The 55,169-nt window shown below is 68.9% G+C and carries 55 protein-coding genes and 1 tRNA gene (1 of these 56 running past the window's edge); 28 read left to right on the plus strand and 28 right to left on the minus strand.

The window, feature by feature from the left end; genetic code table 11:
• The first annotated feature begins 306 nt into the window (after window positions 1-306).
• A complete protein-coding gene (locus QTI51_RS36020; protein ID WP_286518039.1) occupies window positions 307-3,546 on the plus strand; it encodes a bifunctional cytochrome P450/NADPH--P450 reductase in 3,240 nt (1,079 codons plus the stop codon).
• Window positions 3,547-3,687: 141 nt separating this feature from the next.
• Here QTI51_RS36020 and QTI51_RS36025 read toward each other — a convergent pair whose 3' ends face one another.
• From QTI51_RS36025 to QTI51_RS36045, 5 genes are all read right to left on the minus strand, one after another.
• Complete coding sequence (locus QTI51_RS36025) at window positions 3,688-4,467, minus strand: esterase/lipase family protein (RefSeq protein WP_116913468.1); 780 nt, start codon at window positions 4,465-4,467, stop codon at window positions 3,688-3,690.
• A gap of 123 nt (window positions 4,468-4,590) precedes the next feature.
• Complete coding sequence (locus QTI51_RS36030) at window positions 4,591-5,226, minus strand: TetR/AcrR family transcriptional regulator (RefSeq protein ID WP_116913571.1); 636 nt, start codon at window positions 5,224-5,226, stop codon at window positions 4,591-4,593.
• A gap of 16 nt (window positions 5,227-5,242) precedes the next feature.
• Entirely contained in the window at window positions 5,243-5,776 is a 534-nt protein-coding gene (locus QTI51_RS36035) for a phasin family protein (protein ID WP_116913469.1), read from the minus strand.
• 52 nt (window positions 5,777-5,828) lie between these two features.
• Entirely contained in the window at window positions 5,829-6,383 is a 555-nt protein-coding gene (locus tag QTI51_RS36040) for a hypothetical protein (protein ID WP_116913470.1), read from the minus strand.
• 157 nt (window positions 6,384-6,540) lie between these two features.
• Window positions 6,541-8,295, minus strand: a complete 1,755-nt coding sequence (locus tag QTI51_RS36045; protein WP_116913471.1) for a WS/DGAT/MGAT family O-acyltransferase — start codon at window positions 8,293-8,295, stop codon at window positions 6,541-6,543.
• A gap of 219 nt (window positions 8,296-8,514) precedes the next feature.
• Here QTI51_RS36045 and QTI51_RS36050 point away from each other — a divergent pair, with 219 nt between their 5' ends.
• Both QTI51_RS36050 and rocF read left to right on the plus strand, forming a co-directional pair.
• Entirely contained in the window at window positions 8,515-10,599 is a 2,085-nt protein-coding gene (locus tag QTI51_RS36050) for a prolyl oligopeptidase family serine peptidase (RefSeq protein WP_116913472.1), read from the plus strand.
• Window position 10,600: 1 nt separating this feature from the next.
• Complete coding sequence (rocF, locus tag QTI51_RS36055; protein WP_116913473.1) at window positions 10,601-11,521, plus strand: arginase; 921 nt, start codon at window positions 10,601-10,603, stop codon at window positions 11,519-11,521.
• A 7-nt stretch (window positions 11,522-11,528) separates the two neighbouring features.
• On the opposite strand, the gene QTI51_RS36060 is transcribed toward rocF, so the two are convergent.
• The 5 genes from QTI51_RS36060 to QTI51_RS36080 all read right to left on the minus strand — a co-directional run bounded on the left by QTI51_RS36060 (window position 11,529) and on the right by QTI51_RS36080 (window position 15,950).
• Window positions 11,529-12,569 carry an FUSC family protein gene (locus tag QTI51_RS36060; protein WP_286518041.1) on the minus strand — a complete coding sequence of 347 codons (1,041 nt, stop codon included), beginning with the start codon at window positions 12,567-12,569 and terminating at the stop codon, window positions 11,529-11,531.
• Window positions 12,570-12,601: 32 nt separating this feature from the next.
• Entirely contained in the window at window positions 12,602-13,090 is a 489-nt protein-coding gene (locus QTI51_RS36065) for a MarR family winged helix-turn-helix transcriptional regulator (protein WP_116913475.1), read from the minus strand.
• A gap of 51 nt (window positions 13,091-13,141) precedes the next feature.
• Window positions 13,142-13,849 (minus strand): DUF2242 domain-containing protein, encoded by a 708-nt coding sequence (locus QTI51_RS36070; RefSeq protein WP_286518043.1) that lies wholly within the window; start codon window positions 13,847-13,849, stop codon window positions 13,142-13,144.
• A 90-nt stretch (window positions 13,850-13,939) separates the two neighbouring features.
• Window positions 13,940-14,602: a nucleoside/nucleotide kinase family protein gene (locus QTI51_RS36075; RefSeq protein WP_116913477.1), complete on the minus strand. Its 663-nt coding sequence runs from the start codon at window positions 14,600-14,602 to the stop codon at window positions 13,940-13,942.
• Between the two features lie 73 nt (window positions 14,603-14,675).
• On the minus strand, window positions 14,676-15,950 hold the full coding sequence (locus QTI51_RS36080) for a Glu/Leu/Phe/Val family dehydrogenase (protein WP_116913478.1): 1,275 nt from the start codon (window positions 15,948-15,950) through the stop codon (window positions 14,676-14,678).
• Between the two features lie 211 nt (window positions 15,951-16,161).
• Here QTI51_RS36080 and QTI51_RS36085 point away from each other — a divergent pair, with 211 nt between their 5' ends.
• Window positions 16,162-16,590, plus strand: a complete 429-nt coding sequence (locus tag QTI51_RS36085) for a hypothetical protein (protein ID WP_116913479.1) — start codon at window positions 16,162-16,164, stop codon at window positions 16,588-16,590.
• A 149-nt stretch (window positions 16,591-16,739) separates the two neighbouring features.
• The gene (locus QTI51_RS36090) at window positions 16,740-17,207 is read left to right on the plus strand and encodes an Lrp/AsnC ligand binding domain-containing protein (RefSeq protein WP_116913480.1); all 468 of its coding nucleotides are present in this window, start codon (window positions 16,740-16,742) and stop codon (window positions 17,205-17,207) included.
• Between the two features lie 21 nt (window positions 17,208-17,228).
• Here the strand turns inward: QTI51_RS36090 and QTI51_RS36095 are convergent, their stop codons facing one another.
• Window positions 17,229-17,939 (minus strand): YggS family pyridoxal phosphate-dependent enzyme, encoded by a 711-nt coding sequence (locus QTI51_RS36095; RefSeq protein WP_116913481.1) that lies wholly within the window; start codon window positions 17,937-17,939, stop codon window positions 17,229-17,231.
• 51 nt (window positions 17,940-17,990) lie between these two features.
• Here QTI51_RS36095 and QTI51_RS36100 point away from each other — a divergent pair, with 51 nt between their 5' ends.
• Together QTI51_RS36100 and QTI51_RS36105 are read left to right on the plus strand one after the other, a co-directional pair.
• On the plus strand, window positions 17,991-19,034 hold the full coding sequence (locus tag QTI51_RS36100; RefSeq protein ID WP_093132776.1) for a type IV pilus twitching motility protein PilT: 1,044 nt from the start codon (window positions 17,991-17,993) through the stop codon (window positions 19,032-19,034).
• Between the two features lie 26 nt (window positions 19,035-19,060).
• Window positions 19,061-20,197, plus strand: coding sequence for a PilT/PilU family type 4a pilus ATPase (locus QTI51_RS36105; RefSeq protein ID WP_116913482.1), 1,137 nt, complete (start codon window positions 19,061-19,063; stop codon window positions 20,195-20,197).
• A gap of 24 nt (window positions 20,198-20,221) precedes the next feature.
• Here the strand turns inward: QTI51_RS36105 and QTI51_RS36110 are convergent, their stop codons facing one another.
• On the minus strand, window positions 20,222-21,778 hold the full coding sequence (locus QTI51_RS36110) for an MFS transporter (RefSeq protein WP_116913483.1): 1,557 nt from the start codon (window positions 21,776-21,778) through the stop codon (window positions 20,222-20,224).
• 182 nt (window positions 21,779-21,960) lie between these two features.
• Window positions 21,961-22,470 carry a MerR family transcriptional regulator gene (locus QTI51_RS36115; RefSeq protein ID WP_116913484.1) on the minus strand — a complete coding sequence of 170 codons (510 nt, stop codon included), beginning with the start codon at window positions 22,468-22,470 and terminating at the stop codon, window positions 21,961-21,963.
• Between the two features lie 88 nt (window positions 22,471-22,558).
• Between QTI51_RS36115 and QTI51_RS36120 the strand changes: the two genes are divergently transcribed.
• Entirely contained in the window at window positions 22,559-23,467 is a 909-nt protein-coding gene (locus QTI51_RS36120) for an NAD(P)-dependent oxidoreductase (protein ID WP_116913485.1), read from the plus strand.
• Between the two features lie 46 nt (window positions 23,468-23,513).
• Here the strand turns inward: QTI51_RS36120 and QTI51_RS36125 are convergent, their stop codons facing one another.
• The 3 genes from QTI51_RS36125 to QTI51_RS36135 all read right to left on the minus strand — a co-directional run bounded on the left by QTI51_RS36125 (window position 23,514) and on the right by QTI51_RS36135 (window position 25,429).
• Window positions 23,514-24,305: a BON domain-containing protein gene (locus tag QTI51_RS36125; protein WP_116913486.1), complete on the minus strand. Its 792-nt coding sequence runs from the start codon at window positions 24,303-24,305 to the stop codon at window positions 23,514-23,516.
• Window positions 24,302-24,946: an SIS domain-containing protein gene (locus QTI51_RS36130; RefSeq protein ID WP_116913487.1), complete on the minus strand. Its 645-nt coding sequence runs from the start codon at window positions 24,944-24,946 to the stop codon at window positions 24,302-24,304. The genes QTI51_RS36125 and QTI51_RS36130 overlap by 4 nt, the downstream gene beginning before the upstream one ends.
• Before the next feature lie 87 nt (window positions 24,947-25,033).
• Window positions 25,034-25,429: a YraN family protein gene (locus QTI51_RS36135; protein WP_116913488.1), complete on the minus strand. Its 396-nt coding sequence runs from the start codon at window positions 25,427-25,429 to the stop codon at window positions 25,034-25,036.
• Window positions 25,430-25,504: 75 nt separating this feature from the next.
• On the opposite strand from QTI51_RS36135, the gene rsmI reads away from it, so the two are divergent.
• Window positions 25,505-26,470 carry a 16S rRNA (cytidine(1402)-2'-O)-methyltransferase gene (gene rsmI, locus QTI51_RS36140; RefSeq protein ID WP_116913489.1) on the plus strand — a complete coding sequence of 322 codons (966 nt, stop codon included), beginning with the start codon at window positions 25,505-25,507 and terminating at the stop codon, window positions 26,468-26,470.
• On the opposite strand, the gene QTI51_RS36145 is transcribed toward rsmI, so the two are convergent.
• Both QTI51_RS36145 and QTI51_RS36150 read right to left on the minus strand, forming a co-directional pair.
• Complete coding sequence (locus QTI51_RS36145) at window positions 26,467-27,003, minus strand: RNA 2'-phosphotransferase (protein ID WP_116913490.1); 537 nt, start codon at window positions 27,001-27,003, stop codon at window positions 26,467-26,469. The two genes, rsmI and QTI51_RS36145, sit on opposite strands and share 4 nt — an antisense overlap.
• On the minus strand, window positions 27,000-27,893 hold the full coding sequence (locus QTI51_RS36150; protein ID WP_116913491.1) for a LysR family transcriptional regulator: 894 nt from the start codon (window positions 27,891-27,893) through the stop codon (window positions 27,000-27,002). Before QTI51_RS36150 ends, QTI51_RS36145 begins: the two co-directional genes overlap by 4 nt.
• A 97-nt stretch (window positions 27,894-27,990) precedes the next feature.
• Between QTI51_RS36150 and QTI51_RS36155 the strand changes: the two genes are divergently transcribed.
• A complete protein-coding gene (locus QTI51_RS36155; protein ID WP_116913492.1) occupies window positions 27,991-28,488 on the plus strand; it encodes a hypothetical protein in 498 nt (165 codons plus the stop codon).
• Between the two features lie 25 nt (window positions 28,489-28,513).
• Here the strand turns inward: QTI51_RS36155 and QTI51_RS36160 are convergent, their stop codons facing one another.
• Both QTI51_RS36160 and QTI51_RS36165 read right to left on the minus strand, forming a co-directional pair.
• Window positions 28,514-29,242, minus strand: coding sequence for a glutathione S-transferase (locus QTI51_RS36160; RefSeq protein WP_116913493.1), 729 nt, complete (start codon window positions 29,240-29,242; stop codon window positions 28,514-28,516).
• Between the two features lie 108 nt (window positions 29,243-29,350).
• Entirely contained in the window at window positions 29,351-30,169 is an 819-nt protein-coding gene (locus QTI51_RS36165) for a sulfite exporter TauE/SafE family protein (protein ID WP_116913494.1), read from the minus strand.
• 124 nt (window positions 30,170-30,293) lie between these two features.
• Here QTI51_RS36165 and QTI51_RS36170 point away from each other — a divergent pair, with 124 nt between their 5' ends.
• Window positions 30,294-31,058: an AraC family transcriptional regulator gene (locus QTI51_RS36170; protein ID WP_116913572.1), complete on the plus strand. Its 765-nt coding sequence runs from the start codon at window positions 30,294-30,296 to the stop codon at window positions 31,056-31,058.
• A gap of 28 nt (window positions 31,059-31,086) precedes the next feature.
• Here QTI51_RS36170 and QTI51_RS36175 read toward each other — a convergent pair whose 3' ends face one another.
• The 3 genes from QTI51_RS36175 to QTI51_RS36185 form a co-directional block, all read right to left on the minus strand.
• Window positions 31,087-31,392, minus strand: coding sequence for a hypothetical protein (locus QTI51_RS36175; RefSeq protein ID WP_503011582.1), 306 nt, complete (start codon window positions 31,390-31,392; stop codon window positions 31,087-31,089).
• A gap of 707 nt (window positions 31,393-32,099) precedes the next feature.
• Window positions 32,100-32,174 (minus strand) — tRNA-Arg (locus QTI51_RS36180).
• A gap of 43 nt (window positions 32,175-32,217) precedes the next feature.
• On the minus strand, window positions 32,218-32,886 hold the full coding sequence (locus QTI51_RS36185; RefSeq protein WP_116913495.1) for a TetR family transcriptional regulator: 669 nt from the start codon (window positions 32,884-32,886) through the stop codon (window positions 32,218-32,220).
• 181 nt (window positions 32,887-33,067) lie between these two features.
• Between QTI51_RS36185 and QTI51_RS36190 the strand changes: the two genes are divergently transcribed.
• The 4 genes from QTI51_RS36190 (at window position 33,068) to QTI51_RS36205 (ending at window position 39,816) form a co-directional block, all read left to right on the plus strand.
• A complete protein-coding gene (locus QTI51_RS36190) occupies window positions 33,068-34,384 on the plus strand; it encodes an efflux RND transporter periplasmic adaptor subunit (protein WP_116913496.1) in 1,317 nt (438 codons plus the stop codon).
• A gap of 17 nt (window positions 34,385-34,401) precedes the next feature.
• Entirely contained in the window at window positions 34,402-37,563 is a 3,162-nt protein-coding gene (locus QTI51_RS36195; protein ID WP_116913497.1) for an efflux RND transporter permease subunit, read from the plus strand.
• Complete coding sequence (locus tag QTI51_RS36200) at window positions 37,560-39,008, plus strand: efflux transporter outer membrane subunit (protein WP_116913498.1); 1,449 nt, start codon at window positions 37,560-37,562, stop codon at window positions 39,006-39,008. The genes QTI51_RS36195 and QTI51_RS36200 overlap by 4 nt, the downstream gene beginning before the upstream one ends.
• Window positions 39,009-39,138: 130 nt before the next feature.
• Window positions 39,139-39,816, plus strand: coding sequence for a c-type cytochrome (locus QTI51_RS36205; RefSeq protein ID WP_116913499.1), 678 nt, complete (start codon window positions 39,139-39,141; stop codon window positions 39,814-39,816).
• Between the two features lie 77 nt (window positions 39,817-39,893).
• Here QTI51_RS36205 and QTI51_RS36210 read toward each other — a convergent pair whose 3' ends face one another.
• The 3 genes from QTI51_RS36210 to QTI51_RS36220 all read right to left on the minus strand — a co-directional run bounded on the left by QTI51_RS36210 (window position 39,894) and on the right by QTI51_RS36220 (window position 42,056).
• Window positions 39,894-40,478, minus strand: coding sequence for a DUF2946 family protein (locus QTI51_RS36210; RefSeq protein WP_116913500.1), 585 nt, complete (start codon window positions 40,476-40,478; stop codon window positions 39,894-39,896).
• A gap of 4 nt (window positions 40,479-40,482) precedes the next feature.
• Window positions 40,483-41,538, minus strand: a complete 1,056-nt coding sequence (locus tag QTI51_RS36215; protein ID WP_116913573.1) for a YheT family hydrolase — start codon at window positions 41,536-41,538, stop codon at window positions 40,483-40,485.
• A gap of 65 nt (window positions 41,539-41,603) precedes the next feature.
• Window positions 41,604-42,056 (minus strand): YybH family protein, encoded by a 453-nt coding sequence (locus QTI51_RS36220; protein ID WP_116913501.1) that lies wholly within the window; start codon window positions 42,054-42,056, stop codon window positions 41,604-41,606.
• A 217-nt stretch (window positions 42,057-42,273) separates the two neighbouring features.
• On the opposite strand from QTI51_RS36220, the gene rutA reads away from it, so the two are divergent.
• From rutA to rutF, 6 genes are read left to right on the plus strand one after another with little or no spacing between them, the layout of a single operon-like run.
• Window positions 42,274-43,392, plus strand: a complete 1,119-nt coding sequence (gene rutA, locus QTI51_RS36225; protein ID WP_116913502.1) for a pyrimidine utilization protein A — start codon at window positions 42,274-42,276, stop codon at window positions 43,390-43,392.
• A gap of 34 nt (window positions 43,393-43,426) precedes the next feature.
• Window positions 43,427-44,245, plus strand: coding sequence for a pyrimidine utilization protein B (gene rutB / locus QTI51_RS36230; protein ID WP_116913503.1), 819 nt, complete (start codon window positions 43,427-43,429; stop codon window positions 44,243-44,245).
• Between the two features lie 22 nt (window positions 44,246-44,267).
• Window positions 44,268-44,660: a pyrimidine utilization protein C gene (gene rutC, locus QTI51_RS36235; protein WP_116913504.1), complete on the plus strand. Its 393-nt coding sequence runs from the start codon at window positions 44,268-44,270 to the stop codon at window positions 44,658-44,660.
• A gap of 5 nt (window positions 44,661-44,665) precedes the next feature.
• Window positions 44,666-45,490, plus strand: coding sequence for a pyrimidine utilization protein D (rutD, locus tag QTI51_RS36240; RefSeq protein WP_116913505.1), 825 nt, complete (start codon window positions 44,666-44,668; stop codon window positions 45,488-45,490).
• Window positions 45,487-46,092: a malonic semialdehyde reductase gene (locus QTI51_RS36245; RefSeq protein WP_116913506.1), complete on the plus strand. Its 606-nt coding sequence runs from the start codon at window positions 45,487-45,489 to the stop codon at window positions 46,090-46,092. The genes rutD and QTI51_RS36245 overlap by 4 nt, the downstream gene beginning before the upstream one ends.
• Window positions 46,093-46,106: 14 nt before the next feature.
• Complete coding sequence (rutF, locus tag QTI51_RS36250; protein ID WP_116913507.1) at window positions 46,107-46,655, plus strand: NADH-dependent FMN reductase RutF; 549 nt, start codon at window positions 46,107-46,109, stop codon at window positions 46,653-46,655.
• A gap of 250 nt (window positions 46,656-46,905) precedes the next feature.
• Here rutF and rutR read toward each other — a convergent pair whose 3' ends face one another.
• Window positions 46,906-47,631, minus strand: coding sequence for an HTH-type transcriptional regulator RutR (gene rutR / locus QTI51_RS36255; RefSeq protein WP_116913508.1), 726 nt, complete (start codon window positions 47,629-47,631; stop codon window positions 46,906-46,908).
• Window positions 47,632-47,839: 208 nt separating this feature from the next.
• On the opposite strand from rutR, the gene QTI51_RS36260 reads away from it, so the two are divergent.
• From QTI51_RS36260 to QTI51_RS36290, 7 genes are all read left to right on the plus strand, one after another.
• Window positions 47,840-48,841, plus strand: coding sequence for an isopenicillin N synthase family dioxygenase (locus QTI51_RS36260; RefSeq protein ID WP_116913574.1), 1,002 nt, complete (start codon window positions 47,840-47,842; stop codon window positions 48,839-48,841).
• Window positions 48,842-48,957: 116 nt separating this feature from the next.
• On the plus strand, window positions 48,958-49,344 hold the full coding sequence (locus tag QTI51_RS36265) for a VOC family protein (RefSeq protein ID WP_116913509.1): 387 nt from the start codon (window positions 48,958-48,960) through the stop codon (window positions 49,342-49,344).
• A 72-nt stretch (window positions 49,345-49,416) separates the two neighbouring features.
• The gene (locus QTI51_RS36270; RefSeq protein WP_116913510.1) at window positions 49,417-50,523 is read left to right on the plus strand and encodes a BMP family ABC transporter substrate-binding protein; all 1,107 of its coding nucleotides are present in this window, start codon (window positions 49,417-49,419) and stop codon (window positions 50,521-50,523) included.
• Window positions 50,524-50,564: 41 nt separating this feature from the next.
• Window positions 50,565-52,091, plus strand: a complete 1,527-nt coding sequence (locus QTI51_RS36275) for an ABC transporter ATP-binding protein (protein ID WP_116913511.1) — start codon at window positions 50,565-50,567, stop codon at window positions 52,089-52,091.
• Window positions 52,092-52,188: 97 nt separating this feature from the next.
• Window positions 52,189-53,277 carry an ABC transporter permease gene (locus tag QTI51_RS36280; RefSeq protein WP_116913512.1) on the plus strand — a complete coding sequence of 363 codons (1,089 nt, stop codon included), beginning with the start codon at window positions 52,189-52,191 and terminating at the stop codon, window positions 53,275-53,277.
• Window positions 53,274-54,206 carry an ABC transporter permease gene (locus QTI51_RS36285; RefSeq protein WP_116913513.1) on the plus strand — a complete coding sequence of 311 codons (933 nt, stop codon included), beginning with the start codon at window positions 53,274-53,276 and terminating at the stop codon, window positions 54,204-54,206. Before QTI51_RS36280 ends, QTI51_RS36285 begins: the two co-directional genes overlap by 4 nt.
• A gap of 14 nt (window positions 54,207-54,220) precedes the next feature.
• A complete protein-coding gene (locus QTI51_RS36290) occupies window positions 54,221-54,904 on the plus strand; it encodes a cysteine hydrolase family protein (protein ID WP_116913575.1) in 684 nt (227 codons plus the stop codon).
• 15 nt (window positions 54,905-54,919) lie between these two features.
• On the opposite strand, the gene QTI51_RS36295 is transcribed toward QTI51_RS36290, so the two are convergent.
• A protein-coding gene (locus QTI51_RS36295; RefSeq protein WP_286518059.1) for a hypothetical protein crosses the window boundary here: on the minus strand, window positions 54,920-55,169 show its end. Its footprint extends 551 nt past the window's final position; the window shows 250 of its 801 coding nt (coding positions 552-801); its start codon lies off the right edge, out of view; it ends in the stop codon at window positions 54,920-54,922.

Consider the following 55,169-nt stretch of genomic DNA (forward strand, 5'->3'; position numbering starts at 1 on the left):
TCACCTTGACGCAGCCAATACCGCCTATTGAAAAACCAAACTCGCACCGCCGCTTGCGGATTGGAGAAGTCCCGGTAAAAGGAGGAGGCCGAAGGCCGGGGGACATTCGAGCAAAGGGGTACCGCGTCGGCGTGATCGCGCCCTGAACAAGCCTCCTGAACACACGCTCCGAGCTCTTCGAAACCCTGTCCCAGCCAAGCCCGCCCTAGGGAATCCCCGCCCTGCCCCCGGCCCGTGTCGTCGGGATACTCCGGTTGTTACACCCCGGACATCCGAAGCGGGTCCACTCCAAAGGCACAACAGACCATGGCAGGCAAAAACTCGCTCCACCCGATCCCGCATCCGGCGAAGAAGCCCTTCGTCGGCAACCTGCTGTCGATCGGCTCCGACTCTCCCGTGCTCGACATGTGGAAGATCGCGAAGGACTTGGGCGGCATCTACTGGCTCGACATGCCGGGCATGCCGGTGATCGTGGTGTCCTCCCCCGCGCTGGTGGACGAACTGTGCGAGGAGAAGCGCTTCGACAAGAGCACGCGCGGGGCGCTGCGCCGGTTGCGTGCGGCGTCGCACGGCCTGTTCACTTCCGACACGCACGAGGAAACCTGGTCGAAGCCGCACAACATCTTGCTGGCCAACTTCAGCCAGCGCGCCATGCAGGCCTACCACCCGATGATGCTGGACATCGCGGGCCAGCTGGTCACCAAGTGGGAGCGGCTGAACTTCGACGAAGAGGTGGACGTGGTGCGCGACATGACCGCGCTCACGCTGGACACCATCGGCCTGTGCGGCTTCGGCTATCGCTTCAATTCGTTCTACCGCGAAGGCTTCCACCCCTTCGTCGACGCGATGGTGCGCACGCTGGAAACGGTGCAGAACCGCCGCGGCCTGCCGCTCGAAGAGCTCATGCTGAAGAAGGAACTTGCGCAGCAGCGCAAGGACATCCGCTACATGCACAAGATGGTGGAAGACATCATCGAGGAGCGGCGCGCGAGCGGCGCCGACATCGCCACCAAGCCCGACCTGCTGAGCTACATGATTGCGGGGGTGGACAAGAAAAGCGGCGAGCAGCTCACCGACAAGATGATCCGCGACGAGTGCATCGAATTTCTCATCGCGGGGCACGAGACCACCAGCGGCCTGCTCTCCTTCGCCATCTACTTCCTGCTGAACAACCCCGAGGCACTGGCCAAGGCGCAGGCCGAGGTCGATAACGTGTTCGGCCCCGACACCACGCAAAAGCCCACCTACGCGCAGGTCAACCGGCTGCAGTACGTGATGCAGGTGCTGAAGGAGTCGCTGCGCATGTTCCCCACCGCGCCGGCCATCTCGATGCGCGCGAAGGAAGACACGACGATCGGCGGGCAGTACACGATCAAGAAGAACAACATGGTCATCATGCATGCGCTGGCGCTGCACCGTGACAAGGGCATCTGGGGCGAGGACGCCGACCAGTTCAACCCCGACAACTTCACCCGCGAGGCCGAACGCGAGCGGCCGGTGAACGCCTTCAAGCCCTTCGGCAACGGACAGCGCGCCTGCATCGGGCGGCAGTTTGCGCTGCAGGAGGCCGTGCTCACGCTCGGCATGATCCTGCAGCGCTTCAACCTGGTGGACCACACGGGCTACCAGCTGAAGATCAAGGAGGCGCTGACCATCAAGCCCGAGGGCCTGAAGATCAAGGCGCTGCTGCGCGACCCGGCCACGCGCCCGCGCGGCAACATGACCGACGCGGCCGCCGCGCCCGTCCAGGCCGCGCAGCCCGCGCAACCCGCCACGGGCCCGGCACGCAAACCGCAGCCCGCGCGCCACGGCACCTCGCTGCTGGTGCTGCAGGGCTCCAACCTGGGCACGGCCGAAGACCTGGCGCGCCAGCTGGCCGAGGCCGGCGAGGCGCGCGGCTTTTCCACGCAGCTGGCTTCGCTCGACGACTACGCCGAGCGCCTGCCGGCCAACGGTGCGGTGGCCATCGTGTGCGCCTCGTACAACGGCGTGGCGCCCGACAACGCGGCCGAGTTCCACCGCTGGCTCGACAAGGCCGACGACGCGCTCAACGGCGTGCGCTTCAGCGTGTTCGGCTGCGGCAACACCGACTGGGCCGCCACCTACCAGGCGGTGCCGCGCCGCATCGACGAGCGGCTGCAGGCGCTGGGCGCCACGCGCGTGCACCCGCGCGGCGAAGGCGATGCGCGCGAGGACATGGACGGCGCCTTCCAGGACTGGAGCGACGCGCTGTGGCCCGAGCTGGTGAAGGCCTTCGACATCAAGACCGGCGCCGACACGCCCGCGCAGAGCGAGCCGCTGTACACGCTCGAGGAGCTGCCGCCGCCGCAGAAGAACGCGATCGTCGATGCGCTGGGCGCGGTCGCGTTGCGCGTCATCGAGAACCGCGAGCTGCAAAGCGCGGGCGGCAGCGAAGAGGCCGGCCGCTCCACGCGCCACGTGGAGCTGATGCTGCCCGAAGGCCTGGTGTACCGCGCCGGCGACCACCTGAGCGTGGTGCCGCGCAACAGCCCGGCGCAGGTGGAGCGCGCCATGGCGCGCTTCGGCTTCGACCGCACGGCCCATGTGCGCCTGCACGCGGGCGCGGGCCGCAAGGCGGCACTGCCGGTGGAGCAGGTGATTGCGGTCGACCGGCTGCTGGGCGACTACGTCGAGCTGCAGGACGTGGCCACGCGCAGGCAGATCGCCACACTCGCGGCGTACACGGAATGCCCGTTCACCAAGCCGAAGCTGCTGGCGCTGTCGGGCAGCGACGAGGCCTCGCAAGCCGCCTACAAGGCCGAGGTGCTGCACAAGCGCAAGTCGCTGCTCGACCTGCTCGGCGAGCACCGCGCCTGCCAGGTGCCGTTCGCGGTGTTCCTGGAAATGCTGTCGCCGCTGTCGCCGCGCTACTACTCGATTTCGTCGTCGCCGACGATGACGCCGGGCCGGTGCAGCGTGACGGTGGGCGTGGTGAGCGGCCCTGCCAGGTCGGGCACCGGCACCTTCGAGGGCGTGTGCTCCAACTTCCTGGCGCGCGCGGAAGCGGGCGACACGGTGCACGGCGTGGTGCGCGAGACCACGGCCGAAGGCTTTCGCCTGCCGGACGACGCGAGCCGCCCGCTCATCATGGTCGGCCCGGGCACGGGACTGGCGCCATTCCGCGGCTTCCTGCAGGAGCGCGCGGCGCAGGTCAAGGCGGGGAATTCGATCGGCGAGGCGCTGCTGTTCTTCGGCTGCAGGCATCCGGAGCAGGACTTCATCTACGCCGACGAACTCAACGCCTGGGCGCACCGCGGCGTGATGAAGCTGCACACCGCGTTCTCGCGCGCGGGGGACCGCAAGGTGTACGTGCAGGACCTGATCCGCGAACAGGCGGCCGACGTGTGGAAGCTGCTGGAGGCCGGCGCCGTGGTGTACGTGTGCGGCGACGGCTCGCGCATGGAGCCCGACGTGCGCCGCACGTTGAGCGACCTGGCGCGCGAGCATGGACACGACAGCGCCGCGTGGATGGACAAGATGATTGCCGACCAGCGCTACGTGCTGGACGTGTGGGCAGGGGCCTAGGCTCGCCCCCAGGCTTGCCCACTTCGTGTGGCCTCCTTCTCCCTACCGGGGGCAATACCTGCGGACCGGCGAAGCCGGTTCCGCGGTATTTCTGGAAGGGGGCGCGACAGCTGCGCTGCGTTGCGTCGCGTTGTGTTTTGGTCAGTCGGCGCGGTCGGGGTCCGGGTACACCAGCGGCCCGAGCAGCCCGCGATTGAAGGGCTTCCACTGGCCTTCGGCTTGCGCCAGCCGGTCGGCCACGGCGTAGAGCACGGCGGGGTGCGCGCCCAGGCCCAGGTGGCTGGCCAGCACTTCGATGTTCTCCGACTGCGGGCCGGTCTTTTCTATGCTGCAGCGCCAGGCGACCACGCCGTCGGTGCGGCTGAAGATGGAGGTGGTGGGCACGGGCGGCGTGGGCTGCACGAACTTCATGCGGCGCGGGTCGTGCGAGCTCTGGCCGCTCACGCCCTCGTACACGCGCCATGCGTTGGTGGCGCGCGGGCTGCCGGAAAACGGGCTGCCCAGCGTGATCACGTTGCGGATCATGTGCGAGTACGACGACGCCAGCAGCCGCGCGTAAACGCCGCCCAGGCTCCAGCCGATGACGCTGACCTTCTCGCCGTTCTTCTCGTGCAGGGCCTTCAGCAGCTCGACCATGCCGTGCTCCACGCCTTCGCGCGGGCCGAGGTTGCGGCCCTGGCCCCAGCCGTGCGCGTCGTAGCCGCGGCTGCACAGGTAGCGGCGCAGCAGCAGCGTGGAGCCGTCGCCCGCCACCAGGCCGGGCAGCACGATCACCGGGTGCCCGTCGCCGCGCGGCGTGAGCTGCAGCAGCGGCCACATGGCGATGCCGGCGCCGGTTTCCCACAGCGCGCGCGCCTCGGCCAGCAGCAGCAGGCGCGACGGCGGCGCGATGGGTTCCTTGGCATGGGTGGCGGTGGTCATGATCAGTGGCTCCTTCGGCGCGATGGCCTGTTGTAGCGCGTTGTGGCTCTTGATGGACTTTTATCGTCTTGTTCGCAAAGCTGGGGCTCTGGCAGCCAATGCCCCGTCGGACAACAACGTCATTTATCCGAGGTATTTGCCCCTCAGGTAATCGAGGTAAGCCCTCGATTCGCTGGAAACATACGGCGAGACGAGCGTGAGCGTATAGAACGCCGCCAGCCCCGGGTCGGCCTGCGCGAGGGCGTCGCGCCCCGGCACCAGCCGCTCGAACGACAGCCAGCAGGTGGTGGTGAACACCATCTGCAACGCCAGGATGCGCGCCTGCTCGGCGCTGGTCTCGATCACGCCCGAGGCCACCAGGCCTTCGCACAGCGCCTGCGCGGCCAGCAGGTTCTGTGCGGTGAGGGCCTGCGCGCGCTGGCCCAGCGCGGGGTACTCGCTGGCCAGGAAGGCCATGTCGCGGTAGATGAAGCGGTATTCGTCGATGGCCTCGAAGCGCAGGTGCAGCGCCAGCCACAGGTCGTCGATGGCCGCGATGGCGGCCGACGAGCCGTTCAGCGCCTCCAGCCGCTGCTCGAAGCGGCGGAACAGCCATTCGACGATGAGCTGCTTGGCCTTGAAGTGGTAGTGCAGGTTGCCCGGGCTGATGCCGAGCTCGGCCGCGATCTTGTGCGTGGACACGGCCGCGAGGCCCTGCGCATTGAACAGCGCGAGGCTGGCCTGCAGGATGCGGTCGCGCGTGGTGTTGGAACTGGCCACAACGGCGGTGGGTGGCTCAGCGTCTGGCGCGGCCGCGGGGGGCGGCTGCGCGCGGGCTTGCGGCAGCGGCAGCGGCAGCGGCAGCGGCGGCAGAACCCGCGGAACCTTCAAGCTGCGCCACGCGTTCGCGCAGTTGCGCCACCTCGTCGCGCAGGGCCTGCACCTCTTGCGCGTTCGGCAGGCCCAGGCGCTCCAGCGCGGTGGCCACGCGCTGGTCGAACACGTCCTCGAACTTGCGGATGCCGAAGCTGTCGAGGCTGGGGACCTTGCCCTGGCGGATGCCGAGCAGGCCTTCGATCACGTTGGCCTGGCGCTTGGCGACGTCGTTGCGCACGGTGTCCAGCGCCTTCAGGCCGGCGCGCAGCAGGCCTTCGGCCTTGCCGGGGGCCGCGGCCTGGGTCTTGCCGGCAACCTGCGTGGCCTTGCGGGGCGCGGCCTTGCGGGATGCGGCCTTGCGGGCAGCTGGTGCCTTGCGTGCCGGCACCTTCTTCGCGGGCGCCGCCCTCTCCGTCTTCTTCGACTTTGCAGTTTCGTCAGCGCGGGTCGCCATGCAGTGCTCCAGGTACCGGACAAAAGAAAAAGGGCGCCAGGCGCCCTCGGGGTCAGGCCGCCTTGCGGGCGGCAGCGCGGCGAACCGGCTTCTTGGCGACGGCGGCCTTGGCCTTCACCGTGCGAACCGGCTTGGCTTCTTCGGCGCCGCTCACGCGGGCTTCGATCTGCTTGGTGCCGGCGGCGATGCGGTCGGCGATTTGCACCGACACGGTGGCGATCGGCTGGTTCAGCGCGCCCAGGGCGTTGATCACCGAGGTGGCGACGGGCGACTCGACGCGCGCCACGCGGCCGGCGACGGTCTCGATGCCGGTGGTGGTGCCGGCGGCCACGCGGTCCATCACGGACACGATGCGGCCGGTGTCGATGTCCAGGCGGTTGGCCAGGAAGCCGTTGATCTTTTCCTGCGCGCCGATCAGGTTGGCCTTGACCTGCTCGCTCACCAGCGGAATCTGGCGGCTGCCCAGGAAGTTGCTGTAGCGCGTGGCGGCGCCGCCCAGCAGGCGATGCACGCCGGTGCGGTAGGCGCCGACCAGGGTCTTGCCCGCGTCGTTGTACTGGCCGACGACGTGGACGGCTGCGGAAGCGATGGTGGTTTGCGTGGACATGGTGATTTCCTTTGAAGTTGATGGGCTCGCGAGGAAACGGGGATGTTCTGTCGCGATGGGCCTATCTTCTTCCCGGGGGCCTAGGCCTGGAAAACTAGAACGGTCGGAAAACTAGTCCAACTGCCCCAATTTTCTGCAGGCCGGGCCCGCGCGCCGGTCATGCCGCCGCGGCGCGGGGGGAACGGGCGCGTTTGGCGGGGGCCGCTGGGGCGGTGGGCGCGGTCTTGCGGGCCGGTGGCTTGGGGGCTGCCTTCTTGGCGGCAGCTTTCACAGGCGTTTTTACCGGGGCATTTGCCGGGGCTTTTACCGGGGCTTTTACCGGAGCCTTCGCAGCGGCAGCTTTCACAGGCGCCTTCTTCGCAGCGACCTTCACCGGCGCCTTCTTGCGCGCGGCCGGTGCCTTCCGGGCGGCGACCGGCGCGGGCGCCTCGTCGTCCGACGGCTCCTCCACCGTCTTCGGCGGCACCGGCGCGGGCGCGGCACCGGCGGCGGCCGGGTGCTTCTGCGTGAGCTCCATCAGCAGCTTGTGCTCGGCCAGCATGTAGTCGCCGATCTCGGTGATGTCGGGCACGGCGCGGCGGCAGGCGATCAGGCCGTAGTCCATGCGGCCGTTGTAGCTCTGCACCGTCACGTTCAGCGCCGTGCCGTGGCTGGCGATCGACACCGGGTAGTAGCAGGTCACCAGCGCGCCGGCGAAGTACATCGGAAACGGCGCGCCCGCCACGTTCGAGATGGCCACGTTGGCCGCCGGCGGCAGCAGGTTGACGATGCCCGAGCGCCCCACCATCGACGCGATGCCCGACACCAGCCACGGCGCGGCGAAGGTCGGAAAGTCGTCCAGGATCACCGCCTTGAAGCGGTTCATGGTCGACTTCGACGAGTTCGACGACGCGTTGATGGCCTTCAGCCGCTGCACCGGGTCGGTGATGTCGGTGGCCAGGCTCACCAGGATCATGCTGGCCTGGTTGTTGGCCGTCTGGTCGCCGGCCTCGCGCAGGCTCACCGGGACGCCGGCCACCAGCGGCTTGGCGGGCAGCTCGTTGTTGTCGGCCAGGTAGTGGCGCAGCGCGCCCGACACCGTGGCCATGACCACGTCGTTCAGCGACACGCCGAAGTGCTTGGCGATGTACTTGGTCTCGGCCAGCGAAATGGTGCGCCCGGCGAAGGTGCGCTGGTTGGTGATCGACACGTTCAGCGAGGTGCGCGGCGCGAACAGGTTGAACTTCTTGGGCGCGGCGGCGGCGTCTTTCTCGGCCGCCTTCTCGTCGGGCTTGGCCAGCCCGCCGATGGCGCGCGCGATGGCGGGGGCCATCTTGAAGAGCTTGACGTATTGCTGCGCGGTGTTGCGCAGCGCCGCCGTGGCCAGCTCGGCCATGCCCAGCTGGTAGCCGCTGCCGCGCGGGCGCGAGCGCGGCGGCTTCACCACGCGGCCGGTGGCCTCGAGGTCGAAGATGGCCTTGCCCACTTCCACGCCGGCCTGCCCGTCGATGCCCGCGTGGTGCACCTTGGTGTACAGCGCCACCTGGCCGCTCTTGAGCCCGTCGATGATGAAGAACTCCCACATGGGGCGGCTGCGGTCGATGAGCGTGGAGTGCAGCCGCGCCACGTACTGCTGCAACTGCCGGTTGGTGCCGGGCTTGGGCAGCGTGATGTGGCGCACGTGGTAGTCGATGTCGATGTCCTCGTCGTCCACCCACACGGGGTTGGACATGTCGAAGGGCATCAGCGCGAGCTTGCGCGTGAACACGTCGGCCAGGTGGATCCGGCTGGCCATGAAGTTCTTGGCGTCTTCGTAGAAGTCGCCCTTGTAGCCCTTGGGCAGGTCGAGCACATTGAGCGAGCCCACGTGCATCGGCATTTCCGGCGTTTCCATGTGCAGGAAGGTGGCATCAAGACCGCTCAGGTGTTTCATGTGTTGTGTCTCCTAGGTGGGGCATGCGCCGTTCGGCAGGATAGCGCGGGCATCGCGTTTGTGGGCCCCGCGTTCTTCAGTGTTTCCACCGGGGGCGAGGCGCCGGCGGGACACGGGTTTGCCCGAAGTTCCCGAGCGGCACCGCGACGGCCGCTGGCGGCAACGGCCCGTCCCTTGTGCGAAAGCCCTTGTTTCACACGGGCTCCGTACACTGGGGCCATGACATCCAGCCTCCCCCCGCAAGCAGTGCAAGCTGCGCAAGACGACCACCTCTGGCTCGAGGACATCGACGGCGAGAAACAGCTCGACTGGGCCCGCGCGCAGAACGCGCTCACGGTGCAGGCCTATGCGAAGTCGCCCGCGTTCGAGGCGCTCCAGCAGGGCATCCTCGAGGTGCTCGACTCCGAGGAGCGCATTCCGATGGTGCGCAAGATCGGCAAGCGCTTCTACAACTTCTGGCGCGACAAGGCGCACCCCAAGGGCCTGTGGCGGCGCACCACGCTCGACGAGTACCGCAAGCCGCAGCCCGCCTGGGAAAGCGTGCTCGACCTCGACGCGCTGGCCGCGGCCGACGGCGAGAACTGGGTGTGGCACGGCGCCGACTGCCTCGACCCCGAGTACAAGCGCTGCCTGATCTCGCTGTCGCGCGGCGGCGCCGACGCCGACGTGGTGCGCGAGTTCGACCTGGAGACCAGTCGCTTCGTCGAAGGCGGCTTCACGCTGCCCGAGGCCAAGAACCACGTCGGCTGGAAGGACATCGACCACCTGTACGTGGCCACCGACTTCGGCCCCGGCTCCATGACCAGCTCCAGCTACCCGCGCATCGTGAAGGAATGGCGCCGCGGCACGCCGCTGGAAAGCGCGGTGACGGTGTACGAAGGCCTGCACGAGGACATGTCCGTCGGCGCCTACCGCGACAACACGCCCGGCTTCGAGCGCGACTACGTCTCGCGCCAGATCGACTTCTACGACAGCGAGACCTGGCTGCGCAAGGCCGACGGCTCGCTCGCCAAGATCGACGTGCCCGACGACGCGCTGGCCGAGATCACGCGCGAGTGGATGCTGATCGAGCCGCGCACCGACTGGACCGTGGGCGGCGCCACCTACAAGTCGGGCTCGCTGCTGGCCACGAAGTTCGACGACTACATGGCGGGCGGGCGCGAGCTCACGGTGCTGTTCGAACCCGACGACACCACCGCGCTCGACAGCCACTCGTGGACGCGCAACCACCTGATCGTCAACACCATGCACGACGTGGTGAACCGGCTCGAGGTGCTCACGCCGCCGGCCGACGGCAAGGGCGCATGGAAGCGCGAGAGCCTGGGCGGCGCGCCGGCGCTCTCGACCATTGCGGCGGGCGGCATCGACGAGGACGAGAACGACGACTACTTTCTGACCGTGAGCGGCTTCCTGCAGCCGACCACGCTCTATATCGGCACCCTCGGCGCCACAGGCACCTCTGAAAAGAGCGAGCCCCAGGTGCTGAAGAACAGCCCCGCCTTCTTCGACGCCTCGGGTTTCAGCGTGAGCCAGCACTTCGTGCGTTCGAAGGACGGCACGCGCGTGCCCTACTTCGAGATTGCGCCCAAGAACCTGAAGGCCGACGGCAACCACCACGTGCTGCAGTACGCCTACGGCGGCTTCGAGATTTCGCTGCAGCCCAGCTACAGCGGCAGCATCGGCCGCGCGTGGCTCGAACAGGGGGGCGTGTACGTCATCGCCAACATCCGCGGCGGCGGCGAGTACGGCCCGCGCTGGCACCAGGCCGCGCTGCAGGAGAACCGGCTGCGCACCTGCGAGGACTTCGCGGCCGTGTCCGAAGACCTGATCGCGCGCAAGATCACCTCGCCCGCGCACCTGGGCGCCATGGGCGGCAGCAACGGCGGCCTGCTGATGGGCAACATGCTCACGCTGTACCCGCAGCTGTACGGCGCCATCGTGAGCGAGGTGGCGCTGCTCGACATGCGGCGCTACACGCAGCTGTCGGCCGGGGCCTCGTGGATCGCGGAGTACGGCGACCCGGAGCAGCCCGACGAGTGGGCGTTCATCAAGACCTTCTCGCCCTACGAGAACGCCAGGGCCGGCCAGGCCTACCCGCCGGCGCTGTTCACCACCTCGACCCGCGACGACCGCGTGGGCCCGGTGCATGCGCGCAAGATGCACGCGAAGATGCTGGCGCTGGGCCATGACAGCCGCTTCTACGAGAACCTCGAAGGCGGCCACAGCGCGGCCACGGACAACAAGGAGTCCGCCTTCATGGACGCGCTGGGCTATGCCTACCTGTGGCACCACCTGAGGAGCTGAAATGAGCAACGCCAAAGTCACCCTCGAACTCATCGGCGCGCCCACCGACATCGGCGCCAGCGTGCGCGGTGCCGGCATGGGGCCCGACGCGCTGCGCGTGGCCGGGCTGGCGGAGGCGCTGGCGGGCCAGGGCTACGCGGTGATCGACCGCGGCAACCTCGCCGGCCCGGCCACGCCCTGGACGGCGCCGGCCAACGGACTGCGCCACCTGGACGAGGTGATCGCGTGGAACCGCTCGGTGTACGCCTCGGTCGACGGCGCGCTCGGCGCCGGCCACGTGCCGGTGATGCTGGGCGGCGACCACTGCCTGGCCGTCGGCTCCATCAGCGCGGTGGCGTGGCATGCGCGCAAGCGCGGCAAGAAGCTGCGCGTGCTGTGGCTGGACGCGCACTCCGACGTCAACACCGAGACCACGAGCCCCAGCGGCAACCTGCACGGCATGCCGGTGTCGTGCCTGCTGGGCCACGGGCCCGCGGTGCTCACCGGCTGGAGCGGCGAGCGCGCGGCGCTGGAGCACGATGCGATCCGCTTCATCGGCATCCGCAGCGTGGACAGCGACGAGAAGGAAGCCATTCGCACGCTGGGCCTGCACGTGTTCGACATGCGCCACATCGACGAGCACGGCATGCGCACCACCATGACCGAGGCGCTGCAGGACGTGGACGAAGACACGCACCTGCACGTGAGTTTCGACCTCGACTGCCTGGACCCCGGCATCGCGCCCGGCGTGGGCACCGGCGTGCGCGGCGGGCCGACCTACCGCGAGATGCAGCTGTGCATGGAAATGATCTCCGACACCGGGCGGCTGGCTTCGGTCGACGTGGTGGAGCTGAACCCGGCGCTGGACGTGCGCAACCAGACGGCCGAGGTGGCGGTGGAGCTGATCGAGAGCCTGTTCGGCAAGTCGACGCTGGTGCGCTGACCTTGTTTCAACGCGCCTGGGTGGTCTGAGCGGTCGGCGCGGCGATGCAGCGCTGCAGCCGCCGCAGGTCGTCGAGCAGCAGGCACAGCGGGGCCGCCAGCAAGGCACGCGACGGTGTCGTCGAACCGGCCTCGGCCATCCGCGCGAGGTCGGCCAGGTTGGGCGAGCCCTTGCCAGCCAGATCGTCGGCCGAGTCGTCGGCCAGGGTGTCGGCCAGGGCGTCGGCCATGCCGGCGACCGCGGCAGCCGCGGCCCGAGCGGCCTCGAGCGGAAAAGAGTCAACGCCCTCCTGCCGGCGCAGCACCCGGTCCAGCACGACCGCGTCCTGGAAGATGCGCGCCGCCAGCCGCGCCTTGTTGCGGTAGGTGCGCGCGCCCTCCGCGGCCGTGCCCCGGCGCCACCAGCGGGCTTCCAGGTCGGCGCTGCCCGCAAGCAGCGCCAGGCGGCCCAGCGATGCGCGCGTGGCCGCATGGACGCGCTCCACCTCGGCTTCGGCGGGCCGCTGCGTGGCGGCCATGCGTTTCGCGATGCCCCGCAGCAGCGCGGCGCAGCCCTCGTCGAAGCGCGCCCCCGCGTGGTACTCCGACATGAAGGTGGCGACCGCCAGCGCCACCCCCACGCCGATGCCGATCTGCGCCATGCGCAGCATCGCCACCTGCAACGCCGAATGCCCGGGAATGCCGCCGGCCGACAGGATGATCAACGCCGCCACCGGCGCGCTGCGCAGCCCGGGCGCCGCCGTGCTGGCAAAGGCCAGCAACACCACGATGGACAGCGTGGCCGCGAGCGCGTTCACGCCGTGGTGCTGCAGGTAGACGCCGGCCAGGCCGCACAGGGCGCCGGCAGCGGTGCCGCGCACGCGGTCCCAGCCGGCATCGAGCGTGGAGCCGGCGCTCGGGCGCATGACGATCAGCACGCTCATCACCGACCAGAAGCTCTCGGGCAGCCGCAACGCGACCGACACGCCCCAGGCGAGCGCCACGGCGCCGGCCAGCTGCACGCCCGGTCGCCAGCGGCCGTGGCGCCACAGGCCTGCCAGGCCCTTCAAGCCTTTCAGTAGCTGGAGGGCCGGCGCGCTGCTCATGGTTCGGGCGCGTGGGCCAGCGCGGCGGCAATGCCGTCGATCAGGCGGCAGGCTTCCAGCAGCAGGGCCTGCTGGCCGGCGTCGAGCGTGGCGCCGATGACCCCGGCCAGCGCCGCCTCGCGCGAGCGCATGAGCGCCTTCAACCGCCGCACGCCCTCGGGCGTGAGCGACAGCAGCCACTGGCGTCCGTCGCTCGGGTGCGGGCTGCGGGCGGTCCAGCCTTCGGCGTCCAGCTCGGCCAGCAGGCGGGTCAGCGATTGCGGCTTGACCCTTTCGAGCGCCGCCAGCGCGGTCGGCGTGCTCGGCCCGTGCCGGTGCAGCTGGCCCAGCACGCTGAGCTTGGCGACGCTCGGGCCATCGGGCGAGGCGCTGCCGCTGCGCAGCTCGCGCGCCAGTTGCGCTACTGACGTGCGAAGGTGCGAGGCGCACGACGCCGGCGTGGCGGCCGCAGGAGCAGGGGAAGAAGGAGAAGTGGAAGAAGACACGCCCAGATTGTAAGACGTGTCTTGGTAATTGAGGCTTTCGCCCCGCCGCCGTCAGCCTCGGTTGGGCGACGAGTTCACGGGAAAGGTCATGACCGGGGCGGCTGCCGGTGGCGTCGAAGGCGCAGGCGTCGACGCGGCGGCCGGCGCCTCGTCGGGCACCTCGGCCTCGCTCTCGGGGCCTTCGAGGAAGCGGTCGAGCAGCGCGAAGAAGCGGTCGTAGAAGCGCTCGTCGGTCAACGTCTCGCTGGCCACCTTCACCATCGCGTCGTCGCTGGCCGAGAACGGCAGCGACAGCGAGCCGATCGCGCCCACGCCGACGCTGGCCGAGTTGTTCACCTTCTTGATGCCGTAGCGGTCCTGCAGCGCGGTGGCGAAGGCGACGGTGCTCTTGCTCGCCTTGTTCGCCGCCTTGCTGCCCCTGCCGCCTTCCAGCGCGCAGACCACGCGGAACTCGACCTCCACATGCACCTCGGCCGCGGGCTGGAAGCTCTTGCGCCCGGTGACGAGGTCGGCATTGGCCGCGGTGATCATGTAGCCCTGGCTCAGCAGCGCGCGGCGCGCGGCCTCGCAGGTCTGCGCCTCGGTGGCCTCGTAGTTGCGGGTGTGCGTGGTGGTGGAGCCGAACTCCTCGGGCTCGTAGGTCACGCGGCGCCCGCTGCTGCCGCAGCCCGCGAGCAGCAGCGCGGACAGCAAGGCGAGGGACAGGCCCAGGGGCAGCGCCGGAGCGCGAACGGAAGAAGCAGGAGAAGTGAGGGGCATGGTCGGCATGAAGCGGCGAATGCTAACCGGCGGTGCGCCGGCCAAGCTTCGAGCGCGCGCGGGCGCAGGCGTTCCCTGCGCTGCCGAATTTCAGGACCAGGGCAGCAGGTGGTGCGCCCGCGCCCGCGTGGCCGCGATCAGCCGCGCGTTGGGCGCGTCGGTGCTGTCGACCCAGGCGCGCGCCGCTTCGGCGCTGCGGCCGAACTGCTGGTGGCGCCGCACCAGGCGCGCTTCGCGCAGGGCGTCGTCGATGTCCACGTACCAGGCCTCGTCCAGCAGGGCTGCCGCACCGGCCCAGGGGCCGCCGTCGTGCAGCAGGTAGTTGCCTTCGGTGATGACCAGTTGCGTGGTCGGCAGCACGGCGATGGCGCCGGCAATGGGCTCCTCGATCTCGCGGCGGAATTCGGGGGCGTAGACGATGTCGCCGTCGGGGCGCTGCTCGCGCAGGCGCTGCAGCAGCGCCACGTAGCCGGCGCTGTCGAAGGTGTCGGGGGCGCCCTTGCGGGCCGCGCGGCCGAGCCGTTGCAGCTCGACGTTGGCCAGGTGAAAGCCGTCCATGGGAACGACCTGGGCGCGCTCGGCGCCCACCGCCTGCAGCAGCGCCGCCGCGAGCGTGGACTTGCCCGCGCCGGGCGCACCCACCAGCCCGAGCAGCTTGCGTTGCCCGTCGGCCATCAGGGCGCGCAGGCGGGCGAGGCTTTCCGCGGGGAGGGCTGGAATAGACGGAACGTTCGGGGGCGGCGTGGTGCTCATCCCCCAAGCGTACCGCTCCCCGCGGTTCGATCGATCAGCCGACCAGGGTGATCAGCACGCAATCAAGGCGCGATCAGGGATACAGCCCGCGCTCTTGCCGCGCCATCAGGATGCGCTCGCAAGCCACCGCGTAGGTGGCCGTGCGCAGCGTGATCTTGTGCTTGTCCGCCGTGTCCCAGATCTGGTTGAGCGCGTTCATCATGATGCGGTCCAGGCGCACGTTGATCTCGTCCTCGTCCCAGAAGAACGACGAGAAGTCCTGCACCCATTCGAAGTAGCTCACCGTCACGCCGCCGGCGTTGCAGATCACGTCGGGCACCACCAGCACGCCGCGCTCGGCGAGGATGTCGTCGGCCGTGGGCACGGTGGGGCCGTTGGCGCCTTCGAGCACCAGCTTGGCGGTGGTCTTCTGCGCGCGCTCGGCGGTGATCTGCCCTTCGAGGGCGGCCGGGATCAGGATGTCGCAGGCGACGTTCCAGAAGTCTTCGTTCGGCACGATGTCGCCGCCGGCCTTGAAGGCGACCACGCCGTCCTTGTTGGCCACGGGAATCAGCTTGGCCAGGTCGAGGCCGTTGGTGTTCACGATGGTGCCGGTGTGGTCCTGCACCGCCACGATCTTCGCGCCCGCCTCGGCGAACAGCTCGGCCGCGACCGAGCCCACGTTGCCGAAGCCCTGCACCGCGATGCGCGCGCCGCGCAGGTCCATGCCAAGGCGGCGGGCCGCTTCGCGCCCGGTGACGAACACGCCGCGGCCGGTGGCCTTCACGCGGCCGAGCGAGCCGCCCAGGTGCAGCGGCTTGCCGGTGACCACGCCGGTGGCGGTGCCGCCGACGTTCATCGAGTACGTGTCCATCATCCACGCCATGATCTGGCCGTTGGTGTTCACGTCGGGCGCGGGAATGTCGGTGTGCGGGCCGATGATGATGCCGATCTCGCTGGTGTAGCGGCGCGTGATCTTCTCGAGCTCGTTCTGCGACAGCTTCTTCGGGTCGACGCGGATGCCGCCCTTCGCACCGCCGTACGGCAGGTTCACGGCCGCCGTCTTGATGGTCATCCAGGCCGACAGGGCCATCACTTCTTCCAGCGTGACGTCGGGGTGGAAACGCACGCCGCCCTTGCCCGGGCCGCGGCTCATGTTGTGCTGCACGCGGTAGCCCTCGAAGTGGGCGATGGTGCCGTCGTCCATCTCGATGGGCACGTCCACGATCAGCGCGCGCTTGGGGCGCTTGAGCGTTTCGACCCAGCGGGCCAGCGGGCCGAGGTACGGCACCACGCGGTCGACCTGCGACAGATACGTGCCCCACGGGCTGTTGGCGGTGGGGCTGACGAAGGAGAGTTTTTCACTCATGAGGGATCCCAAGGTTGAACGGATGGGCACAACGATAGACCTGTCCCGCGCGCGACGCCATGGCTTATGCGCGCCGCGCTGGCGGTTATGCAAGAGACGTTTGAAACCGCGTGCGCGCACATGACAAAACCGTCATCGACGGGTTATCGATCCGGCGGATGCGCTTCCTAGAGTCGGCTTCACCCCTCAAGCAACCTCAAGGAGTTCACGAATGACCCAGCAACCGAAAACCATCCGCGTCATGGGCGCCGCCGCAGTCGCCGCCATGCTCGGCCTGCTCTCGGCCCCGAGCTTCGCTGGCAACTACGCCGAGGGCGACCCTCGGCCTCAGGCAACGACCTCGTCGACGACGCGCGCCGCTGTTGCAGCCGACGCGCAGCTATGGATGAAATCCGCGCCCACGCAGGGCTACTCCGACGGCATCTCGCAGCTGGCCGAGGTGGTGTCGACGCATACGCGCGCCGCGGTCGCGGCCGACACGCGCCTCTGGCTGCAATCGGGCCTTGCGGCCAGGCAGAACGGCGAAGCGGGCGCCGACGTGACGCAACCCGGCTACCGGGAGGCCGCGGCGAAATACATGAACGGGCAGTCGGCAGCGCAGGCCGAGGCGCAAGCGACCCGGCGGACCGCTGGCAACTGATCGCTGCGCGGCGCCCCGAAAAGCGCACGAACAAGTACAAACGCCCAAAGGGTAAGCCAAGGGCATTTCCTTGGTTCTATCTCCTATAGCCGGGCTCGCTAGGCCGCATCTTCTGCCGCAGATCGAGGGGCCAGCCGGATAATCCTCCGATGCTCGACCTGGACCGCATCGATCTCCGGCTTCTGAAGATCCTTCAGGAAGACGGCCGCATCACCAATCTCAAGCTGGCGGAGGCGGTGGCGCTGTCGCCCACGGCGGTGCTGGCGCGGGTGCAGCGGCTCACGCGCGACGGTTTCATCCTGGGCTACGAGGCGCGGCTCGACCCGCACAAGCTCAGCCGCGGCTTCACGGTGTTCGTCGAGGTGCTGCTCGACCGCACCACCGCCAACGTGTTCGACCAGTTCAAGGCCGCCGTGCAGGTGCGCGACGAAATCATGGAATGCCACATGGTCGCGGGCGGCTTCGACTACCTGCTGAAGACCCGCATGGCCGACATGGCCGCCTACCGCGAGTTCGCCGGCACCGTGCTGTGGCAACTGCCCGGCGTGCGGGAGACGCGGACCTACGCGGTGATGGAAGAGGTCAAGAGCAGCGCGCGGCTGCCGCTCGGCATCTGAAAGACGAAACCCGGGAATGAGCTAGGCAGGCTTTCGCGCTCGTCCGCCGAAGATGGCAGTGCCGACCCGCACCATCGTGCTGCCCGCGGCAATCGCTGCCTCGAGGTCGGCGCTCATGCCCAGGGAGAGCGTGTCGAGCTCGGCTTGCGCAATGCCGGCGTCGCGAATCGCCTGGAACACCGCATGCGCGCGCAGGAACAAATCTCGCTGCGCCTCGAAACCCTCGGCCGGCTCCGGGATCGCCATGAGCCCGCGCAGCCGCAGCTGTGGCAAAGCCGCCACAGCGCGCGCCAGCGCCACGGCCTCCTGCGGGGGCACGCCCGACTTGTTCGCGCCGCCGTCCACGTTGACCTGCAGGCACACATTGAGCGGCGCCAACCCGGCCGGCCGCTGGGCCGACAGGCGCTCGGCGATCTTCAGCCGGTCGATGCCGTGGACCCAGTCGAACTGCTCGGCCACCGGCCGCGTCTTGTTGCTTTGCAGAGGGCCGATGCAGTGCCATTCGAGGCTGGCGCGCAGGTCCGCGAGCGCCTCGATCTTGTCCAGCCCCTCCTGCACATAGTTCTCGCCGAAGGCCCGCTGGCCGGCCGCATGCGCCTCGCGAACCGCGTCGGGCCCGAAGGTCTTGGACACCGCCAGCAGTCGCACCTCGCCCGGGCCGCGCCCGGCCGTTACACATGCCTGCGCGATCCGGTTGTTTACTTGCTGGAGGTCGTCGCCAATCATCGTCATAATCGTCCAAAATCGTATCAAAACGTCACCGCACCCGAGCCGAGGAGCCCCGTGGACATCACCCAATTGCTGGCGTTCAGCGTCAAGAACAAAGCCTCCGACCTGCACCTTTCCGCCGGTCTTCCGCCCATGATCCGCGTGAACGGCGACGTGCGCCGCATCAACGTCGACGCGCTCGATCACAAGGGCGTGCACGCCATGGTGTACGACATCATGAGCGACACCCACCGCAAGCACTACGAAGAATTCCTGGAGGTCGACTTCTCGTTCGAAATCGACGGCCTGGCGCGCTTTCGCGTCAACGCCTTCAACCAGGCGCGCGGCGCGGCCGCGGTGTTCCGGACCATTCCCTCGAAGATCCTCACGCTCGAGCAGCTGAACGCGCCGAAGATTTTCGGCGAACTCGCGCTCAAGCCGCGCGGCCTGGTGCTGGTGACGGGGCCCACGGGCTCGGGCAAGTCGACCACGCTGGCCGCGATGGTCAACTACCTCAACGAAAACGAATACGGCCACATCCTCACGGTCGAAGACCCGATCGAGTTCGTGCACGAGTCGAAGAAGTGCCTGATCAACCAGCGCGAAGTCGGGCCGATGACGCTGTCGTTTTCCAACGCGCTGCGCTCCGCCCTGCGCGAAGACCCGGACGCCATTCTTGTGGGCGAGCTGCGCGACCTCGAAACCATTCGCCTGGCCATGACCGCGGCCGAAACGGGCCACCTGGTGTTCGGCACGCTGCACACCTCGTCGGCCGCCAAGACCATCGACCGGATCATCGACGTGTTCCCGGGCGAAGAAAAGGAAATGATCCGCGCGATGCTGTCGGAGTCGTTGCAGGCCGTGATCTCGCAGACGCTGTGCAAGACCAAGGACGGCCAGGGCCGCGTGGCGGCGCACGAGATCATGCTGGGCACGCCGGCCATCCGCAACCTGATCCGCGAGGCCAAGGTGGCGCAGATGTACTCCACCATCCAGACCGGCCAGGGCCAGGGCATGCAGACGCTCGACCAGAACCTGACGGAACTGGTGCGCCGCAATACCATCTCGGCTGCCGAAGCGCGCGGCAAGGCAAAGATCCCAGAAAACTTCCCCGGCTGACCCCAGCCCTCCGGAGCACCGACATCATGGAACGCGATCAAGCCAGCCAGTTCATCAACGACCTGCTCAAGCTCATGGTGAGCCGCAACGGCAGCGACCTGTTCATCACCGCCGACTTTCCGCCCGCCATCAAGGTCGACGGCAAGGTCACCAAGGTGTCGCAGCAGGCGCTGGGCGCGCAGCACACGCTGGCGCTCACGCGCTCGATCATGAACGACCGCCAGACGGCCGAGTTCGAGCGCACCAAGGAGTGCAACTTCGCGATCTCGCCCACCGGCATCGGCCGCTTCCGCGTGAACGCCTTCGTGCAGCAGGGCAAGGTCGGCATGGTGCTGCGGACCATTCCCGCCAAGCTGCCGACCATCGACGGCCTGGGCATGCCGCAGGTGCTGAAGGACGTGGCCATGACCAAGCGCGGCCTCACCATCATGGTGGGCGCCACGGGCTCGGGCAAGTCGACCACCCTGGCCGCCATGATCGACTGGCGCAACGAAAACTCCTTCGGCCACATCGTGACGGTGGAAGACCCGGTCGAGTTCGTGCACCCGCACAAGAACTGCGTGATCACGCAGCGCGAGGTGGGCATCGACACCGACAGCTGGGAAGCGGCGCTGAAGAACACGCTGCGCCAAGCGCCCGACGTGATCCTGATGGGCGAAATTCGCGACCGCGAGACCATGGAGCACGCCGTGGCCTTCGCCGAAACCGGCCACCTGTGCATGGCCACGCTGCACGCCAACAGCGCCAACCAGGCGCTGGACCGCATCATCAATTTCTTTCCCGAAGAGCGCCGCGCGCAGCTGCTGATGGACCTGTCGCTGAACCTGCGTTCGCTGGTGTCGCAGCGGCTGGTGCCCACCGAAGACGGCCTGGGCCGCGTGGCCGCGGTGGAGGTGCTGCTGAACACGCCGCTGATTTCCGACCTGATCTTCAAGGGCGAGGTGGGCGAGATCAAGGAAATCATGAAGAAGAGCCGCAACCTGGGCATGCAGACCTTCGACCAGGCGCTGTTCGACCTCTTCGAGAGCCACTCGATCACCTTCGAGGACGCCATCCGCAACGCCGACTCGGCCAACGACCTGCGCCTGCAGATCAAGCTGAACAGCCAGCGCGCGCGCAGCAGCGACCTGTCGGCGGGCACGGAGCACTTCGCGATCGTCTGAGCGCAAGCGCCGGACGAACCAGGCTCAATCGATCGTTCGCTGCCACGCGGCGAACACCCCGGCCACCAGCGCAATCACCGCCATCGCGGTGAAGCCGTCGAGCGAGGCCATGAAGGTGGCCTGCTGCTCCAGCGTGCGGTACAGCGTGCCCAGCGCCATGGCATGCGCCTCGCCCGCCGCGTGGCCCAAGGCGACAAACCCGTGCGTCAACGAGTCCAGCGCCTGCATGAAGCTGGCGTTGGCGGCGTTGGCCGACTCGCCCAGGCGCACCTCGTGCAGCGCCTGGCGGTGCTGCTGCAGCGCGATGACCGAAGACGTCGCGAACGAAATCGCCAGCTGCCGCACCAGGTTCTTCAGCCGGTAGCCGTGCGCGAACTCCTCCGCCGCGAAGGGCTTGAAGGTGAGGTTGGCCACCGGCAGCACCACGAACAGCATCAGCAGCCCGCGCAGCAGCAGCGCCGGCAGCAAGGCCTCGCGCCCGGCCTGCGGCGTGACCTGCGACAGCCACCACGCGGCCAGCGCCGCGATGCCGAAGCCGGTGACGATGAGCCACTTCTTGCGCGCCAGCCGCGCCGAATAGCGCAGGTAGACGAACACCAGCAGCCCGGTCGCCAGCGACACCACACCCGTGAAGTAGCCCGTGTTTCCCACGGTGAAGCCGAGCCCCCCTTCCATCAACCGCGGCAGCAGGTAGCTGAAGCCGGTCGACAGGTAGTAATAGACGACGTACAGCGCCAGCCCGACGCGAAACGACGCATTGCGAAACGCATGCAGCCGCACCAGCGGCGCCGGGTGGCGCCACTGCTGCCAGCCGAACCAGGCCAGCCCCGCCACGCCGGCGATGGTCAGGCCGATGAGCGCCGGCGAGCCCGTGAACAGCTCGAAGTGCGAGCGCGTCAGCACCACCTGCAGCGCCGCCTGCGCGAGCGCGAACACCCCGTAGGCGATGTAGTGCGGCTCGGTGCGCTCGTGCACCGGCACGTCGCCGATGTCGGGCAGCGTCCACAGCACCAGCAGCCCGATGGCCACAGCGACCGGGGCGGTGCTGGCGAACAGCCAGCGCCAGTCGAAATTGGTCACCAGGAAGGCACCCGCGATGGGGGCCAGCGCGCCGCCGAAGACGATGAGCACCATGAACGCCTTCAGCGCCTTGGCGCGGCGCGCGGGCGGAATGCCGATCTGGATCAGGATGCGGCAGGCGCCCAGCATCGGGCCCACGAAGTAACCCTGCACGGCGCGCGCGGCGGTGAGCTGCATCGAACTGTCGCACAGCGCCGCGCCCACGCCGCCCGCGGCGAAGGCGAACATGCAGAGGGCCAGGTAGCGGCGGTAGCCCAGCCGCTCGATCCATGCGTGCTGGTGAAGAATGCCGAGCACCGCGCCCAGCGCGTAGGCACTCGAGGCCCACACCAGCTCGTCGGGCGAGGCGTTGACGCCGCCGGCGATGTAGCTGGCGAAGAACGCGAACAGCGCGTTGTCGAAGTAGTCGATGGCCGTGACCAGCCCGATGGCCCAGGGCAGCAGCGCCAGCGCGGCCGTGCCGCGCGAGGGCCAGGCCAGGGCCGGGGCTGGAGCGCTCATTCCAAAGCCTCCGTGCTGCGCACTGCGGCGCGAGCGCCTTCGGGCGGCCGTGCTGCGCTCATTCGAAAGCCTCCGTGCTGCGCACTGCGGCGCGAGCGCCTTCGGGCGGCCATGCGGCGCTCATTCGAAAGCCTCCGTGCTGCGCACTGCGGCGCGAGCGCCTTCGGGCGGCCGTGCGGCGCTCATGGCGCCGGCCTCTCCTTGCGGCGCTGCTCCAGTGCCTCCTCCACCGGCTCGCCGGCCAGCCGGCGCTCCACGTAGTCGAGGTCGCGCCGCAGCTGCGCCTGCAGCAAAGCGGCCTCCTTGAGCTCGCGGCGGACCTGGGCCACGCGCGTGTCCAGCGTGCCCAGCTGCTCGGTGAGCGTCTCGCGCAGCGCCTTGAGCGAAGCGTTCGACAGCCGCGGCCGGCCGCCTTCAGTTGGCGCCTCCACCGGCTGCTGCAGCATGGCGGTGATGACCGGCAGCGAGAAGCCCAGCGAGCGCATGCGCAGCACGCGCGCCAGCCTGTCGAGGTCGGCCTGCTCGTACAGGCGGTAGCCGCCCTCGCTGCGCACAGGCACCACGATGCCGAGCTCCTCGTAGTACTTGAGGGTGCGCGGGGTGACGTCGAGCCGGGCCGCGGCGTCGCGCACGGTCAGCGCCGTGGCGGGCAAAGACGCAGTCGGTGAAGGGGCGGCAGGCAAGGCGGTCATGACGCGCCCATCTTAGCCAAACCTGCACGTTCACGTACAGGTTGGGGCGTATCGCACCTGCCGCGGAATGGCTTTAAGCTGTCGCCCCATGAGCAGCATCAACCCCCGCACCTACGAATCCGCCCCCGCACAGACCGTCGCCTTTCTCGGCCTCGGCGTCATGGGCGGCCCCATGGCCGGCCACCTGGCCAAGGCCGGCCACACCGTCACGGTCTACAACCGCACGCCCGCCAAGTCGCAGGCGTGGGTCGACGAATTCGGCGCGCCCGGGCGCCACGCGCCCACCCCGCGCGAGGCTGCCGCCGGCGCCGACATCGTGTTCTGCTGCGTCGGCAACGACGACGACCTGCGCTCGGTGGTGCTGGGCGACGACGGCGCCTTCGCCGGCATGAAGAAGGGCGCGACCTTTGTCGACCACACCACCGCCTCGGCCGACGTGGCGCGCGAACTGGCCAAGGCGGCACAGGCGCTGGGCCTGCACTTCATCGACGCGCCCGTCTCGGGCGGCCAGGCCGGCGCGCAGAACGGCGCGCTCACCGTCATGTGCGGCGGCGACGCGGCCGTGTTCGAGCGCATCAAGCCGGTGGCCATGGCGTTTTCGCGCGCGGTCACGCTGCTGGGCGAAAGCGGCGCCGGCCAACTCGCGAAGATGGTCAACCAGATCGCCATCGCAGGGCTGGTGCAGGGCCTGTCGGAAGCCATCGCCTTCGGCCAGCGCGCCGGGCTCGACATGGAAGCCGTGCTGGGCGTCATCAGCAAGGGCGCGGCCCAGAGCTGGCAGATGGAAAACCGCGGCAAGACCATGATCGCCGGCAAGTTCGACTACGGCTTTGCCGTCGACTGGATGCGCAAGGACCTTGGCCTGGTGCTCGACGAGGCCAAGCGCAACGGCGCGCGCGTGCCGGTGACGGCGCTGGTCGACCAGTTCTATGCCGACGTGCAGCAGGCCGGCGGCCGGCGCTGGGACACGTCCAGCCTCATCATCCGACTGAAATGAAAAAAGCCCGCGACAGCGGGCTTTTCTCATTCAGCGCTTTTTTTGCTCAGCGGATCGGCGAAGTCGTCGCGCCGCTCGCGGGCAGCGGCTCCATCGGCGGGAGCGGCACGCGCGAAGACGACGAAGGCGCGGAAGGCGTCGAGGGCGACGCCGAGGTCACCGGCGCCGGGCCCTGCCCACCGCGCTGCGCCGCCGCCTGGTTGGCGGCCTGCGCCGCGGCCAGGTCGGCCTCCGACACGATCTCGACCACGCGCACCACCTTCAGCACGCCGGTCACGCCGCGCGTGATCTCGGTGGCGCGATCGGTCTCGCGCCGCGTGGCGATGCCCATGAGGTACACCGTGCCGCGCTCGGTCACCACCTTGAAGGAGTTGGCGAAGATGTCCTTCGCGTCGAGCAGCGAGGCCTTCACCTTGCCGGTGACGTAGAGGTCGTTCGAGCGGTCCTGGAAGGTGCTCGACGAACCGACGGTCAGCTCGTTGACCACCGAGCGCACATTCACGATGCGGCCCACTTCTTCTTCCACGCGGCGGCGGTCGGCGTCGCTGCCCACGGCACCGGTCAGCAGCACCTGGCGGTTGTAGCTGGTGACGCTCACGTACATGTTGTCGTTGGCGATGTCGCGCACGCGGGCGGCGGCGCGCAGCTCGATGCCCTGGTCGTCCAGCTGGGCGCCCGAGCTGCGGCGGTCGGTGGCCACCATGCCCACGCCCACCACCGCGGCGCCACCCACGACGAGCGGCACGCAGGCGGTCAGGCCGCCCACCAATGCGGCGCCCAGGGTGAGGGCAAGGGCAAGGCGCTGGGTCGACGTCTTCGTCACGGTCGTGAAGGTCATGAGGAAACTTCCTGTTCTCCGAGTAACTGGGCATCCACGCCGTCGCACAGGCAGTGCAGCGCGAGCTGGTGGATTTCGTGAATGCGCGCCGCACGCTCGTGCGGCACGCTGATCTGCACGTCGGTCTCGCGCAGCGCGCGGCCGATGGCGCCGCCGGAGCCGCTGCTGCCCGCGCCCGGCGCCGAAGGCGGCCCCGACACGGCATTGCCGAGCAGCGCCACAACCGTCATGTCGCGTTCGTGCGCGGCCGTGACCGCGGCCAGCACCGCCGCCGACTGCCCGCTGGCGCTGAGCGCCAGCAACACGTCGCCGGCCTGGCCGAGCGCGCGCACCTGGCGCGCGAAGCGGTCCGCATCCATGGCGCCGGCGGTGTCGGCCTCGGGATCGGTGGTGTCGCCCGGCAGCGCGATGGCGCCGAGCTCGGGCCGCTCGCGTTCGAAGCGGCCCACGAACTGCGCGGCAAACTGCGCCGCCAGCAGGCCCGACACGCCGGAGCCGCAGGCCAGCACCTTGCCGCCGCTGGTCACGCAGGCCAGGATGGCCTGCATCGCTTGAGAGATGGGTTTGCTGAGGACCGGTCCGGTCTGGTATTTGAGGTCGGCACTGTCGATGAAGTGCTGCTGAATCCGTTGCTCGAGCATGAGGCGGGATGATAACTGGGGGTTGTGAAACAAGACGTGTGAGTTGTGGAGCCTTCAGGAGGGCTTCAGTTCCCCACATGGGGCACTTCAGCGGGCGTCGAAGGCGCCTTGAAGCCAGGTGATTTTCTCCTCGACCAGCACCACGTCGAAACGGCATGGCGGCACCGTGCGCAGCCCGTTCAGGAAATGCTGCGCGGCGAACACGATGCGCCGCTGCTTCACGCCGGTGATGCTGCCGCCCGCGCCGCCGTGCGTACCGGTGCTGCGCTGTCGCACTTCCACGAACACGAGCGTGGCCTCGGGCGGGCGGCGCGCGTCGCGCATGATCAGGTCGATCTCGCCGCCGCCGCGCCCGGGCGTCCGATAATTGCGCGCGACCAGCGTCAGGCCGGCGTCCTGCAGGTGGTCGAGCGCGGCGTCTTCCGCCGCGTCGCCGCGATGCTTCGTGGTCTTGCTGTTGTTGTTGTTGGTGGTGGTCTTCATGGCTCCCTGCCCTGCGATCTTCTTTTTCGCGCTTTTCTTTTTCGTTCTTTTCTTTTTGGCTCTCGGAGAAACCTCTTGGCTTCACTCGCTCCTGCTTCTTTCGGCGCCGCCCTTGCGGCCGCGCACGACGCCGCGGGTGCGCAGCATTATCCGCAGGGCACCCTGTACGTGGTCGCCACGCCCATCGGCAACCTGGCCGACATCACGCTGCGCGCGCTGCATGTGCTGCAGCTGGTGGACGCCATTGCCTGCGAAGACACGCGCCACACCCAGACCCTGCTGCGCGCCTACGGCATCGACCGGCCCGGCTCGCGCCTGCTGGCCGTGCACCAGCACAACGAGGCCGAGGCCGCGCAAAGCGTGGTGGCGCGGCTGGCGCAGGGCGAGCGCATCGCCTACGTGAGCGACGCTGGCACGCCCGGCGTGAGCGACCCCGGCGCGCGGCTGGCGGCCGCCGTACGCGCGGCCGGGCAGCGCGTGCTGCCGCTGCCGGGTGCCAGCGCCGTGACCACGCTCGTGGGCGCGGCCGGCCTGGTGGCCGACGGCGGCGACGGCAATGCCAGCAGCGCCTTCGTGTTCGCGGGCTTCCTGCCCAGCAAGGCCGGCGAGCGCGACACCGCCGTGCAGGCGCTGTCGCAGGAGCCGCGCGCCGTGGTGTTGCTCGAAGCGCCGCACCGCATCGAAACCCTGGCGCGCGCGCTGGCCACGCTGGGCGAACGCCGCATCACGGTGGGCCGCGAGCTCACCAAGCAGTTCGAGGAAATCGCGACCGTCGCCGCCAGCGCCCTGCCCGACTGGTTCAGCGCCGACCGCGACCGCACGCGCGGCGAGTTCGCGCTGGTGCTGCACCCCGTGGCCGTGAGCGGCGACGACGGTGCCGAAGGCGAGCGCGTGCTGCGCCTGCTGCTGGCCGAGCTGCCCGTGAAGACGGCCGTGAAGCTGGCCGCCGAGATCAGCGGTGCGCCGCGAAACACGCTGTACGACACCGCCCTGCGCATCCGCAAGGACGCGCAAGACACACACGACGCGCAGGACGATTAGCCCGAGAGAAATTCCGGCGGCACCGCGGCCGTCAGCCACACGCCGTTTTCCGCGCGATGAAAGGCGTGGCCCATCGCGTGCATGCGGCCCGCGTCCACGCGCAGCACATGCGCCTTGCCATGGCGCTGGCCCACCTGCACCGCGGTGGCTTCGTCGGCGGACAGGTGCACGTGCTGGCGCGAACCCGGCCGCAGCCCCTGCACGCGAATCGCTTCCAGGAAGCGCGTGGCCGTGCCATGGAAGAGCAGCGCGGGCGGCGTCATCGCCTCGAAGCTGCGGCTGACCTGCGTTGTCGAGTGGCCCTGCAGCGCGCGAATGCGCTGGCCGTCGGCCGAGAGCTCGTAGCGCTTCTTCGCGCCTGAATCCACCGCGTGGACCACGTCTGCCCGCGCCATGTCGCGGCCTTCGGCGACGGCGCCGGCTACCAGCGCGTCGATGTCGGCCCAGCCTTCCGCGTCCAGGCGCAGGCCGATGGATTGCGGCGCGTGCCGCAGCACGTAGGCCATGAACTTGCTCGTGTCTTCGGGTGTCATGTGGTCTTCCAATGGTCGCCGTGCGCCAGCAACGCGTTCCACAGGCGCAGCACATGCGTGGCGGGCGGGCGGTCGGCCGCGTGGAACAGGTGATAGTCGAGCGGCGGATAGCCCTGCAGCGGCACCGCCACCAGCCCCTTGGGAATGCGGCAGCAGGCATTCACCACCGTGAGGCCGAAGCCCAGTTGCGCAAACCGCAGCATCAACTCCCAGCCATCGGCTTCGAGCGAAGGCTGCCATGGCACCGACTCGGCCTGCAGCAGCCGGCCCAGCAGCTCGCGGTGCGGGCGCCCGGCGGGCGGCACGACCAGCTGCGCGCCCTTCAAGTCGCGCAGGCGCACCGACTTGCGCGCGGCCAGCGCATGCCCGCGCGGCACCACCAGCACCTGGCCCACCGCCGTGAGCCGCACCGCATGCAGGTCCGCGGGCACGGTGCCCAGCGGCGCAATACCCAGTTGGGCCTGGCCCGCGCGCACCGCCCGCACCGCCTCGTCGCGGTTGCGCGTGAGCAGGTGCAGGTGCGGCGACGCGGCCGGCCCCGAGAACTGCGACAGCGCCTTGCCCAGCAGGTACAGGTATGCACCTTCGCCCGCAGCCAGCGTGACCGCGGGCGTGTCGTGCCCCGCGGCCAGCCCCTTCACGAAGCGCTGGTTGAGCGTGAGCAGCTCCCGCGCGTGGCGCGCGACCTGCTCGCCCGCGCCCGTGAGTGCCAGCGCGCTGCCCACGCGCACATAGAGCTTCGCGTCGAGCTGCTCCGACAGCTTGCGCACCTTGGCGTGCAACGCCGGCTGGCTGATGTGCAGCAGCCGCGCCGACTCGCTGAAGTTCAGCGTGTCGGCGAACACGGCGAAGGACTGCAGCGCGTCGAGGTTGGTGCGGGGAATGTCCATCTATCCATTTTATGGATAGCACATCCAATATCGGTAGTTCCTGGTGATGGGCTTCGTTTCTACGATCCGGCTGCATCCACACACAAGGAACAAGAACATGAAGAACACTGCAAGCATCGCCCGCCTGGGCATCGACATCGGCCGCGTGCTCATCGCGGCCGAAGGCGCCAACGGCGCGGACACCTCGTTCATCGGCGGCTCGCTGCAAGACGCGCTGGGCACGCCGCCTTACGAAGGCATGTTCGAAGCCGTCGCGCCGCTGGTCGAGAAGTTCGAGGGCCGCGTGTGGCTCGTGTCGAAGTGCGGACCCAGCGTGCAGGCGAAGAGCCGTGCCTGGCTGCGCCACCACCGCTTCTTCGAGCGCACCGGCATCGCGCCCGAGAACCTGCGCTTCTGCCTGCAGCGGCCGCAGAAGGCCGACCACTGCCGGCAGTTGCGCATCACCCACTTCATCGACGACCGCACCGACGTGCTGCACCACCTCGAAGGGCTGGTGCCGCACCGCTACCTGTTCGGCCCGCAGCGCAAGCCGGTGACGGTCGAGGGGCTGGTGCTGCTGCCGGCGTGGAAGGACGCGGCGGCGCTCGTCAACTGAAGCAGCGCTAGTCGCTAGTGGCTCGTCAACCGTCGAGCTCGGCGTAGCGCCTGAAGATGCCGTCTTCGTTGAACGCGATGCGGCGCGGGCTCTGCAGGTAGTCGTGCACGCGCTGGCGGCGCTTGATGTTGTCGTGCAGCTTCTCGACCGCTGGCGTCTTCGCCAGCGCCCGCGCGGTGGCCTTCGGAAAGGCGTAGTGCAGGCCGTCGACCAGCTGGAACAGCGACAGGTCCGCATAGGTCTGCACGTCGCCCACCAGGTGCAGGCTGCCCGCGGGGTTGCGCTGCAGCACGCGTTCGAACCAGCCCAGGAACTTGGGAATGCGCTCGTCGCGAAACGCCTTGGCGCGTTGTTCGGCGGCGTCGCGCTGGTCTTCGTAGTAAGCGCCGGTGGAAATCGGGTGGTGCGTGTCGTGCGCCTCGGCCACCGCATCGGCGATGGTGAGCTGCAGCTGGTGCGTCCACAACCCGTCGGACTCGCCCACGCCCGCCAGGCCGAGCCTCGGGCCGAGGTACAGCAGGATGGCGGCGGTCTGGCCGACCACGACGTCGCCGTCGATCAGGAACGGCGGCGCGAAGGCGGGGCGTGCGTTGTCGGGGTCGCCCAGGCGCTCGCCCAGCGCGGACTCGCCGCCGCCCTTCGACTCGGGCAGGCGCGCCACGTCGACATAGTCGGCGCCGGCCGCCTCCAGTGCGAGCCGCACGAATTCGCCGCGGCCCTGGATGGTGGGCCAGTAGTGGAGTTGGTAAGGCATGCGGCCATGGTGGCAGGGTCGGCGGGGCGCCGCAACCGTGTGCATGCAGAAGTCGAACTTGGCCTACGCGGGCGTGCGCCGGTATGCCGGTACGTCGTCATGCCAGGTTCAGCGCAGCGCCATGCCCGCGAGCACCAGCACCAGCAGCGCGATGTAGCCCCAGGTGTGCACGCGCTCGGGCATGCGACCGATCAGCGGCGCCGCAGCGCGCACGCCCACCAGCGAGCCCGCGACCAGCGCGGCAAAGGCGGGCACGTCGACATAGCCGATGTGCCATCCCTCCAGCGTCTCGGTCGAGCGCCACGCCAGCAGCATGTAGGTGGCGGTGCCGGCCAGCGCGATGGGCAGCGACAGCGGGTTGGCCATGGCGGTGGCGCGAGTCATGTCGATGCCGCGGCGGCGCATGAGCGGCACCGTCATCACGCTGCCGCCCACGCCCAGAAACGCGGCGACGAGCCCGATGACGAAGCTGCCGAGCGTGGTCACGCCGCGCGACAGCGGGCGAACGACGGCAGCGGCATCGCGCGTCATGAAGCCGGGGCGAAACAGGCAGTCGAGGATGGTCGCGCCCAGGTAGGCGATGAAGGCCCAGCGCACGAACTCGCCACGGGCGGCCACTGCCAGCGCTGCTCCCACCACCGCGCCGATGCCGATGAACGCGAGCAGCGGGCGAACCAGCGCCCCATCGAGCGTGCCCGCGCGCTGGTGGCGGCGCGTGGCCAGCGAAGCGCTGACGATCATCACGCAGGTCGAGGTGGCCACGGCGATGTGCATGGACGCCTGGCCGACCGCGCTGTCCGCGCCGTGCGCCAGGATCAGCGCGCGGTACAGCAAGGGCACCACGACGAAGCCGCCGCCAAAACCGAACAGTACCGTGGTGACGCCCGCCAGGCCACCGAAGACCGCGAGCACGAGATAGATCGACACGAAGAAGCTCCAGGCAAGTGAATGAACAAGCCCTTGAAGATAGGGTCGACCTGCCTGGCGCGCTTGCGCATGTTCGACAATGATGTTTTCGTTTCAGCCAATCCGCGAAGTCGCGTTTTTTCGCATGCGCAACGTCAAGATCGATTCGGTCGACGCCATCGACCGCCCGGTGCTGGCCATCGGCACCGACTACCCCTCGGGCTTCCTGCTGCCCACGCACAGCCACCGGCGCGCGCAGTTCCTGTACGGCGCCACGGGCGTGATGGAGGTGGGCAGCGACGACGGCGCCTGGGTGGTGCCGCCGCAGCGCGGCGTGTGGATTCCGGCGGGCAAGCCGCACCGGGTGCGCATGCTGGGCGTGAGCACGCGCAGCCTCTACATCGAGCCGCGCGCGCTGCCGCGCCAGGGCGACCAGTGCGAGGTGCTCAACGTGTCGCCGCTGCTGCGCCAGCTGCTGATGGAGGCCGTCGAGATGCCGCCCGCCTACGACCGGCAGGGCCGCGACGGCGCGCTGGTGCGCCTGGTGCTGCACGAGCTGGCGCGGGCCGAGACGCTTCCGCTGCACGTGCCGCTGCCGCGCGACACGGCGCTGGCCGGCCTGTGCGTGGCGTTTCTTCGGCAGCCCGACGTGCACGTGGCGCCTGGCGCCTGGGCGGCGCAACTGAACGTGAGCGAGCGCACCTTCAACCGGCGCTTCAGCCTGGAGACGGGCATGTCCTTCGGCAAGTGGCGCCAGCGCGCCTGCGTGCTGGTGGCGCTGTCGCGGCTGGCCGCGGGCGAGCCGGTGACGGCGGTGGCGCTGGACATGGGCTACGACAGCCCGGGCGCGTTCTCGACGATGTTCCGCAAGACGCTGGGGCGGCCGCCCTCGCATTTCGCGATGGCGTAGGCGCGGCGGCCCTCTTCTTTCTTCGTGGTTAACAGCGAGCGATGCGCACCGGCCCAGCGGCGGTCCAGCCGTAGCCGCCGGACGGCTCCGGCGTGCCGCGGTCGATCCGGTCGCGCGGGGCCGCCTGAATGGCGCTTCTCAGCGACTTGATCGTCGCGTCGGCCGCGTCGATGCGGCGGTGCATCTCTTCGTTGACGAGGCGCATCAGCGCGCCGAGTTCGGAGCGGGTGGGATGCACGTCTTCGGTCTCGTCCACGCGCTGCGGGAGGATGAGCTTTTCGAGGCAGGCGCAGGCGCAATGCACGTTGCGGATGTTCTCGATGTCGTCGTCCACTTGCAAGGCGAGGGAGTCGGGGTCGGCGTGCGAGGGGGCCGGCTTCGGCGCTGCATCGGGTGCGGTGCCGGCGGCTACAGGGGATGAGGGAGCAAGAGCAGAACTGGCCATGGTGGCCTCCAAGGGTTTCGATTTGCAGAAACCGCCGCACTCAACGCCATTGAGGGCGGCAGCTCGACGGGTTGGCGTACCGGGAAACCACTTGCGTGAAACCGGCAGGGCGCGAGCCCTCCCGTCGAGCCGCCAAAAACTGGAGGCACGAACGACAAAAGCCGCAGACCCTGCGGGGTGACTGCGGCTTGCGTCGCAGTGATTTCAGCGGGACGCCAATCCCGATCACGCCTTGTTCAGACGTGACGTCGCAGTATATCGATGGGGGGTGTGTGCTCGGGGAGGTCGCTGCTGTAGCACCAGAAACGAGAAAACCGGAAGTTTCGAGAGAAACTTCCGGTCTGCTTGTCGTCAAGTCATTGCTCAAGCTGGTAGCAGGGCAATGGAAGCCGCAGCGCCGATCGGTGAGGGAGCAACGTCGAGATTTGCAACAAGCACTGCATCCAATCGAAGTTGGAGGCGGCAGCTCGAACAGGTTGGCGTACCGGGAACCCGCTTGCGCGAACCGGCGAGCCTCGAGGCTCCCTGCCCGAGCCGCCAAACTGGAAGCAAACAAAAAAACCGGAAGTCTCGAGAGAAACTTCCGGTCTTGCATGTGGTCCCGCCGCCAGGAATCGAACCTGGATCTCAGCCTTCGGAGGGCCGAATTCTATCCGTTGAAATACAGCGAGGAATAGGGTTCCGGCGTGCACCGGAGCCCGTGATTATGGCCTATCAGGCGCTCAATGTTTCGTGCTCGTTTTCCACGGGCGCTCCCGGCGCCGGCCGGACGAACCCGAGCCCCGCCAGATACACCCGGAACGTGCGCCTGCCGGTGGCCACCAGCTCGAAGGCCTCGGGGTCGAGCAGCCAGTTTTGAATGAGCCCGCTGATCAGCGCGTGCAGCCCCTGCGCCGCCACGTAGCCCGGCACCGGCAGCTTGATGTGGCCGCGCCGCGCGGCCAGGCGCAGCGCCTTCTCGAAATCGACCACGCAGGCGTTGCGCGCGGCCAGGTGGCGCTGCTGCACCGAGGCCATGTCGTGCGTGTACTCGACCTTGTGCGTGGCCACGTCGAACACGCGGCGCACCTGCGGGTCGGTGGTCATGAGGGTGAGCGCGTGGACCATGCCCTCCTCGATCTCGTCCAGGGGGTCGTCGGTGCCGATGGCGCTCGCGGCCTTGGGGCCGGCCTCCAGCGGGAGGATCACGCGTTCCATCATCGCGTTGAAGAGGTCGGCCTTGTCCTTGAAATGCCAATAGATGGCGCCCCGCGTTGCGCCGGCCTGCTGCGCGATCTGCTGCAGCGTGGTCTGCGAAACGCCTTGCGCCTGAAACAGCAGCTCCGCGGCATCGAGCAAGCGATTCCGCGTGGCCAATGCCTCTTCCTTCGTACGACGTGCCACCCAGTCTCCTGATTTGTAAAGGCAACGCCCTTTAAGTATCGTGGGGCCATTGCACGGCTGTCACTATACATCCATGAATGTATGTAAACTACCGGGCTTCCCCGATGGCCCGCCTGTCTGTGCTGGTTTGCGGCTCGCGCCGCCAACGCGCCATCTCCCGTCTTCGCTTCAAAGGAATCGCATGCCTCTCCTGCATGTTTCGCGTCAATCGTCCTTTTCGCCGCGTCTCGCGACCGTGGCCGCCGTCGTCCTGCTGGTCCTCGCGGGCTGTGGCAAGAGCGATGCGCCCGCCGCCCAGGGCGGCGCTGGCGGCGCCCGCCCCGCGCCCGAAGTGGGCGTGGTGGTGGCCGCACCGGCCGATGTCGGCCTGGTGACCGAGTTGCCCGGGCGCCTCGAAGCCTCGCGCGTGGCCCAGGTCCGCGCCCGCGCGGCCGGCATCCTGCTGAAGCGCGAATTCCGCGAAGGCAGCGACGTGAAGGCCGGCCAGGTGCTGTTCACCATCGACCCGGCACCGCTGCTGGCGGCTTCGCAGAATGCCCAGGCCACGCTGGCCCGCGCCGAAGCCAACGCCGTGCAGGCCAAGGCGCTGGCCGACCGCTACAAGCCGCTGGTCGAGGCCAACGCCGTGAGCAAGCAGGAATACGCGACCGCCGTGGCCTCGCAGAAGACGGCCGAGGCCGACGTGGTCGCCGGCCGCGCCGCCGTGCAAACCGCCAAGATCAACCTCGGCTACGCCACTGTGACCTCGCCCATCGCCGGGCGCATCGGCCGCGCGCTGGTGACCGAAGGCGCGCTGGTGGGCCAGAGCGACGCCACCGAGCTGGCCGTGGTGCAGCAGATCAACCCCGTGTACGTGAACTTCACGCAGTCGGCCACCGACGTGCTCAAGCTGCGCCGCGCCGTGGCCGACGGCCAGTACAAGCGCGCCGGCGGCGGCGAGGCCGCCAGCATCCGCGTGGTGCTCGAAGACGGCAGCGACTACCCGCTGGAAGGCAAGCTGCTGTTCTCCGACCTCACGGTCGACGCGACCACGGGCCAGATCACGCTGCGCGCCGAAGTGCCCAACCCCAAGGGCGAGCTGCTGCCCGGCCTGTACGTGCGCGTGAAGCTCGAGCAGGCCCAGGCAACCAACGCCATCACGCTGCCGCAGCAGGCCGTTACCCGCACCCAGCAGGGCGACACGGTCTCGGTGGTGAGCGCGGACGGCAAGATCAGCCAGCGCCAGGTGAAGATCAGCGCCGCCAAGGACAACCAGTGGGTGGTGCTCGACGGCCTGAAGGCCGGCGAACAGGTGATGGTCGACGGCTTCCAGAAGTTGCAGATGATGCCGCCGGGCACGCCCGTGAAGGCGGTGCCGTGGAAAAAGACCGACCCCAATGCCGCACCGGCACCGGCCGCCGCCGCATCGGGCGCAGCACCCGGTGCCGCACCAGCCGCCGCACCCGCTGCGGCCCCCGCCGCGAACGGCCAGGCTTCCGCCCCGGCCGATAAGAAGTAAGTCAGGAGCGCGCCCGCATGGCCAAATTCTTCATCGACCGCCCGATCTTTGCCTGGGTGATCGCACTGTTCATCCTGGTGATGGGCAGTGTCGCCATCACGCAGCTGCCGATCTCGCAGTACCCACCGGTGGCGCCTCCGGCCATCGTGATCAACGCCGCCTACCCCGGCGCGTCGGCCCAGACGCTCGAGGACAGCGTGCTGTCCGTGATCGAACGCGAAATGAACGGCTCGCCGGGCCTGATCTACATGGAATCGGTGGCGCAAGCCGACGGCACCGGCACCATCACGATCAGCTTCGAGCAGGGCACCGACCCCGACCTGGCACAGGTGGACGTGCAGAACCGGCTGTCGCGCGCAACGCCGCGCCTGCCGGCCACGGTGACGCAGCAGGGCGTGCGCGTGGACAAGTCGCGCAACAACTTCCTGCTGTTCACGATCCTGTCGTCCGACAACCCGGCCTACGACCCGGTGGCGCTGGGCGACTACGCCTCGCGCAACATCGTTCCTGAACTGCAGCGCATTCCCGGCGTGGGCCAGGCGCAGCTGTTCGGCACCGAGAACGCGATGCGCATCTGGATCGACCCGGCCAAGCTGCAGGGCTTCAACCTGTCGCCGCTGGACGTGAACAACGCCATCAAGGCGCAGAACGCGCAAGTGGCCTCCGGCACCATCGGCGACCTGCCGAACGTGCCCGGCCAGGCCATCGCCGCCACCGTGGTGGTGAACGGCCAGCTCGCCAACGTCGACCAGTTCAAGGAAATCGTGCTGCGCGCCAACACCGACGGCTCGACCGTGCGGCTGAAGGACGTGGCCCGCGTGGAGCTGGGCGGCCAGGCCTATGCCACCTCGGCGCGCCTGAACGGCCAGCCGGCCGTGGGCGTGGGCGTGCAGCAGACGCCCACGGGCAACGCGCTGCAGACGGCCAAGGCCGTGCGCGCGAAGATGGACGAGCTGTCCAAGTACTTCCCGCAGGGCGTGAAGTGGGCCATTCCGTACGACAGCTCGCGCTTCGTGAGCATCTCGATCACCGAAGTGGTCAAGACGCTGCTGGAAGCCGTGGCGCTGGTGTTCGTGGTGATGTTCATCTTCCTGCAGAACTGGCGCTACACGATCATCCCGACCATCGTGGTGCCGGTGGCCCTGCTGGGCACCTTCGCCACGCTGCTGGCGCTGGGCTTCTCGATCAACGTGCTGACCATGTTCGGCATGGTGCTGGTGATCGGCATCGTGGTGGACGACGCCATCGTGGTGGTGGAGAACGTCGAGCGCATCATGAGCGAGGAGGGGCTGTCGCCGCTCGAAGCCACGCGCAAGGCCATGAAGCAGATCTCGGGCGCCATCATCGGCGTGACCGTGGTGCTGATCTCGGTGTTCGTGCCGCTGGCGTTCTTCGCGGGCTCCACCGGCAACATCTACCGCCAGTTCTCGGCGGTGATGGTGGCGTCGATCGCGTTCTCGGCCTTCATGGCCCTGTCGCTCACGCCCGCGCTGTGCGCCACGCTGCTCAAGCCGGTGGAAGCCGGCCACCACCATGAGAAGCGCGGCTTCTTCGGCTGGTTCAACCGGGTGTTCACGCGCACGGCCAAGGGCTACGAAAGCGTGGTCTCGCGGCTGCTGCGCCGCGCGGCGCGCTACCTCATCATCTACGCGGCGATCATCGGCGCGGTGGTGGTGGCCTACATGCGCCTGCCCAGCTCGTTCCTGCCGCAGGAAGACCAGGGCAACATCATCGTGAACGTGCAGCTGCCGCCAGGCGCCACGCAGGAGCGTGCGCTGTCGGTCATGCAGCAGGTCGAAGGCTTCATCCTGAAGCAGCCTGAAGTGCAGAGCATGGTGGGCGTGATGGGCTTCAGCTTCTCGGGCCAGGGCCAGAACGCCGGCCTCGCCTTCGTGACGCTGAAGGACTGGGACGAACGCAAGGACCCGGCCCACTCCGCCAGCGCGCTGGCAGGGCGTGCCTTCGGTGCGCTGTCGGGCATTCGGGACGCCTTCATCTACCCGCTGAGCCCGCCGCCCATTCCCGAACTGGGCAACGCCACCGGCTTCAGCTTCCGGCTGCAGGACCGCGCGGGCGCGGGCCACGAGGCGCTCGTGAACGCGCGCAACCAGCTGCTGGGCATGGCCGGGCAGAGCAAGATCCTGGCGCAGGTTCGCCCCGACGGCCTGGAAGACGCGCCGCAGCTGCAGATCGACATCGACCGCGACAAGGCCAACGCACTGGGCGTGACCTTCGACGCGATCAACTCGACGCTGTCGACCGCGCTGGGCTCCAGCTACGTGAACGACTTTCCGAACCGCGGCCGCCTGCAGCGCGTGGTGGTGCAGGCCGACGCGCCCGCCCGCATGCAGCCCGACGACCTGCTGAAGCTGACCGCCCCCAACGGCCAGGGCCTGCCGGTGCCGCTCGCGGCCTTCGCGACCACCAAGTGGGTCAAGGGCGCCACGCAGACGGTGCGCTACAACGGCTATCCGGCCATCCGCATCAGCGGCGACGCGGCGCCCGGCTTCAGCACGGGCGCGGCAATGGCCGAGATGGAAAAGCTCGCCACGCAGCTGCCCCCGGGCTTCGGCTTCGAGTGGACCGGCCAGTCGCGCGAGGAAAAGCTCGCGGGCTCGCAGTCGATCATTCTTTACGGCTTCGCGATCCTGGCGGTGTTCCTGTGCCTGGCCGCGCTGTACGAGAGCTGGACGATTCCGCTGGCGGTGATTCTGGTGGTGCCGCTGGGCGTCATCGGCGTGCTGCTGGCGACCATGCTGCGTTCGTATTCGAACGACGTGTACTTCCAGGTGGGCCTGATCACCATCATCGGCCTGTCCGCGAAGAACGCGATTCTGATCATCGAGTTCGCGAAAGACCTGCAGGCACAGGGCAAGGGCGTCGTGGAAGCGGCACTCACCGCGGCCCACCTGCGGTTCCGCCCGATCGTGATGACCTCGCTGGCCTTCGGGCTGGGCGTGCTGCCGCTGTTCCTCGCCTCCGGCGCGGGCTCGGCCAGCCAGCGTGCCATCGGCACCGGCGTGATCGGCGGGATGATCACCGGCACCGCGCTGGCCGTGTTCTTCGTTCCCATCTTCTTCGTGGTCGTGCGCACGCTGTTCAAGGGCAGCGCGCGACAGCACGAGGCCGAAAAGCGGCACGCCGAAGCCGCAGGCATCGTGGAGGAACCCCAACAATGACCAAGAAACTCATTCCGACGGCCCTGGCCGCAGCCCTGCTGCTGGCCGGCTGCTCGCTGATTCCCACCTACGAGCGCCCCGCGGCGCCGGTGCCGACCACCTACCCGGGCGACCCGACGCAGCCGGCCGGCCAGGCCGCGGCCAGCCTGCCGTGGCAGGACTTCTTCACCGACGCGCGGCTGGCGGGCCTGATCCAGACCTCGCTGGCGAACAACCGCGACCTGCGGGTGTCGGTGCTCAACATCGAGCAGGCGCGCGCGCAGTTCCAGATCGAGCGCTCGGCGCTGTTCCCGGCGCTGGGTCTCACGGGATCGGGCTCGCGCTCGAGCCCCAACGCCTACCAGGCGATCGACCCGAGCCAGGGCAGCGTGTCGTCGCAGTACAGCGTCAACTTCGGCTTCACGGCCTGGGAGCTCGACTTCTTCGGCCGCATCCGCGCGCTGAAGGACCAGGCCCTGGCGCAGTACCTGGCCACCGACGAGACCCGCAAGGCCGTGCAGATCAGCCTGATCGCCTCGGTCGCCAACGGCTGGCTCACGCTGCTGGCGGACGACGAGCTGCTCGAAATCACGCGCCAGACGCTCAGCACGCGCGAAGAGTCGGTGCGCCTGACCAAGCTGCGCTTCGACAACGGCGTGTCGTCGGAGCTCGACTTCCAGGCCGCGAACTCGCTGCTGGAAACCGCACGCGCGGCCTACGCGCAGCAACTGCGCACCCGCCAGCAGGACGAGAACGCGCTGGCGCTGCTGCTGGGCGCGCCGGTGCCCGCCGATGCCACCGCCGGCGGCACGACCGCGGCGAAGGGCCTGGACGGCATCAGCCCGATGCCCGACGTGCCGGCCGGCCTCCCCTCGGACCTGCTGGCCGAGCGGCCCGACATCCGCTCCGCCGAGCAGCAGCTGATCGCGGCCAACGCCAACATCGGCGCGGCGCGCGCGAACTTCTTCCCGCGCGTGTCGCTCACCAGCTCCATCGGCACGGCGAGCACCGAGTTCTCGGGCCTGTTCGACCGCGGCTCCAAGGCCTGGTCGTTCGCACCCACGGTGACGCTGCCGATCTTCAACGCCGGCGCCAACATCGCCACGCTCGACTCGGCCAAGGCCGGGCGCGAGATCGCGGTGGCGCAGTACGAGAAGTCGGTGCAGACGGCGTTCCGCGAAGTGGCCGATGCGCTCGCGGGCCGCGCCACGCTGGGCGAGCAGGTGCGCGCGCAGCGTGCGCAGGCCGACGCGGAAGGCGTTCGCTTCAAGCTGTCGGACCTGCGCTACCGCAACGGCATCGCCAGCGCGCTCGACCTGCTCGATGCGCAGCGCTCGCTGTTCACGGCCCAGCAATCGGCCGTGACCACGCGGCTGTTGCAGCTGCAGAACCAGGTCACGCTGTACAAGACGCTGGGTGGCGGCTGGGCCACGCGCGAGCAGATCGAGAAGAACCAGAAGAGCTGAGCCACTGCGTGCGCGCCGAATGCGCGTCCTCTAAGGGTAGGCCCCTTCCCCCTTCGGGCGGGGGGTCTCTCTATAATCGCCGGTTGGTTAGGAAACGCCCCCCGACGAGCCCCCGATATTGAGGACGCCAATGAGCGCAGACCCGCATTACCAGGCCACAGAAGAAGCCCACACCGGGCCCATCAAGAACCCGAAGCAGCTGCTGCTGGCGGTATTTTTCTCCTTCATCGTACCGATCCTGATCATCGTGGGACTTGTCTCCTACGTGGTCTCGGGCAACAAGCCCGCCGGCACCGCGGAGGGCGACAACATGGCGCTCTACGGCGTGACGAAGGAAGCGCGCGACCGTGAAGTGGCCGAGCGCCTGAAGAAGATCGGCGCCATCGAGATCCGCGACGCCAACCGCCCGCTGGCCACCGGCGAGGCCGTGTTCAAGGCCCAGTGCGCAACCTGCCACGGTGCCCCCGGCATCCCTGGCGCGCCGCACTTCCAGGACGCAGCCGCCTGGGGCCCGCGCATCGGCCAGGGCTATGCCACCCTGCTGGAACACGCGTTGAAGGGCAAGGGCGCGATGCCGGCCCAGGGTGGCGGCGACTTCGAAGACCTCGAAGTGGGCCGTGCCGTGGTCTACATGGCCAATGCCGGCGGCGCCAAGTTCCCGGTGCCGGACCGCCCGGCCGCCGCGGCGCCCGCGGAAGGTGCCTCGGGCGCGGCAGGTGCAACGGGTGCGGCCCCTGCGGCTTCCGCAGCGGCACCTGCAGCAACTGCGGCTCCCGCAGCTCCAGCCGCCAGCGAAGCCGCCAAGTAAGCGTTTTCCCTGGTCAAACAAAACTCGTAAAAAAGCCGGCTTCGCGCCGGCTTTTTCTTGGTCGAAACCCGCGACGTTCAGGGCTTGGCGGCGTGGGGTGTTGCCCCGGTGGCATGTTCGGCGTGCCGCTCGGCAGGGCTCAGCACATGCCCGAAGCGGCCGGGCAAATCGGCGGCCTGCACGGCCTCGGGCTCCCACAGGCCGCGCTCGACGGCCTCGGCCGCAATGCCCACGTCCTGCGTGTGCACCAGGCCCAGCCCCAGCGGCGACGACAGGTAGAGCCGGCCGTGCTCGTCGAGCAGGCATCCCGACACCTCGACCGCTTTGCCGGTGTGGGACACGACACCGAAGCCCTCGCCCTCCCCCTCTTTCTCCTCCGACACCCGCCACACCAGCGGCGCCGCCTCCAGCTCCACGTACACGCGCTGCGGCCCGTTCTGGAAGAACCACTGGCCCTGCTCGTCGTGCTCGTAGTTGCGGTGAATGAAGTCGATCAGCTTGTCGTGCCGCAGCATCGAGCCCTTGGCCGTGCGAAACGGGCCCTCGGCCTGGGTGCGGTCGTCGCGCATGTACCAGTTGCCACGCGCGTCGAGGCCGAGCCAGCCGTAGCAGTGCGGCACGTTGGGCCATTTGGCCAATGCTTGTTTGACGATGTCGTCCATGGCGTCATTCTCTTCCCGCGAGCGGGGGCACGCCGTCAGCCAATGTGCCGCTTGCGCTGCTTGTGCCTGCATGCAGGCGCAGCCAGTTGCCCACGCGCTCCGGCATGCCGCGCACATGCCCCGGCGGCGGCCCCATCGGAAAGCCCACATGCCCGCCCTGCGCCGGCTGCCACAGCGTGACATGCGCGCCGACCTCGCCGGGCCCGGGCAGGCTGTCGGCCGGAATGAACGGGTCGTTGCGCGCATTGACCACCAGCGCGGGCACGCGGACCGACGCCAGGTGCGGCTTGGCCGAGCCGCGCGACCAGTAGTCGGCCACGTCGCGAAAGCCGTGCAGCGGCGCGGTGAACACGTTGTCGAAGTCGTGCAGGTTGCGCGCCTGCAGCAGCCGCTCGCGGTCGAACAGCCCCGGAAACTGCGCCAGCTTGGCCAGCGCCTTGGGCTTCATGGTGTTGAGGAACATGCGCGTGTACACCAGCTTGTTGAAGCCGCGGCCGATGGCTTCGCCGCCCGCCGCGAGATCGAGCGGCGCGCAGACCGAGGCCACGGCGCTCACCACGTCCGAGGCGGTTTCGCCGGCTTCCGAGGCCCATCGCATGAGCGCATTGCCGCCCAGCGACACGCCCGCGGCCAGCACCGGGCCGCCGCCCTTGGCCACGTGCTGCGCGCGCATGCGCGCCAGGATCCAGCCGATTTCCTCGAAGTCGCCCGAGTGGTAGGCGCGCGGCGCCAGGTTCAGCTCGCCGCTGCAGCCGCGAAAGTGCGGCACCGCGAAGGCCATGCCGTGCGCGGCGGCGAAGGTGGCGAAGGCCTCGGCGTAGTGGCTGCGGGACGAGCCTTCGAGGCCGTGGAACAGCACCAGCAGCGGCGCGCCGGTTGACGCGGCGGGGGCATCGCCGGGCGCATCGACGAAATCGACGTCGATGAAGTCGCCGTCCGGCGCGGCCCAGCGCTCGCGCCGGTACACGGGTGCGGGCCCGTCGAAGCGGCGCGCGTACAGCGCGGCCCAGATGGTCTGCAGGTTGCCGCCGGGCAGCCAGCGCGGCGCGGTGTAGTCCAGCGCGGGCTGCGGCTCGCCGCGCGAAGCAGAAGAAGACGCAGAGGATGAAGAAACGAAGGACGGCATCAATGCAGGGTCTGGGGCGGGTCGTTCGCGTCGTCGGGCTCGCGCGCGCTGCCGGGGCTGGCGTGGTGCGCCACCAGGCGCCAGCCCTGGGCGGTCTTGTGATAGACGTTGGTGGCCAGCACGAAGGCGTGGCGCGGGCCTTCGGCGGTGAGTACCTCGATACGCTCCAGCACGTTGTGCACCGCGCTGGCGAGCGACTCGATCTTGCGCACCCGCGCCGGCGTGGCGTGGATGGCGCCGTTGCCGAACATCTGCTCGAAGGCCGCGCGAATGGCCACGGCGCCCACCAGGCGCGGACCGCCGGGGTGCACGCAGAACACCTCGTCCTCGTCGGCCCAGCAGGCCATCAACGCATCGATGTCGCCGCGTTGCAGCGCTTCGTAGAAGGCCGCCTCGACGTCGTCGGCAGTGCCGCTGATGGCCGCGGCGGCGCGGAGTGGGGTCTTGGGCATGGCGTGATTCTGCCGCGCGGACCGTGACGATGGCACTGCACCGCTTTGGCACCTGGCGCACCGCGCCGCCGCAGGCCGGGCCGTTCGTCTGCGCCACTTTGGACCATTTGGTCAAAACCTGGAGCTCGAATTCTCCTAAGTTCTTGATTAAAAACAGTTAATTCATCTGGCACGGCACATGCAAGGCATTGCGAAACCCCGCAACAGGAGCCTTTCCATGAACGTCGGCATCTTCATTCCCATCGGCAACAACGGCTGGCTGTTGTCCGAAAACGCCCCGCAGTACAAGCCCAGTTTCGAGCTCAACAAGCAGATCACGCTGAAGGCCGAGCGCTACGGCGTCGATTTCGCGCTGTCCATGATCAAGCTGCGCGGCTTCGGCGGCAAGACCGAGTTCTGGGACCACAACCTGGAGTCGTTCACGCTCATGGCCGGCCTGGCGGCAGTCACCAGCAAGATCAAGCTCTACGCCACGGCCGCCTCGCTGGTGATGCCGCCGGCCATCGTGGCGCGCATGTCGGCCACCATCGACTCCATTTCCAACGGCCGCTTCGGCCTGAACCTGGTCACCGGCTGGCAGCGCCCCGAGTACTCGCAGATGGGCATGTGGCCCGGCGACCAGTTCTTCGGCACGCGCTACGCGTACCTGAGCGAATACATCCAGGTGCTGCGCGACCTGTGGGGCACCGGCCAGTCCGACTTCAAGGGCGAGCACTTCAAGATGGACGACTGCCGCATGAGCCCGCAGCCGCAGGCCGACATGAAGGTGATCTGCGCCGGCCAGAGCGACGCCGGCATGGAGTTCTCCGCCAGGTACGCCGACTACAACTTCTGCTTCGGCAAGGGCGTGAACACGCCCAAGGCCTTCGCGCCCGCCGCCGAGAAGCTCATCGAGGCCACCGCCAAGACCGGCCGCCACGTGACCACCTATGTGCTGATGATGGTCATTGCCGACGAGAGCGACGAGGCCGCGCGCGCCAAGTGGGAGCACTACAAGGCTGGCGCCGACCACGAGGCCATCTCGTGGCTGGGCCAGCAGGGCGCGGCCGACACCAGGTCGGGCGCCGACACCAACGTGCGCCAGATGGCCGACCCGACCTCGGCCGTGAACATCAACATGGGCACGCTCGTGGGCTCCTACGCGAGCGTCGCGCGCATGCTCGACGAGGTGGCCGAGGTGCCCGGCACCGAAGGCGTGCTGCTGACCTTCGACGACTTCGTGCTGGGCGTGGAAGCCTTCGGCGAGCGCATCCAGCCGCTCATGAAGAGCCGCGCGCATGTGCAGAGCCCGGTGCCTTCGCAGGTCGCGCCCGAGCCCGAACGCCTCGCGGCCTGAGCCGACGCAATCCAGGATCGACCCAGGAACGAGCATGAACGCACCCGCACGCAACACCACCCTCACTTCCACCACGCCCGTCGGCGCGCCGCGCCTGCCCGGCGCGCCCGCGCCGCTGGTGCTGCCCGCGCGGCCCGAGCCGCTCGCGCTGCACGCCACCGACTCGGCCCTGGTCGTGGTCGACATGCAGAACGCCTATGCCTCGCTGGGCGGCTACGTCGACTCGGCCGGCTTCGACATCTCCGGCGCGCAGGGCACCATCGAAGGCATCGTGCGCGCCATTGCCGCGGCGCGCGCTGCCGGCATGCTGGTCGTGTTCCTGCAGAACGGCTGGGACGCGGCGTACGTGGAAGCCGGCGGCCCCGGCTCGCCCAACTGGCACAAGTCGAACGCACTGAAGACCATGCGCGCCAAGCCCGAGCTGCAGGGCAGGTTCCTCGCCAAGGGCGGCTGGGACTACGAACTCATCGAGCAGATGAAGCCGCAGGCCGGCGACATCGTCGTGCCCAAGACGCGCTACAGCGGCTTCTTCAACAGCACGCTCGACAGCACGCTGCGCGCGCGCGGCATCCGCCACCTGGTGTTCACCGGCATCGCCACCAACGTGTGCGTGGAGTCGACGCTGCGCGATGCCTTCCACCTCGAGTACTTCGCGGTGATGCTGGAAGACGCGACGCACGAGCTCGGCGGGCCCGCCATCCAGAAGGCCTCGGTCTACAACGTGGAGACCTTCTTCGGATGGGTCTCCACCGTGCAGCAGTTCTGCAGCACCTTCGCGCCTGGCGCCGAACCTGAACCCGCCATCGCACAGCCCGCCCCGGCGCAAACGAGCGCCGAAATCGCCACCGCCTGATTCTTTCCAAGGAGCCTTCCTCATGCCCAAGCAAGCCATCATTCCGCCGGGCACCGGCGTTCCCCTCGCTCCCTACGTGCCCGGCACGCTCGCCGACGGCGTGCTCTACGTGTCGGGCACGCTGCCCTTCGACAAGGACAACAACGTGGTGCACGTCGGCGACGCCGCCGCGCAGGCGCGCCACGTGCTCAGCACCATCCAGGGCGTGGTCGAGGCCGCCGGCGGCACCATGGACGACGTCACGTTCAACCAGATCATGATCAAGGACTGGGCCGACTACGCGAATATCAACACCGTGTACGCCGAGTTCTTTCCCGGCACCAAGCCCGCGCGCTTCTGCATCCAGTGCGGCCTGGTCAAGCCCGACGCGCTGGTCGAGATCGCCTCGATCGCGCACGTGGGCAAGAAGGCCTGAGCCGAATGACGCGAACCACGTCTTTGCACTTCGAGGTGCATGGCCCCTCCGATGCGGCCGCCACCGTGCTGCTGTCGTCGGGCCTCGGCGGCTCGGCCGGGTTCTGGCAGCCGCAGCTGGGCGCGCTGATTGCCGCGGGCCACCGCGTGATCGCGTACGACCAGCGCGCCACCGGCCGCAGCCCCGGCACGCTGCCCGACGCCTACGCCATCTCGGACATGGCGAACGACGTGCGCGAGATTCTCGATGCCACGAACACCGCGCGCTGCCACTTCGCAGGCCATGCGCTGGGCGGGCTCGTCGGGCTGCAGCTTGCGCTCGACACGCCCGAACGCATCGCCAGCCTGGTGCTCGTCAACGCGTGGTCCAGGCCCAACCCGCATTCGGCGCGCTGCTTCGATGCGCGGCTCGCGCTGCTGGGCGCCGTCGGCCCGCGCGCGTACGTGGAGGCGCAGCCCATCTTCCTGTACCCCGCCGCGTGGTGCGCCGCGCATGCCAAGCGCGTGGCCGACGAGGTCGACCATGCCTTCGCGCACTTTCCCGGCGAGCACACCATGCGCACGCGCATCGCCGCGCTGCGCGCCTTCGACATCGACGCGCGCCTGCGCGACATCGCCGCGCCCACGTTGGTGGCCGCAGCGAAAGACGACGTGCTCGTGCCCTGGACCTGCTCGCTGCGCCTGGCCGACGGCCTGCCCAACGCCACGCTCAACCTCATGGCGCACGGCGGCCACGCCCACAGCGTGACCGAGGCCGATGCCTTCAACAGCACCCTGCTGGCCTTTCTTTCGCGGGCCAGAGCGCCTGCCACATCCACCGTTGCCGCATGACCACCACCGCCACTCTTTCCACGCTCGACGACGCGGCGCTGTCGCTGCTGTTCACCGCCGCGCGCAGCCACAACGGCTGGACCGACGAGCCCGTCACCGACGCGCAGCTGCAGCAGATCTACGCGCTCGCGAGCCTCGGGCCCACGTCGGCCAACTGCTCGCCCGCGCGCTTCGTGTTCGTGCGCACGCCCGAGGGCAAGGAGCGCCTCGCGCCCTCGCTCTCCAAGGGCAACCTCGAGAAGACCCTGAGCGCACCCGTCACCGTCATCGCCGCGTGGGACCGCAAGTTCTACGACAAGCTGCCCACGCTGTTCCCGCATGCCGATGCGCGCAGCTGGTTCACGGGCAGCCCCGAGACCGCGCACGAGACCGCCTTTCGCAACGCCAGCCTGCAAGCGGGCTACCTGCTGCTGGCCGCGCGCGCGGTGGGCCTGGACGCGGGGCCGATGTCGGGCTTCGACAAGGCGAAGGTCGACGCCGCCTTCTTCGAAGGCACCGACTGGACCGTCAACTTCCTTATCAACCTGGGCCACGGCGACGCGTCGAAGGTGTTCGGGCGCCTGCCGCGCCTGCCTTTCGACGAGGCGTGCGTGCTGGCCTGACGGAGTCATCGCACATGCTGAACGCCATGGTTTCCCACGCTGCTTCACCGAACCCCGCCGGCCTTGCGCAAGGCCTCCCCAAGGCGGACTACCGCAATGCGATGGCACGCCTGGGCGCCGCGGTGAACATCATCACCACCGACGGGCCCGCGGGCCGCGCGGGCTTCACTGCGTCGGCCGTGTGCAGCGTGACCGACGAGCCGCCGACCTTGCTGGTGTGCCTCAACCGGTCGGCGTCGGTGTATCCGGCGTTCAAGGCGAACGGCGTGCTGTGCGTGAACGTGCTGGCGGCGGGACACCAGTCGTTGTCGGCGTTGTTCGGCGGCAAGACGCCGATGGACGAACGCTTCGCAGCGGGGCAATGGCGCCGCAAGACCACGGGCTCGCCGATGCTCGACGACGCGGCCGTGTCCTTCGACTGCCGCGTGGTGCATGCGACGAGCGCGGGCACGCACGATGTGCTGTTCTGCGAGGCGGTGGCGATTGCGATCGGCGGCGCGGCGCGGGGGTTGATCTACTTCGATCGGCGGTATCACGAGATTGCGGTGCCGCCGCAGCATTAGTGCGAGCGGAAACGACGCTCCCGTGTTTTCCTCTCTCCTCTCGGGGAGAGGGAGCAAGACATCGACGCGCGCCGTGTTGTCCCCTCTCCCCTTGGGGAGAGGGTCAGGGTGAGGGGGCTGCGGCGCTAGCAAGCAGCTGTCGTGGATTCGGTGCCGCAGCCCTCACCCCAGCCCTCTCCCCAAGGGGAGAGGGAGCAAGGCCCGCCGCGCTCTCCGTGTCTTCTCTCCCGCCTCGGAGAGGGAGCAAAACTCAACGCGGCGTGATCCCCTGCAGCACGATCTGCTGCACGTTCTCCACCGTCCGCTCGAAGAACGCTTCATCGTCCAGCGTGTGCCCCGACAGCGCCTGCACCTGCACGCCGAAATCCGCGTAGTGCTGCGTGATCGCCCACAGCGCGTAGATCAGGTGCTGCGGGTCCACCGGCGCGAGCTTGCCTGCCGCCACCCACGCCGCGATCACCTCCGACTTGCGCTCCACCAGCGTGCGCAGCTCGCGGTCGAGTTCGTCGCGCAGCAGCGGCGCGCCCTGGATCATCTCCAGGCAGAACAGCCGCGACGCATCGGGCCGGTCGCGCGAAATCACGAGCTTGCGGCGGATGTAGCCGCCAATGGCTTCGCTCGGGTCCTGCTCCTCGCTGAAGCCGCGCAGCGGCTCGAGCCACAGCGCGAGCAGGTCGCGCAGCACGTTGACGTACAGCTCCTCCTTGTTCGCAAAGTAATAGAGCAGGTTGCTCTTGGACACATCGGCGCGCGCCGCCACCTGGTCGATCGACGTGCCATGCAGGCCGAAGCGCGAGAACAACCCCAGCGCCGCACCGAGGATGGCGCTGCGCTTGTCCTCGATCTGGCGCAGCCGCCGGCTCACCGCCGACGCGCTGCGCACCGCAGGCTTCGCACGCTGGCGCGGGCCTTCCTTGCTGGCTTCCTTGCCGGCTTTTTTGCTGATGTTTGCAACCAGCGCCTTGGTCTTCGGCATCTTCCCTCGCTCTCTCTTCTGTCTTCGGTTTCGTACTGCGCACCACTGTAAGGCCGCGGTGCATCGCCTTGCGTCACGACGGCCTTCGAAGGCCTGTGCAAAGGCCTCTTTGCGCACCATGCTGACGCGGCCATCGCGATTTGTCCATTTGGTCCAACTGGCACAGACGTTGCATGGCGAAGGGCATGCCAAGCATGAGGAACTCGCCATGACATTGCTGTCCGTCCCCATCATCGATCTCGCGCCCTACTTCGCCGGCACGGCCGAGGGCAAGGCGGAGGTCGCGAAGAAAGTCGATGAAGCCTGTCGCAGCATCGGCTTCCTGGTTATCACCAACCACGGCATCGCGCCCGAGCTGATCGCGAGCGTGTCGTCGCTCTCGCGCAGCTTCTTCGACATGCCGCTCGCCGAGAAGCGCAAGGTCGACCGGCCGCGCGAAGACGCGGTGCGCGGCTACAGCGCGGTGGGCGAAGAAGGCCTCTCGTACAGCCTCGAAGAAGCGGCACCGGGCGACCTGAAGGAGTCGTTCTCCATCGGCCCGTCGAACGTGCCGAACGACGACTACCACCGCGGCCCCGCGGCGGGCCCGCACTTCGAGCCCAACAGCTGGCCGCCCATCGACGGCTTCCGCGAAGCGTACGAAGGCTACTTCGGGGCCATGAGCGATCTCTCGCGCTCGCTCATGCGAATCTTCGCGCTCGGCCTGTCGTTGCCCGAGAAATTCTTCGACGACAAGATCGACGAGCACATCAGCATGTTCCGCGTGCTGAGCTATCCACCGCAGCGCGAACAGCCGCTGCCGGGCCAGCTGCGTGCGGGCGCGCACAGCGACTACGGCAGCCTGACCATCGTGCTGCCCGACGACAAGGGCCTGCAGGTGTTCAACAAGGCCGGCCAGTGGGTCGACGTGCCGCAGGTCGAGGGCGGGCTGGTGGTCAACATCGCCGACCTGATGATGCAGTGGACCAACGACCAGTGGGTGTCCACGCTGCACCGCGTGATCAACCCGCCGTTCGAAGTGGCGAGCACCAACCGCCGCCAGTCGCTGGTGTTCTTCCACCAGCCCAACTACGACGCCATGGTCGAGTGCCTGCCGAGCTGCCTGGCACCGGGCGAGAGCGCCAAGTACGCGCCGATTTCCTCGGGCGACCACCTGACGTCCAAGTTCGTCAAGCAGACGACCTTCGGTGGGACCAAGGTGTCGGCCTGAGCGATGTCCTGCATTTCTGTTCGTGGTGATCGCTATGCAGCGCAGTCGTTGATCCCGGATCACTCGCCCTGAACAGCAGCACAAGAAACACCAGCAACGAACAGCACAACACCGACATGGCCCACCTCTCCTACGTCAACGTCTTCGCCAAGGACGTGGTCGCGCTCAGCGGCTTCTACCAACGCGTGTTCGATTTCAAAGAGATCGAAGCGATCCGCTCGCCCATCTTCCGCGGGCTGGACACCGGCAAATCGAGCCTCGGCTTCAATGCCCTCGATGCCTACGAGCTCCTGCACCTCGCCGAGTTTTCCGACACGCGCGGCGTGAAGTTCCTGCTGAACATCGACGTCGACAGCCAGGCCGATGTCGACCGCATGGTGCCCGTCGCGCTCGAAGCCGGCGCCACGCTCATCAAGCCGCCGTACGTCACTTACTACAACTGGTACCAGTCGGTGCTGCTCGACCCCGAAGGCAATGTGTTCCGCATCAATTTCATGATGTAGCGCGCACCGCGTTCGCTTCTTCTTTTTTCCGTTGCTCTCCTTCCTTCAAAGCCTCTACTCAAAGGTAGTTCCATGCAGTTGCGCACCCTCACTCCAGGCCTGGGCCTCGCGATGACCATCGCAGCCGGCGGCGCGGTCTTCACGACGCTGCCCGCCGCGGCCGCCGACGGCTTCACGCTGAAAGACAAGCCGAAGATCGCGATGCTCTACTTCGGCCCGAAGAACGATGGCGGCTGGACGCAGGCCTTCGACGAAGCGCGCGTGAAGATCGAGAAGGAAATCGGCCAGAAGATCCAGTTCGTCGAGAACGTGCCCGAAGACGCCTCGGCCATCAAGCCGGCGGCCGAGAAGTTCATCCAGCGCGGGGCCAACATCGTCATCGGCACCGCCTTCGGTTACTCCGACAGCTTCAAGGACCTGGCCGCCAAGTACCCCGACGTGGCCTTCCTCAACGGCTCGGGCACCACCAACGGCACCAACCTCGAATCGTTCTACGGCCGCACCTACGAAAGCCAGTACCTCTGCGGCATGGCCGCGGGCGCGGCGTCGAAGACCGGCAAGCTCGGCTTCGTCGCGGCCAACCCCTTCGGCGTGGTGAACTGGACCATCAACGCCTTCGCGCTCGGCGCGCAGAAGATGAACCCCAACGCCACCGTCAACGTGATCTACACCGGCGCGTGGAACGACCCCGTGAAGGAGCGCGCCGCCGCCGCAGCGCTGATCGACCAGGGCGCCGACGTCATCGGCCAGCACGTGGACAGCCCCACCCCGCAGATCGTTGCGCAGGAGCGCGGCGTGTACGGCACCGGCCACCACCGCGACCTGCGCCAGTTCGCGCCCAAGGCCACGCTGTGCTCCTCGGTGTGGGTGTGGGACAAGTTCCTCACGCCGGAGCTGAAGAAGGTGATGGCCGGCGGGTGGAAGCCCGCGCAATACGGCGCCTTCATCGAGATGAAGGACGGCGGCACCGACATCGCGGGCTTCGGCCCCGCCGTGCCCAAGGACAAGGCCGCGGCCATCACCGCCGAGCGCGACGCGATCATGAAGGGCAAGCAGATCTATGCCGGCCCGCTGGCCGACCGCGACGGCAAGGAGCGCGTGGCCAAGGGCGCGGTGCTGTCCGATGCGGACCTGTGGAAGATGGACTGGTTCGTCAAGGGCGTGGTCACGCAGAAATAAACGCGGAAGCCATTCAGAAGAACCCGCCGCCTGACGACACCATGCCCAACGCGCTCGAACTCACCGGCATCCGCAAGTCCTTCGACGGCTTCGCGGCACTGACCGACGCCCACTTCGCCGCGCGCTGGGGCGAGGTGCACGCCCTGCTGGGCGAGAACGGCGCGGGCAAGTCGTCGCTGATGAACATCGCGGCCGGGCTTTATGCGCCCGAGGCCGGGCAGCTGCTGGTGGACGACAACGCGGTGCGCTTCGCCGGACCGCGCGACGCCGCCAAGCACCGCATCGGCATGGTCCACCAGCACTTCAAGCTGGTGCGGCCGTTCACGGTGGCGCAGAACATCCTGCTCACCGCGCCGCCGCCGGCGGAGTTCCAGAGCCACGGCGAACGGCTGCGCGAGATGGCGCGCGACATCCGCAACAAGGCGTCGGAGCTGGGCTTCGACATCGATCCGTCGAAGCGCGTCGATGCGCTGTCGATTGCCGAGCAGCAGCGCGTAGAGATCTTGAAGGTGCTGCTCGCGGGTGCGCGCATCCTGATCCTCGACGAGCCCACCGCCGTGCTCACCGACCAGGAGGCCGCGCGCCTGCTGCAGACCGTGCAGGGCCTGGCGCGCGCCGGCGCCGCCGTGGTGCTGGTCACGCACAAGATGGCCGACGTGAAGACCTACGCCGACCGCGTGACGGTGATGCGCGGCGGCCGCACGGTGGCCACGCTGCAGCCGCGCGATGCGTCGGTCGCCGAGCTGGTGAAGCTCACCGTGGGCGAGTCGATTGCGGCGCAAACCTTCCAGCCCTCCACCGCCGCGCGCGGCGCGATGCGGCTGTCGGTGCGCGGGCTGCGCACGGCGGCCTCGCCCGAAGGCCGGCGCGTGCTCGACGGCGTCGATCTCGAACTGCACGCCGGAGAAATCTACGGCCTGGCCGGCGTGGGCGGCAACGGGCAAGGCGAGCTCGCGGGCGCGATCATGGGCCTGCCGGGCGAGGCCATCGAAGGCGCCATTCACTTCGAGGGCCATGGCGACCTGAAGACCTTGCCCGCCGCGCAGCGCCGCGGCATCGGCATTGCCGCCATTCCGGCCGACCGCTACGGGCTCGCGCTCGCGGGCGGCCTCTCGGTCGCGGAGAACTACGCCATCGGCCGCGTGCACACCGGTCGCTACGGCCCCGTGTGGCGACTGCGCCGGGGGCGCATCCAGAGCGACACGCAGGAAGCCGTGCGCGCCTTCGACGTGCAGGGCGTGCGCTCGGTGTCGCAGAAGGCCGCGCTGCTCTCGGGCGGCAACGCGCAGAAGCTGGTGCTGGCGCGCGAGTTCGGCAAGTCGCCCACGCTGGTGCTGGCGCACAGCCCGAGCCGCGGACTCGACGTGCGCGCCAGCGCCGAGGTGCATGCGCGCCTGCGCGCCGCGCGCGACGGCGGCGCCGCGGTGCTGCTGATCAGCGAAGACCTCGACGAAGTGCTGCAGCTGGCCGATCGCGTGGGCGTGATGACGCGCGGGCGCATCGCCGGTGAATTCGCACAGCCGGCCGACCGGCAGGCCATTGGACAGGCGATGGTCGACCATGGCTGAAGCATCCCTCCCGGCCGACATGGCACACACACCCAAGCCCCCCGCGTCTCTCAAAACCGCCCCCCTCGCTCCCCTTGCGCAGGGAGGGCCGCGCGCAATGCAACCGCTGGCACGCCGCCGCTACGCGCTGGAGATCCGCCAGCATATGGCGTGGCGCTGGCAGGCGCTGATCCTCGCGGTGGCGTTGCTGGTCGGCTTCGCCATTTCCGCGGCCATCCTCGTGGCCGCGGGCGTGCCGGCCGACGAGCTGGCCAACGAGTTCGTCACGCAGACCTTCTTCGACGGGCAGAACTTTCGCGCCGTGCTGTTCCAGGCCGCGCCGATGATCCTGGTCGGACTGGCGGGCTGCATCGCGTTTCGCGCGCGCTTCTGGAACCTGGGGCTGGAAGGCCAGATGGTGTGGGGCGCCATCGGCGCGACCGCCGTGTCGATGTGGCAAGTGGGCCCCGAGCACCTGCGCCTGCCGCTGATGTTCGTCACCGCCGTGGGCTGCGGCCTGCTGTGGGTGTGGGGCCCGGCGTGGCTCAAGCTGAAGCTGGGCGTGAACGAGATCATCTCGACGCTGATGCTCAACTACATGGCCGCCAACTTCCTGCTGCACCTGGTGTACGGCAGCTGGAAAGACCCGAAGGACAACTTTCCGTACTCGCCGCAGTTCCGCGTGTTCGAGCGGCTGCCCGAGCTGGGCGGCGGCGTGGGCAGCGCGATCGTGTTGGCGGGCATCGTCGCGCTGCTGGCGTGGTGGCTGGTGAGCGTGAGCCGCGCGGGGCTGTACCTGCGCTTCGTCGATGCGAACCCGCGCGTGGCGCATGCCAACGGCGTGCCGGTGCGCCGGACCATCTACGGCGCCGTGCTGCTGTCGGGCGCGATGGCCGGGCTGGCGGGCTTCGCGGTGGTGGCGGGGCAGGAGGGGCGGCTCACGCAGGCCTTCTACCAGGGCTACGGCTTCTCTGGCATCCTCATCGCCTTCCTGGCGCGCAACAACCCGCTGGCGGCCACGGTGGTGGCGCTGCTGGTGGCGGCGCTGTTCGTGACCGGGCGCAGCCTGCAGGTGTTCTACCAGGTGCCGTTCTCGATGGTGCAGCTCATCCAGGCCATCATCGTGGTGTGCGTGGCGTCGAGCGACTTCTTCATCCGCCACCGGCTGCGCCGCGTGGGTGGTGTCGGCGGGGAGGCCGCGGCATGAACGGCGGCGTCATCCTGAACTGGCTCGCGAGCACGCCCGATTTCGCGGTGCCCTACGCGCTGGCGGCGCTCGGCCTCATCGTCTGCGAGCGCGCGGGCGTGCTCTCGCTGGGCGCCGAAGGGCTGATGCTGGTCGGCGCGCTGGCGGGCATCGGCGCGCAGATCGCCATCGGCCAGCCGGCGGTGTCGCTGGTGCTGGCCATGCTGGCGGCCAGCGTGGTGTCGGTGCTGTTCGCGGTGATGGTGATCTGGCTGCGCGTGAACCAGGTGATTGCCGGGCTCGCGCTGGTGTTCTTCTGCCAGGGCCTCACCTCGCTGGTCGGCTCCATGGCCGACTGGACCAACCACGCCACCGGCGGCATCGGCGCGATGGCGCTGTGGCCGCTGTCGATGCTGCCGGGCGTGGGCAAGCTCTTTGCGCAGAACGCGATGGTGTGGCTCACGCTGCCGATCTTCGGCGCGGTGGCCTGGTTCTTCGCGCGCACCTCCACCGGGCTGCGGCTGCGCGCCGTAGGCGAGAACCCGCAGGCCGCGGACGCGGCGGGCATCAACGTGACGGCGTGGCGCTTTGCCGCGGTGCTGGCCGGCTCGGCGCTGGTGGGCCTGGCGGGCGCCTACATCTCGGTGGTCAGCACCAAGCTGTGGATCGCCGGCATGACCGGCGGGCGCGGTTGGATCGCTGTGGGCCTGGTGATCTTCGCGCGCTGGTCGCCCTGGAAGGCGCTGGTGGGCGCGGTGCTGTTCGGCTGCATCGAGGCGCTGATTCCGCAGCTGGCCGCCGCCGGCGTGCAGTTGCCGCAGTACTTCGTGATGATGACGCCCTACGCGGTCACGCTGGGCGTGATGGTGTGGGTGGCGCTGTCGCGGCGCGGCGCCGACGAAGAGCCCGGCGCGCTGGGCCAACCCTATGTGCGCGAGGAACGCAGATGAATCCGATCAACCCGATCAAGGCCTGGGTCTACAACGAACAACGCGAGCTCGACGCCGCGCAGTTCGCCGACTACCTGAACCCCGCCACCACCGCGGTCGTGTCCATCGACATGCACCGCGGCCACCTCGACGACGACCCCGGCTGCCCCTGCCCCGCGCCCCGTGCGCGCGACGTGGTGGCGCCCATCGACAGCTTTCACGACGAGGTGCGCGCGCTGGGCGTGCGCATCGTGCACATCAAGTCGGTGCTGCGGCCCGGCGGGGAAGACGACACGCGCGGCATTCCGGCGGCGTGGCGGCGCACCTTCCCGCTGCACGTGGGCGAAATTCCCAACGCCGACGCGCATGCGCTCGAAGGCTCGAAGTGGACCGAGTGGGTCACGCGCGTGGAACCCGGCGACATGCGCGTGGACACCAAGCGCAGGCTGTCGGCCTTCTACCCGACCGACCTCGACTTTCTGCTGCGCAACCAGCGCATCGAGACCGTGGTGCTCGACGGCGGCTTCACCGACTGCTGCGTGCTCAACACCGCCTTCGACGCCAACAACCACAACTACCGCGTGATCGTGCTGCGCGACCTGGTGCGCGGCACCGACGCGCACCTGGAAGGCGCGGCGCTGGCGATGGTGTCGCTGCACCTGGGGCTGGTGCTCGACTCGCAAGAGCTGCTGCGCCAGTGGCGCAAGTGGCGCAAGTGAAATACTGACGGCCCGCTAGGCCGGCACGCCCAGCCAGCGCGCGGCCACGCCCTGCATGTCGCCTTGCGCGGCCTGCCACACCAGCTCGGGCGCGGCCACGTGCACGCCCGGCGGCGCGATGCGCAGCGCCAGGTCGACCAGCTCGGCCACCTTCGACGCGCGCACCGGCTGCTCGCTGCTGGGCACCATGAAGCGCACGACCGACAGCATCCACGCGGCCAGCCGTTCCAGCGGGTTGGCGAAGCTGGGGTTCACCGGCTTGCGC

Origin of the sequence: Variovorax sp. J22G73 (assembly GCF_030317035.1) — a bacterium.
Taxonomy (GTDB): Bacteria; Pseudomonadota; Gammaproteobacteria; order Burkholderiales; family Burkholderiaceae_C; genus Variovorax.

Excerpts from the sequence above, each read along its gene's own strand:
- QTI51_RS36020 (WP_286518039.1), top strand. The coding sequence starts at position 307 with ATGGCAGGCAAAAACTCGCTCCACCCGATCCCGCATCCGGCGAAGAAG.
- QTI51_RS36025 (WP_116913468.1), bottom strand. The coding sequence starts at position 4,467 with ATGACCACCGCCACCCATGCCAAGGAACCCATCGCGCCGCCGTCGCGC.
- QTI51_RS36035 (WP_116913469.1), bottom strand. The coding sequence starts at position 5,776 with ATGGCGACCCGCGCTGACGAAACTGCAAAGTCGAAGAAGACGGAGAGG.
- QTI51_RS36040 (WP_116913470.1), bottom strand. The coding sequence starts at position 6,383 with ATGTCCACGCAAACCACCATCGCTTCCGCAGCCGTCCACGTCGTCGGC.
- QTI51_RS36045 (WP_116913471.1), bottom strand. The coding sequence starts at position 8,295 with ATGAAACACCTGAGCGGTCTTGATGCCACCTTCCTGCACATGGAAACG.
- QTI51_RS36050 (WP_116913472.1), top strand. The coding sequence starts at position 8,515 with ATGACATCCAGCCTCCCCCCGCAAGCAGTGCAAGCTGCGCAAGACGAC.
- rocF (WP_116913473.1), top strand. The coding sequence starts at position 10,601 with ATGAGCAACGCCAAAGTCACCCTCGAACTCATCGGCGCGCCCACCGAC.
- QTI51_RS36070 (WP_286518043.1), bottom strand. The coding sequence starts at position 13,849 with ATGCCCCTCACTTCTCCTGCTTCTTCCGTTCGCGCTCCGGCGCTGCCC.
- QTI51_RS36075 (WP_116913477.1), bottom strand. The coding sequence starts at position 14,602 with ATGAGCACCACGCCGCCCCCGAACGTTCCGTCTATTCCAGCCCTCCCC.
- QTI51_RS36080 (WP_116913478.1), bottom strand. The coding sequence starts at position 15,950 with ATGAGTGAAAAACTCTCCTTCGTCAGCCCCACCGCCAACAGCCCGTGG.
- QTI51_RS36085 (WP_116913479.1), top strand. The coding sequence starts at position 16,162 with ATGACCCAGCAACCGAAAACCATCCGCGTCATGGGCGCCGCCGCAGTC.
- QTI51_RS36090 (WP_116913480.1), top strand. The coding sequence starts at position 16,740 with ATGCTCGACCTGGACCGCATCGATCTCCGGCTTCTGAAGATCCTTCAG.
- QTI51_RS36095 (WP_116913481.1), bottom strand. The coding sequence starts at position 17,939 with ATGACGATGATTGGCGACGACCTCCAGCAAGTAAACAACCGGATCGCG.
- QTI51_RS36105 (WP_116913482.1), top strand. The coding sequence starts at position 19,061 with ATGGAACGCGATCAAGCCAGCCAGTTCATCAACGACCTGCTCAAGCTC.
- QTI51_RS36110 (WP_116913483.1), bottom strand. The coding sequence starts at position 21,778 with ATGAGCGCTCCAGCCCCGGCCCTGGCCTGGCCCTCGCGCGGCACGGCC.
- QTI51_RS36115 (WP_116913484.1), bottom strand. The coding sequence starts at position 22,470 with ATGACCGCCTTGCCTGCCGCCCCTTCACCGACTGCGTCTTTGCCCGCC.
- QTI51_RS36120 (WP_116913485.1), top strand. The coding sequence starts at position 22,559 with ATGAGCAGCATCAACCCCCGCACCTACGAATCCGCCCCCGCACAGACC.
- QTI51_RS36125 (WP_116913486.1), bottom strand. The coding sequence starts at position 24,305 with ATGACCTTCACGACCGTGACGAAGACGTCGACCCAGCGCCTTGCCCTT.
- QTI51_RS36130 (WP_116913487.1), bottom strand. The coding sequence starts at position 24,946 with ATGCTCGAGCAACGGATTCAGCAGCACTTCATCGACAGTGCCGACCTC.
- QTI51_RS36135 (WP_116913488.1), bottom strand. The coding sequence starts at position 25,429 with ATGAAGACCACCACCAACAACAACAACAGCAAGACCACGAAGCATCGC.
- QTI51_RS36145 (WP_116913490.1), bottom strand. The coding sequence starts at position 27,003 with ATGACACCCGAAGACACGAGCAAGTTCATGGCCTACGTGCTGCGGCAC.
- QTI51_RS36150 (WP_116913491.1), bottom strand. The coding sequence starts at position 27,893 with ATGGACATTCCCCGCACCAACCTCGACGCGCTGCAGTCCTTCGCCGTG.
- QTI51_RS36155 (WP_116913492.1), top strand. The coding sequence starts at position 27,991 with ATGAAGAACACTGCAAGCATCGCCCGCCTGGGCATCGACATCGGCCGC.
- QTI51_RS36160 (WP_116913493.1), bottom strand. The coding sequence starts at position 29,242 with ATGCCTTACCAACTCCACTACTGGCCCACCATCCAGGGCCGCGGCGAA.
- QTI51_RS36170 (WP_116913572.1), top strand. The coding sequence starts at position 30,294 with ATGCGCAACGTCAAGATCGATTCGGTCGACGCCATCGACCGCCCGGTG.
- QTI51_RS36190 (WP_116913496.1), top strand. The coding sequence starts at position 33,068 with ATGCCTCTCCTGCATGTTTCGCGTCAATCGTCCTTTTCGCCGCGTCTC.
- QTI51_RS36195 (WP_116913497.1), top strand. The coding sequence starts at position 34,402 with ATGGCCAAATTCTTCATCGACCGCCCGATCTTTGCCTGGGTGATCGCA.
- QTI51_RS36200 (WP_116913498.1), top strand. The coding sequence starts at position 37,560 with ATGACCAAGAAACTCATTCCGACGGCCCTGGCCGCAGCCCTGCTGCTG.
- QTI51_RS36205 (WP_116913499.1), top strand. The coding sequence starts at position 39,139 with ATGAGCGCAGACCCGCATTACCAGGCCACAGAAGAAGCCCACACCGGG.
- QTI51_RS36210 (WP_116913500.1), bottom strand. The coding sequence starts at position 40,478 with ATGGACGACATCGTCAAACAAGCATTGGCCAAATGGCCCAACGTGCCG.
- QTI51_RS36220 (WP_116913501.1), bottom strand. The coding sequence starts at position 42,056 with ATGCCCAAGACCCCACTCCGCGCCGCCGCGGCCATCAGCGGCACTGCC.
- rutA (WP_116913502.1), top strand. The coding sequence starts at position 42,274 with ATGAACGTCGGCATCTTCATTCCCATCGGCAACAACGGCTGGCTGTTG.
- rutB (WP_116913503.1), top strand. The coding sequence starts at position 43,427 with ATGAACGCACCCGCACGCAACACCACCCTCACTTCCACCACGCCCGTC.
- rutC (WP_116913504.1), top strand. The coding sequence starts at position 44,268 with ATGCCCAAGCAAGCCATCATTCCGCCGGGCACCGGCGTTCCCCTCGCT.
- rutD (WP_116913505.1), top strand. The coding sequence starts at position 44,666 with ATGACGCGAACCACGTCTTTGCACTTCGAGGTGCATGGCCCCTCCGAT.
- QTI51_RS36245 (WP_116913506.1), top strand. The coding sequence starts at position 45,487 with ATGACCACCACCGCCACTCTTTCCACGCTCGACGACGCGGCGCTGTCG.
- rutF (WP_116913507.1), top strand. The coding sequence starts at position 46,107 with ATGCTGAACGCCATGGTTTCCCACGCTGCTTCACCGAACCCCGCCGGC.
- rutR (WP_116913508.1), bottom strand. The coding sequence starts at position 47,631 with ATGCCGAAGACCAAGGCGCTGGTTGCAAACATCAGCAAAAAAGCCGGC.
- QTI51_RS36260 (WP_116913574.1), top strand. The coding sequence starts at position 47,840 with ATGACATTGCTGTCCGTCCCCATCATCGATCTCGCGCCCTACTTCGCC.
- QTI51_RS36265 (WP_116913509.1), top strand. The coding sequence starts at position 48,958 with ATGGCCCACCTCTCCTACGTCAACGTCTTCGCCAAGGACGTGGTCGCG.
- QTI51_RS36270 (WP_116913510.1), top strand. The coding sequence starts at position 49,417 with ATGCAGTTGCGCACCCTCACTCCAGGCCTGGGCCTCGCGATGACCATC.
- QTI51_RS36275 (WP_116913511.1), top strand. The coding sequence starts at position 50,565 with ATGCCCAACGCGCTCGAACTCACCGGCATCCGCAAGTCCTTCGACGGC.
- QTI51_RS36280 (WP_116913512.1), top strand. The coding sequence starts at position 52,189 with ATGCAACCGCTGGCACGCCGCCGCTACGCGCTGGAGATCCGCCAGCAT.
- QTI51_RS36285 (WP_116913513.1), top strand. The coding sequence starts at position 53,274 with ATGAACGGCGGCGTCATCCTGAACTGGCTCGCGAGCACGCCCGATTTC.